Here is a 56488-nt window from a genome sequence, read left to right on the forward strand (position 1 = left end):
TCGACGCGCATCACCACGCGACCGTCGTCAAGCAGCAGCTCGTCGCCGACGCCGCAATCCTTGACCAGGTCCGGATAGTCGATGCCGACCACTTGCTGGTTGCCTTCGGTCAGCGGATGGCTGGTGGAGAAGGTGAAGGTGTCACCGATCTTCAGCTCGATGCGCTTGTTGGCGAATTTGGCGATACGGATCTTCGGGCCTTGCAAGTCACCCAGCAGGGCAACGAAGCGGCCATGCTTGGCAGCGAGGTCGCGCACCAGCTTGGCACGAGCCTTGTGCTCGTCGGGGGTGCCGTGGGAGAAATTCAGACGGGCAACGTCCAGGCCAGCCAGAATCAGCTGTTCGAGAACTTCCGGCGAATTACTGGCCGGGCCAAGGGTAGCGACGATTTTGGTGCGACGGACGGACATGCAAGACTCCTCAAGTTCAAGCGCCAGCGAAGGCTACTATGCTCTTTGGGTGTAGTCATTGTTCATATGCACTACTTTTTCGTTTGTTTTTCGAAATGAACATTCCTGAAAATTTTTGCGCCTTTAACTACTAAAGCCGAACACTGCTCTTGTGGCGAGGGAGCTTGCTCCCGCTGGGCTGTGCAACAGCCCCAAGATTTTACGGTCGCTACGCAACCGAGCGGGAGCAAGCTCCCTCGCCACACAGGTGTTCACCATCGGAGTGTTTTCAGCTGAAGATTTTCCCCGTCAGGTCGATACAGAGCTCAAGACAGGAGAACCTCCCATGCGATTCGTGCTTTTTGTTGCCCTGGCCCTGAGCGTCACGGGCTGCACCCGTTGGTCGATGAACCACCACATGAACCTGGCCTACAAGGCTTATGACCGTGGCAATTGCGAGCAGGTCATGCTCGAACTGTCCAAGGTCGACCGCGCCAGCCGCGCCCGCCGCTATATGCAGCCGGAAGTCTCGATGCTGCGCGGCCAATGCCTGGAGCGGCAGAAGCTGTTCATCGATGCAGCGCAGACCTACCAGTTCATCATCACCCAATACCCTAACAGCGAATACGCGTTCCGCGCTCGCGCCCGGCTCGAAACCCTGCAGAGCCTGGGCCACTACCCGACCCGCAGCGCCTCGGCGATTCGTCCTGCTTCTTGACCCTCCCTCCCGTGGCCAGGAGTAATCCTGGCCATCCGTCCTCTGCCCGTCGTGTTTATGAAAATTAATACATGGGACTGGTTGCCTTCTAACCTTGGGCTATATTTGTACAAGTCGTAGTTAGAGCTAGATCTCTACTTTATAGAAGCACCTGAGACCGGCAGAAATAGGCTCAAGGCGGTTGATAGCGTCTGGCACCGGGATTGGGGAGAGCGGGCTCGCTTGGGTTCGTTCCGAAGTGATCGGTTGGCCCTGTATGTGGCCGCTAAGAAAGCGATACAAGACATGTACAAGGAACGCCGAATCGAACGGCATCAGTTGCCGTATTTCCTCAAAGTGTTCAACGGTATCAACGACAGGCCCATCGGTTTCCTGGGCAATGTTTCCGAGAATGGGCTGATGTTGATCAGCCATTTACCGTTGATGGTCGGTGCGGATTTTGACTTGCTCCTGAAAATCCCCGCCGAGGAAGGGCCGCAGCAGAACATCCAGTTGAAAGCCAGGTGCCTGTGGTGCCATGAAGACGTGACGCCACAACATTTCGATGCCGGCTTCAGCCTGCTGGGGGCATCACCGGACTATGGGCAACTGGTGAGCGCGTTGCGGCAGTATTTCTGTTTTTATCCGTTGCCGGCGTCGGCTTGATGCCGCTTGGGTCCTAGCCGCAAGGCCTGGTTCCTGCGGGTGTACCTCACTTAATTGTGGGAGCGGGCTTGCTCGCGAAAGCGGTGGATCAGCTTGCAGCAATGCTGAATGTGCCGCCGCCTTCGCGAGCAAGCCCGCTCCCACAGGACCTTCATCCGCCTGCGTCTACAGGCATTCGGCCCTCAGCGCTGAACCCTCGCCTCGTTATCCAGCATCTTCTCCAGCAACAACACCCCCATCTCGCCCATCTGGTGAATCGCCAACGCCAGGTTGCGCGGGGCGCCTTCCAGGTCTTCCGATAGATCCAGGATCAACGTGCTCACCGAGCAGAAGGTTTCGTAGGTGTGGGCGAGCATGCCTTCGGGGTCGGCGTCGGGGGCGACGATGAAGTAGTCCGGTTGTTTGTAAGGTTTTTTGTCGGGTTGGCCGTGGTTGGGCTTGAGGTAGTAGTCGAGGGCTCTTTGGGCGGCTTCGTCGAGCTTTTCGGGGTCAGGGGTTTCGTGGGGTGGATTTGGGGTCGGCTTGATCATTTACTGCTCCTTTAGAAATGGAGCCGTCACTTTTTCGCGACTAAACGAAGGGGGTGGCGGCTGTACGCAGGTTAGTCGACCGGGAGGAGTAGCAAAACCGGCGCGCCCGAGAGCGCCCTGCGTACAGTCACCATCAAGTGCAGGGATAGGGAGGCCTGACTGGATGACGCTTGTGCACACGCTACTACTGCCCGGGCGACTAAACCCGATCGCTGGATATCAGCGACGCGAATCAAGTTACGGGGCAAGGCCAAGGTGCACAAGCCGGCGGATTCTGGCGGATCTGTAGTCCGTTGCGCAAGGCGCTGTAGTCAGCCGGAGTTTTGCTGGCTCGCTGTAGGACCCATGCGGTTCCGCATGACCGGGCTGGCGCTTTAGGGCGAAGCGCTCCCTAAAAAAGTGGCTGCTACGCAGCCCAGCGGGAGCAAGCTCCCTCGCCACGGGTTCATCGCTTTCTTAAGTGATCAGCTTCAGGCGGTTCCGGCTTTTTTCCAGGCCAGGTATTGGGTCACCAGGGCCGCGCCCAGTTCGCTGGGGCGCGAATCCAGGGTTGGCACGCCGTGGGCGGCGAGCTGCTTGTGCAGCTCGGCCCGCGCATTCAAATAGTCCACCGTCCCGCAATAGGCCAAGGCCTCCGGCAAGGTTTGCACCGGTGCCTGGCGCAACCGGTCGAGGGCGTCTTCGCGCAGGCTGGCCACCAGCACCCGATGCTGTTGCCCCAGCCGTTTCACGGCAGCGAGCAATTGCGCATCGTCTTCATCCCGCAGGTTAGTCACCAGCACTACCAGGGCCCTGCGTTTTTGCCGGGCCAGCAGTTCGGTGACGGCGGCCTGGTAGTCGGCGGGACGTTGGCTGCTGTCGAGGTCGTACACGGTGTTGAGCAGGACGTTGAGTTGGCCGGTGCCTTTGACCGGGGCTAGGTAGCGGCTTTGCTCGCTGGCGAAGGTGCTCAGGCCCACGGCATCGCCCTGGCGCAGGGCGGTGTAGCTGAGCAGCAGGCACGCGTTGAGGGCGTGGTCGAAATGCGCCAGCTCGCCGTCCTGGCTGCGCATGCGTCGGCCGCAGTCGAGCATGAAGATGATCTGCTGGTCGCGCTCGTCTTCGTATTCCCGGGCGATCGGCGTGCGATGGCGGGCGGTGGCTTTCCAGTCGATCTGGCGCAGGCTGTCGCCCTCGCGGAATTCGCGCAGTTGATGGAATTCCTGCCCCTGGCCGCGGCGTTGCCGCTGGCGAATGCCGAGCTGGCTGAGCCAATTGTCCACCGCCAGCAACTGGCCGTCGTAGAGCCTGGCGAAATCCGGGTAGACGCGGGTGTGGTCGACGGCGTCCAGCAGGCGTTTGTCGGTCCACAAGCCCAGCGGGCTCGGCAGGTTGGTTTCGCACTGGACGAAGGTAAAGTGACCGCGCTTGAGCGGGCGCAGGCGGTAGCCGACCTGGCTGCGCTGGCCGGGTTGCAGTTCGACCGACTGCGGCAGGTTTTCGAAGTCCAGGCCATCGGGAACATGATCGAAAAGCTGCACGTGCAGCGGCTGGGCAAAGTCGTGGCTGACTTCCAGGCGGACATCACCCCAGCGGCCCAGGGCCAGGCTCCCGGGCATTTGCCGTTGCACCCGCGGCGAGGGCAGGCGCCGGACGCGCACCGCGTCGAGCAGCGCCAGGGTCAGCAAGGCCAGCAGCAACCCCCAGTTGATCGACAGCAGCGTCGATGGCACCGCGATGCCCAGCGCTCGCAGGGCGCCGAGCATGATACTCACGGCCAGCAGCACGGCGAGCCAGGTCAGCAGCAGGCGTGAGGGTTTCATCGGCGCATGCCCTTGCAGGGGATGTTGGCCTTGGCAAAGAAATTTACTGCAGTGAGGTTTCCTGTGGCGAGGGAGCTTGCTCCCGCTGGACGCGCAGCGTCCCCTGGCGGTGTGTCAGATAGAACTTGGGGGCTGCTTCGCAGCCCAGCGGGAGCAAGCTCCCTCGCCACAAAAAGCATGCCTGCCACAAAGAATTTTCCTGGCACAAAAAGCATTCCTGGTACAGAAGACATTCCTGCCATAGAAGGTATTCCTGGCACAAAAAGCACGCTTGGCACAGACGCCCTCATCACAACCGCGGCGCCGGCACTTGATCGAGCAGTTGCCCCAGCACCTGGTCCACCGACAGCCCTTCGATGTCCAGTTCCGGCGCCAGCCGCACGCGATGGCGCAGTACGGCCAGGGCGCAGCCCTTGATGTCGTCCGGCACGACGAAGTCGCCGCCGCGCAACAACGCCCGGGCCCGGGCGCAACGCACCAGGGCAATCGACGCGCGAGGCCCGGCGCCGAGGGTCAGGCCCGGCCAACTGCGGGTGGTGCGGGCCAGGCGCACGGCGTAGTCGAGCACCTGGTCGTCCATCGGCAGGTCGCTGGCGATGCGTTGCAACGCTTGCACGTCCTTGGCCTGCAACACCATGCGCAGCGGTTGCACGTCGAGCATGTCGGCGCGGGTCGAACGGCTGACCTGGCGGACCATGTCCAGCTCCTGGTCGGCATCCGGGTAATCCATGCGAACCTTGAGCATGAAGCGGTCGAGCTCGGCTTCCGGCAGCGGGTAGGTGCCTTCCTGTTCGATGGGGTTCTGGGTGGCGAGGACCATGAACGGCTGGGCGATAGGCAGGGCGCGGCCCTCGAGGGTGACCTGACGCTCCTGCATGGCTTCGAGCAGCGCGGCCTGGGTCTTGGCTGGCGCACGGTTGATCTCGTCGGCCAGCAGCAGATGGGTGAACACCGGCCCCTTGCGCAGCTTGAACTGCTCGGTCTGCAAGTCGTACACCGCATGCCCGGTGACGTCGCTGGGCATCAGGTCGGGGGTGAACTGGATGCGCGCGAACTCGCCGTTGAAACAGCGAGCCAGGGCCCGCACCAGCAAGGTCTTGCCCAGCCCGGGAACGCCTTCGAGCAATACGTGGCCACCGGCGATCAATGCCGTGAGCACATCGTCGATCACACTGGCCTGACCCACCACCGCTTTGCGCAGCTCGGTGCGGATGGCCTGGGCCAACTGACTGGCGCGCTGGCGCTGTTGAACGGCATGGGCCTGGCCGTCGGTTGGTTCGTTCTGTTCAGTCGTCAATTCTGGCGTTCTCCTAACGGTTAAATCCTATGACTCGCGACAGGGTGCAGTGCCGGGCGCTGACAACTGAGTCGCTGCACACCTTAGCCCATTTGAAAATGCAGGTTCGGAAAGATCAATCCGGCGAAGCGTGCGGGCAGACCCGCTTCCACCGTGCGGGACCGGGGGGTACTGCTGACCACGATCCCCGCTTCGATCAAGCGGCCCAGCTCTTCGGTTGCCAGCCGATCCTTCAAGCCTGTGAACACCTTGAACTCCGCACGCGGCATCGCACCTTGAGTGAGAAGCGCCAGCACAGCGGCTGCACTGGTGGGCCGGATGCCGGCACGGCGAAGCTCGGGATCCGTCGAGAACACATGAACAACCTGTTCGCGCAGTTTGGCCGGGTTTAGCGAGGTGGTCATGTACTCAATCTGGTCGCGGCAGACATCGAGCATGAATTCGATGAAGTTGAAGTAGTGACGCTGTGAGAGTTGGCCGCGCCCGTCATAGTCACCTTCGCGAGGGCGATCAGCCAAGGCCAGGAAGCGATAGTACTCATCTTGCCTGCGAGCCAGGCCACGAGACAGTGACCAGAGAAAAGGTTTCAGCCCAAGGTGAACAAGCTGCAGGTGGGTGAGCATCCGAATCACTCGACCATTGCCGTCCAGGAAGGGGTGAACAAGCGCCACCCGGTGATGGCCTGCCAGGGCAGCGATCAATTGGCGCCGCGGATCCCTGATTCGTCCGTAGTGCAGCTGCAGATGCTCAAGCATGGGCAATACAACAGCCGCCGCTGGAGCGACATGGGCGCCAACCTGGACCTGCTCGTTCTCTTCGGCCCGCAGCCTGCCGGGTTCCATCATGCGCCCATCGTCCAGGGTCAGTTCCTGCTTGGACGCGTCCTTGAACAGTCGACGATGGATGGCCGCGATCAACTTGGGATCGAACAGGGCGGAGAAATTGTCCGCTGGCCGCATGCGAAATAGCCGCTCCATCACCTCCTGCTGCGTCATGTGTTGCACGGCAAGCTCTTTGAGTTCCTTTCTTTCCCGTTTTGGTGTCATGCGAGCAACCTGGAGGTCGGCAATCTCGGTGCGATGCCCTTCGATCAGGTTCGAGTAGTAGGTGTTGGTGATGCGCAACAGGCCCGCCAGTTGCCTGGATGTCTCATCGGCCAGACGTCCGGCCAGAAAGGCTGCCTTGCACGGCAATTGATCCGCAGCCTGAATGATCGAGTCGGGCAGACTTTCTGGCAGTACGGGATCAAGGTACGTTTTCGAGGTGATCATCGTTTGCTTCCAGCGAACATAACGGCTGTTTATTGGGCAATACCTGCGGAAATTTTTGCGGAAAATAAAACGGCTTGTAACGCCTTTTATTACTAGCTTTAGCGATACCGTACGATAGGCGATTTCCAGTGATTTTGCGGATTTTTTTGCGGAAAAATCTATAAGGCATTCCTAAGGGTTTGCAAATGGGCGACCTGGCGGCAGAACTCGGCGCCGGACATCCGCTGTTTCGGCCGTGGGCTCAAGGCCTGGCTGATGGCCCGCGTCGGTTGCCGGGTCAGGCGGGCGAGGACCTGCCATTGTTCGGCGACGGCCAGTTGTTCGAAACCTGGGTGAAGGTGGCGTGCCCGGCGCAGCACGTCTTGCTGCAAGGTGTGCAACAGGTGCTGCTGGCCGTTGTGGCGCAGGTGGAAACCGGCGCTGGCCTGCACGTGTTCTTCCAACTGGCGCCGCGCCTTGGAGGCGGGTGGTTGCAGCGGGCCATGGCGCACCGCCGAATGCCAGAACCACAGGGCAACCAGGGCCAGCAGTGCCACCAGCGCTTGGGGGAAATAGCGCAGCAACAGGGTCAGCAGGTCGTCGTGGTCGGTATTGAACAGCAGCGTGACGTCCGTGTCGGCGCTCAAGTACCAGAGCAGCCAGGCGTTGTCGTACTGGTCGATCGCATCGTTCTTCCACAGCTCGGCATCGGTGAGCACGGTGATCGAGCCCAGGCCGAGGGTCAATTGCATCATGTGGGTCGACGACGCGCTGTTGGCCCAGGCCTGGGCCAGGTTATGCGGGTCCTCGAGGTGAAAGTCGGTGTCGAAGCTGATATAGGCCGGCGCCTCTTCGTCTTCCAGGTAGAGCTTGGTCAGTTCCGGATAACGGTCCTTGATCAGTTCGGGCGCGGGTTCCTTGAGGTCCTTGCTCAGGAATTGGCGCAGGCGCACGCGGTCGAGCAGCAGGTCGCCGCTGCTGCCGGCGCTGTCGTCCCACAAGGCTTCGGCCACGAAGAGCAAGCGCCCGCCGGCCCGGGTCCAGTTCATCAACCGGTCGACTTCCCGGGGCGTCATGTGGGTGCGCTCGCCCAGCAACAGCAGGCTGTGCTGGCGAGGCTCCAGGGTGGGCAATACATCCAGGCTGTTGGCGTGTTCGACGTTGATGCCCCGCTGGCGCAGGAAATGCTCGGCGGCCAGGTAAGGGTTGGCCTGGGCTTCGGGAGAAGGGCCGTGCTCGACGACCTCTTCATAGGGCACGGCTTTGGCGTAGAGATAGAAGCCGAATGCGCACACCACGGCGGCCAGCACGGCGCCGATCAGCCACCCCGCGTGCCGGCTCATCGAGACGCTCCCGGACCGAACAGCCCGCGCCAGCCGTCACACAGTTCCTGTTGCAGGTGGGTCGGCGGTGGGCGATGCCCGTAGGCAATGTTTTGCCAATGCAGCGTCAGGGCTTTGCTGAAGCCCAGCAGCTCGTCCTGCTTGAGCTGTTCGACGCGTTGCAGCACCTGGCCTTCGGTGTCGGACGGTTTCAAGGGGATCTTGAAATCATGATGCAACCGGCTGAGCAGTGCCCGGTACAGCAGGCCCAGGGCTTCACGAGGTTGCGTGGCCCACAGTTGTTCGACGCTGGCGGCGATGTCGGTCGGCAGGCTTTCTTCACGGATATCCAGGCCGAACATGCGTGCCGGCGCCGCTCGTTCCACGGGCAGGCGTGGCGTTGGTCGGCGATTGACCAGGGCCTTGAGCCGCTCCCGATAGTGCCAGGCCAGCCAGACGATCGCGCCTATCAAGCAGGCCCACAGCGCGATCTGGATCAGCGCCGCGGCGATGTCGAAGCGTTGGCCGCCGAGCCATTTGAACAGGGCCTTGAGCCAGCTCGGTTTGGCCTCGGTCTCTTCGGTCTCCTCGGCGGGTTCAGCGGTGTCTTCGCCGAAACGATAACGGGTGACGGTCTCGGAGTTCTTGAAGGGCGGAGCGTCGAGGATCGCCTCGATGCCGTCCCGGGAGGCTTCGCTGGTGAGGGGCTGGTTGAGCAGCCGCGGGCTGTCGGGGCCGTTGGTGTCCTCAGCGGCAAACGCCGGGGGCGCCAATGGCAGCATCACCAGGGCCAGGAGCAACAACACCGGGGCTACGCCGCTCAGTCGTTGGCGCAGGCGCCGGAACACCAGTTCGATGTCCCACGCCTCGAGGATCGTGCGCCGGTTCAGGTAGAGGCTGAAGCCGCAGGCGACGTACACCGGTTCCCACAAGATCAGCAGCAGCGGATACAGGAAGTTGACCAGGTGCTCGAACCACAACCAGTCGTGTTCGGCTGCGGACACCAGCGTCTCCCAATCCCATTGCAGTTCGACTTGTTGCGGCACGAACAGGTAGAACAGCGCCATCAGGCCGAACCACAGGGCGGTTTCCAGGTGCATGCCGATGATGGTCAACCATTGCGAAGCGCCGCGATTACGTTGCAGCAAGACCCGTATGCGTTGCTCCCGTGCTTCACCGGCGAGCCCTTCGAGTTGCACCACCGGCAGCAGGAAACTGCGGCTCAGGCTCAGCCGGCGCCAGGTCAGGCTGGCCAGCAACTGGGGTTTGAGCAGCGCTGGCCATTGGCGCAAGGCCTGCCTCAAGGTCGGGGTTTCGCCAAACAACGCCTTGGACAGAATGTACAAGGGCAAACGGTCAAAGGCCGGCTTCAGCCACCAGAACAGCATCACCACCAGGGACGGTGAATCCCACAGCAGCAGGGTCAGCAACAGGTACACCGGCAACGTGATGATCGCCCAACTGGTCATCAGCAGGCGTCGATGCTGCTGGCTCATCAATATGCCAAGGTCCATGGCTTCCCAGGTGGTGCGTGGGCGGATGACGACGGTGGCATCACTCAGGCGCATGGCGGACCCGTCCGGCAAACGACAGATAGCTGATCACCAACAGCCACAACAACGCGCCCACCGTGTATTTGGTGGCGGGCGTCACGGCGCTGGAGGACCAGTAGGCCTCGATGAACGCGGCGATGAGCAGGAACAGCATCACGCCACCGATCATCAGCACGCTTTTGCCCGCCGCGAGTCGCAAGGCCTCGCCCCGGGTCAGGCGTCCCGGCGCGATCAAGGCCCAGCCCAATTGCAGGCCCGCGGCGCCGGCCAGGGCGATGGCGGTGAGTTCGAAGGCGCCGTGGCCGATCACGAACGACCAGAACGTTCCCCCCGAGCCGATCTGGGTCAGGTGCCCGGCCACCGCGCCGATGGTCAGGCCATTGAAAAGCAGGAAGAACGCGCTCCCGAGCCCAAACATCAAGCCACTGGCGAACGTCTGAAAAGCAATGCCGATGTTGTGCATGATGTAGTAGCCGAACATGACCCAGTCTTCGCTGGCGGCCCGTTCGACCGAGCGCCCCAGGTGCCCGGAGGCGGGGTCATACATGCTGCGGATCTGGCTGATTTCGTCGGCGCCCAGCACGCTGTAGACCAGTTCCGGAAACAGATAGACCAGCAGCCCGATGCCCACCAGGCTGCCCAGGAACATCAGGCTGGCGGCCAGCACAAAGCGCCATTGTTCACGCACCAGGCGAGGGAAACCGACCAGGATGAAGGCCGAGAGGCTGGCCGAGGGGCGGCTGCGATCCCGGTAGAGTTGCTGATGACCGCGTAGCGCCAGTTGTTGCAGGGTGTCGACCAGCAAGCTGCTGTAGCCCCGGGCCTGGGCCAGTGCCAAGTGATGGCAGAGCCGTCGATAGGCGGCGGGGAAATCACCGCTCTGGGGCGCGTTGCGGCTGCGCTCCAGTTGATCGAGTTGCCGGGACAGGTGCTCCCATTCGCTTTGGTGGCGGCTTTCGAACAGGCTTTGCTTCATGTCGGCCCCAACAAGCCACGGGCGATGCCATTGAGCTCGGCGGTGGCGTTCGGCCCTTGGACGTTCAGTGGCGCGGCCAGGATCGCCGCCAGTTCGTTGACCCGCGCCCGGGACAGTTCTGCCTGGCGTTCGGCGAAGCCCAGCACGGCGCGTTGTTCATGCAAGTTCAGGGTGAAAGGCGTGCGTATCGGCGGGGCCATGGGCAATGCGGGGCGTTTGACCGGTTGTTCGCGATACACCACCAGCGTGCCGGCCGCGAGATCGCCCAGGCGCTTGAACGCCGGATGCTGCAGGCAGCAAATGGCCCCGAAGGTGTAGCCGAAGGGCAGCATGTCGACGAAACGCAGCAGGTTGCGGATCAACGACGCCGACCAGCCGATGGGCCGGCCATCGTCCTGCACCACGCGCAGCCCCATGATCTGCTTGCCGGGAGAGCGCCCCTGGTTGAGCACCTCGAACAGCACCATGTACCACCAACTGACGACAAACAGCAGGATGGAACCCAGGCCGAGCCCCAGCTCACCGAAAAATGCCAGGACCAGGAAGAAAAACCCCAGGACCAGCCCGCGTATGCCCAGGTCGATGGCGAAGGCGATTGCACGCGGCATCAACCCCGCCGGGCGCAGCGGCAGGTCGATACCTTCCGGCGTTTCAACCTGATAACGCGTGTCCAGGGGCGCGGGCAGCGTCGCGTTCCTTTGCAGTGCTGGTGTCTCGAGCATGGGCAACCTGTGATGGGCCAGACCGAATGTTCAATCTCGGCCCCGATGCTAGCAGTCTTCGCGCGGGCAAACGATAGAACTGTGTGGGTCATTTCATGGTTTGCAACAGGATTGGGAGGGCGAACACGGTCTGTACCTCCATGCCGGGATTGCACTCGCAGGCACCGCAGACCAACTGTGGGAGCGGGCTTGCTCGCGAAAGCGGTGTGCCAGCTTGCATTGATGTTGAATGTATCGCCGTCTTCGCGAGCAAGCCCGCTCCCACACAGATCCACTATCCCTGGTATTAGTCTTCAAAAGTTACAGCACTGCTGGTCGCAGGCGGGTTCGAGCGCCTAGACTTCGCCAGTCTTCAGTTCAGGAACAGCCCGTGACTTCCATCTTCTGGTACGACTACGAAACCACCGGCATCAACCCGCGTTGCGACCGGCCCTTGCAGGTGGCGGGTATCCGTACCGACTTCGAGCTCAATGAAATCGACGAACCGGTGAACCTGTATTGCCGGCCCAGCGATGACATCCTGCCGCATCCGGCGGCCTGTGCCATTACCGGCATCACCCCGTCATGCCTGGCGGAAAAAGGCTTGAGCGAAGCCGATTTCATGACCCGTGTCCACGACCAACTGGCCGCGCCCGGTACCTGCGGCGCCGGCTACAACACCCTGCGCTTCGACGATGAAATGACCCGCTACAGCCTCTATCGAAACTTCTTCGACCCGTACGCGCGGGAATGGCAGGGTGGTAACAGTCGCTGGGATCTGATCGACCTGGTGCGCGCCGCCTATGCGCTGCGCCCACAAGGCATTGTCTGGCCGCAGGAAGACGGTCGCGTCAGCCTCAAGCTCGAACGCCTGACCGCCGCCAACGGCATCGATCATGGCCAGGCCCACGATGCGTTGTCGGACGTGCGTGCGACCATCGCCCTGGCTCGCCTGATCCGCCAGCAGCAGCCCCGGCTCTACGACTGGCTGTTCCAGCTGCGCAGCAAACAGAAGGTGATGGACCAGATCCGCCTGTTGCAGCCGATGGTGCATATTTCCGGTCGCTTTTCGGCGGCGCGCAACTACATCGGCGTGGTCCTGCCCCTGGCCTGGCATCCGAAAAACCGCAACGCCCTGATTGTCTGCGACCTGCATTTGGACCCCCAGGGCTTGTTGGACCACGACGCCGACAGCCTGCGCCAACGGTTGTATACCCGCCGTGAAGAGTTGCTCGAAGGTGAGCTGCCAGTGCCGCTCAAGCTTATCCATATCAACAAATGCCCGGTGGTCGCGCCGCTGTCGGTGCTGCGCGTCGAGGACCAGCAACGGCTGGCGCTGGACATGGAGGGTTACCAACAGCGGGCATTGCGGCTAACTGACGCACAGAAAGTTTGGCAAGATAAACTTCAGGCTATTTATGGCCGCGAAGATTTCACCGCCAGCGAGGATCCCGAGCAACAGTTATACGCAGGCTTCTTGGGCGACCGCGATCGGCGTTTATGTGAACAAGTGCGCATGGCGGACCCGGCGCAATTGGCTCAAGAGCGCTGGCCTTTCGATGATGAGCGTCTGCCGGAACTATTGTTCCGATATCGCGCACGCAACTTTCCAGACACCTTGGATCCCGAAGAGCAGGGGCGTTGGAGACTTTTCTGTCAACAACGTCTGTCCGCCCCGGAATGGGGAGCGCCTAATACCTTGCAAAGTTTTGACGAGGCGATGGGAGAGTGGCTGGGCCTGTCGACACCCATGCAGCGAGAAGTACTCATGGAATGGCAAGGCTACAGCCAGCAATTGCGTAAACGTTTAAGCCTTGAGTCGCAATGAATTGAAAAGATGACAGGCATAAAAAAACGCCAGCAATCGCTGGCGTTTTTTGTTCGCAAAGAAGCATGCGACGCGGTGAGGCTTAGCCCAGCAGGGTTGCCCAGCCTTCTACCACGTCACCGCCCCACTTGGCTTTCCACTCTTTCAGCGTCTTGTGGTTGCCACCTTTGGTTTCGATGACTTCGCCGTTGTGCGGGTTCTTGTATTGCTTAACTTTGCGAGCGCGCTTGGTGCCAGTAGTTTTGACGGCGCCACGTGGCGCTTTGCTCGACTTGGCTTCTGGATCCAGCAGGGCAATGATGTCACGCAGCGACTTGGAGTATTCGCCCATCAGCGTGCGCAGTTTGCCTTCGAATTCCAGCTCGGTTTGCAGTTTGTCGTCTTGCGACAGATTTTTCAGGCGAGCTTGCAGTTCTTTGATGGCTTCTTCTGTGGCGCGGTATTCATTGATCAAGGACATGTGGACTACCTTATGTAGGACGCGGGTGACAAGGAGACAGTGCGGCAATAGTAATCAGACAGTTTCATCAAGTAAACATTTAACCGGTGTTTTATTTAATTAATTAGTGCTGCGCCACAAAAATGCCTGTTGCAGTTAAATACCGTGACAGTGTCTTCACATCTATTCACACATATAGCCTGCCTTGCCAGGCCTCGCCGGCCATGGCCTGGGGCGGTCGCCCAGGCTCCGGCGTGTCATCGATACTGCAGTTTTGCCGCGCAATGGCTAGAATGGCCGCCTTTGCGAAGTTCTGGAGTTTCCCTAATGCGCACTTTTCGTCTGGTGATTGCTTGCCCGGACCGCGTCGGCATCGTTGCTAAAGTCAGTAACTTTCTGGCGTCCCATAACGGCTGGATCACCGAAGCGAGCCATCACTCGGACAATCAAAGCGGTTGGTTTTTCATGCGTCACGAGATCCGTGCCGACTCGCTGCCCTTCGGTATCGAAGCCTTCCGTGAAGCGTTCGCACCCATTGCCGAAGAGTTCTCGATGGACTGGCGCATCACCGACACCGCGCAGAAAAAGCGCGTGGTGTTGATGGCCAGTCGTGAGTCTCACTGCCTGGCTGACCTGTTGCACCGCTGGCACAGCGATGAGCTCGATTGCGACATCGCCTGTGTGATATCCAACCATGATGACTTGCGCAGCATGGTGGAATGGCACGGCATCCCGTACTACCACGTGCCGGTCAACCCGCAAGACAAGCAGCCGGCATTCGCCGAAGTCTCGCGGTTGGTCAAGCAGCACGACGCCGAAGTGGTGGTGCTGGCCCGCTACATGCAAATCCTGCCGCCGGCGTTGTGCAGCGAGTACGCCCATAAGGTCATCAACATCCACCACAGTTTCCTGCCGTCGTTCGTCGGTGCCAAGCCGTACCACCAGGCCTCGATGCGTGGTGTGAAGCTGATTGGCGCCACCTGCCACTACGTGACCGAAGAGCTGGACGCCGGCCCGATCATCGAGCAGGACGTGGTGCGCGTCAGCCACAGCGACAGCATCGAAGACATGGTGCGTTTCGGCCGTGACGTCGAGAAAATGGTGTTGGCCCGTGGCCTGCGTTATCACTTGGAAGACCGGGTGCTGGTGCACGGCAACAAGACCGTGGTCTTCTGACTACACTTCGAAGGGCCTGGACGAGTGATCGCCAGGCCTTTTTATTGACTAAAGAACAACGATGCCCCGTGGCGAGGGAGCTTGCTCCCGCTGGGCTGCGAAGCAGACCCAAAACCATTCAACACCGTGCACCGGGGGAAAGAGTAGGCAGGCTTTACGACTGCTGCGCATTCGAGCGGGAGCAAGCTCCCTCGCCACAGTGATTCATACCGCTCAAGGAGCAACGCTGCGCCATGACCGACCCATTGGACAAAGCCACCTCCAAGGCCCCAACCACCCTGGGCGAAGGCTGCCTCAGCCGCTACGATCCTGACGCATTGAGCCCGGAGGACGGCACCGAGTTTCCCGACGCCGCGCAATTGTGGGAGCAACTGCATCCCCAGGACGAGGCCGAACAAAAGCCGTGACCGGTCAGGCTTGCCTGAGCCTGATCAGCTTCTTGATCAACGGCCGCCCGACCATCAGGAAAAACACCGGCCCGCCGGCCACCAGGTAAAAGTAATAGGTCACCGCCCGCCAGATCAGGATCGCCGCCGCCGCGGTGGACTTGCCCACCATGGGCGCCAGCAGCGCCGCCGAGGTCAGTTCGGCCGCCCCGGCACCGCCCGGCAGCAGGCTGAACTGTCCCGCGCTCAAGGACAGCATCTGGATCAGGAAACTCCAGGCCCACTGCAAATCCGCGCCCAGCCCCTTCAAGGCCAGGTACAACACGCTGTAGCGCAGCGCCCAATGCAGGCAGGTCAGGCCGAAGACCTGGAACAGCGTCTGTCGCGGCAGTTTCAACGTGTCGGTGAACGCCGCGAGGAAGTTCAGGATCTTGCGGCCCCAGCGTTGGCGGGTGGCGGTCTTCACTCGCAAGTGTCGCAGCACGCGAGCGCCCAGCAGGATCAGCCGGCGGTGATAACGGGCCACCAGCACGCAGCCGAACAGCCCGCCAAACAATGAAATCGCGCTCAACGCCAGCATCCATTCCAAGCGCTGGCTGAGGTTCTGGAACAGCGCGTAGAACAGAATGCCCACCAAGGCACAGAGGAAGAACAGCAAGTCGCTCAGTTGATCCATGGCAAACACCGCACTGCCATGGGCCGGGCGCACACCGTTACGCGCCAGCAGGGCCATCAGCGTCAGCGGGCCGCCACTGCCGCCGGGCGTCGCGCACATGGCGAACTCGGTGGACATCACCACGCCCATGCTTTTCCACCAGCCGATGCGTCCACGGTATTCACCCAGCAACAGGCGCAAGCGTACGGAATTCAAACCCCAGCACAGCACGATCATGCCGAGCATGGTCAGCAGCAATGACAGGGGAAAGCGCTGCACCCGCGACCACATTTCCCCGCCACCGACCAGCAACGGCACCAACAGCGCCGTGAGCAAGGCGGCGCCCAGCCAGATCAGCCGTTTCATGCGTCGCTGCGGGCCCGCAGCCCCTGGGTCGCCAGCCAGTTGACCTTGGTCATCGGCACGCGACCGTCGTTGAGCAGGCGTTCGAGGGTGCGCAGCCAATAATCCCGGGAAAACCCATGGCGCATGTCCACCGGGTGCAGGCCCAGGCGAATCACCGGGGCCTGGCGCCAGCGCTGTTCACGTTGGTCGCTGATGACTTTCGACAGGCCACGGCGCCAGGCACTGCGGGCACTCCAGACCAGGCCCGGCGCGTCGATGGCAGTGAAGTCGGGCAAGCGATAAAGGTGTTGGGTATCGCTGGTGTAGCTCAGTGGCAACTGGCGCAAGGCCTGGCGCGTGCCTTCGCTCATCAGCCAGGCCGGGGCGACGAAACCTTCCAGCGGCCAATGGTAGCGCTCGAAGGTTTCGATCCCGGCGCGCAGGCGGGCTAGGGCGGCGGCCTCGGACAGGTTGTAGAACTCCCCCTCATGGGTATAGACCCGGCGCATGAACCAATCCTTGGGGTGGCGGCCGAGAGGGCCGTCGTCGCAATGGTAATAACCATGCAGTACCAACTCGTCGCCGCGCTCGACCCGGCTGTCGAGCAGGCGCCGAAAGCCGGGGTGCGCCTCCAGGGCATTGGCGCGGTGAAAGTCCGGCACCACCAGCCAGGTCATTGGCACCTGGCCGAGGGCGTCAACGGCTTCGACGAAGGGCTGGTAGTCGGGCCAGGTTTGCGGTGCCACGTCGTGCAACACCAAGAGCACGCTGGGCGAGGAACTCATCGGCACGGACCTCGCCTCAACCATTGGCCAGCAACGGCATCTGTTCGCCGAGCACGGCGTAGTAATGCCCCAGCAAGCTGTTGACCACGGTGTCCCAGGCGTAATGACGCTCCACATGCCGGCGCGCCAGTAGGCCTCGACGCTGGCAGCCTTCGGCAAACAGTTGCCGCACGGCATTGGCCATGGCCTGCGGGTTGTTGGGCGTGCACAGCAACCCGCAGTCCTCTTTGACGATTTCGGTGAAGGCCCCGGCCGCCACCGCCACCACGGGAATACCGCTGGCCATGGCTTCGAGGATCACCAGGCCGAAAGTCTCCTGGTCGCCGGCGTGCAACAGGGCATCGGCGCTGGCCATGAGCCGGGCGACTTGCGGCGCCGGGCAGAATTCATCGACCACCGTGACGTTGTCCGGCACCACGGCGGGCATCGACGAGCCCACCAGCAACAAGTGATAGCGCTCGCCCAGGCGTTTCATGCACTTGAGCAGCACCGGCAGGTTTTTTTCCTTGGAGCCGCGACCGGCGAAAATAAGCAGGCGCGTGTCTTCGGCAATGCCCAGCTCGGCCCGCAGTTCCGGGTCGCGGGCGGCGGGGGTGAAGGTTTGCAGGTCGACGCCCAAGGGTTGCACGAAGACGTTCTTGACCCCCAGCCCGGTCAGTTTGTCGGCCATGACCTGGCTTGGCGCCAGGACCCGGTCGAAATTGCCATATAACTTGCTGACGTAGGCTTCGATGTTGGGCGTGAACCAGTTGCCCATGCGGTTGCTCACCAACAGTGGCAGGTCGGAGTGATAGAAGCCGATGACGGGCACGTCGAGCTGACGACGGGCATCCAATGCGGCCCAGGCAGTGAGGTACGGATCGCCAACCTCGATCAGGTCCGGCTGCAGATCGCGCAGGACATTGCGCCAGGGCGCCAGGCGAAGGGGAAAACGATAGCCCTTGCCGAACGGCAGCGCAGGGGCCGGAACCTTGTAGATTCCGTCGTGCTCGCTCAAATGCGCGCCGGGAATCAACAGGCTGTGACGAATACCGGGCCGATCGCCCAGGCGCCGGTGCTTGGCATCCAGGTAAGTGCGCACGCCTCCGCTGGCAGGGGCGTAGAACATGGTTATGTCCGCGATATGCACGATGAACATCCCTCCGGTCTGTGTTCTCCTGTGTTGACCTTTAGTAAGAATAGATGTTCGGTTGGGGTTGTGGTGACGTAGCGGTCATGCAAATGAATATGTGGCGAGGGAGCTTGCTCCCGCTGGACCGGGCTGGCGCTCCAGTGCGAAGCGCTCCCAAGATTTTGGGGCCGCTGCGCAGCCCAGCGGGAGCAAGCTCCCTCGCCACATGAGTGCGGTCAAATGTGGTTTTTATTTCCAGCGCCAGGGCCTTAATGCCCCAGGCATGCTTTTATATAAGCGTGCAAAATGGCGTCATATCGCAAACACCACGGGTGACCACATGCCTGACTCATCGCAACTCGTTATCGGCGCCGACCTCAGCGGCCAGCCCATCGGCCAGGCCATGCGCCTGGCGAACCGCCATGGCCTGGTGGCGGGCGCCACCGGTACCGGCAAGACCGTCACCTTGCAGCGCCTCGCGGAAATGTTCAGCGATGCCGGCGTGGCGGTGTTCGCGGCGGACATCAAGGGCGACCTGTGCGGCCTCGGCGCGGCGGGCACCCCCCAGGGCAAGATCGCCGAGCGTATCGCGGGCATGCCCTGGCTCGATCACAAACCCCAGGCTTATCCGGTGACCTTGTGGGATATCCACGGCCAGTCCGGTCATCCGCTGCGCACCACCTTGAGTGAAATGGGCCCGTTGTTGATCGGCAGCCTGTTGGAACTGACGGACAGCCAGCAATCGGCGCTCTATGCCGCGTTCAAGGTTGCCGATCGCGAGGGCCTGTTGCTGCTGGACCTCAAGGACCTGAAGGCGCTGCTCAATCACCTCAAGGACAATCCCGAGTTGCTGGGGGACGACGCGGCGCTGATGACCACCGGTTCCAGCCAGGCGCTGCTGCGGCGCTTGTCCACCTTGGAGCAGCAGGGCGCGGACGCGTTGTTCGGCGAGCCGGCCTTGCAGCTCGAAGACATCCTGCAACCGGCCAGCGATGGCCGCGGCCGCATCCACTTGCTCGATGCCAGCCGCCTGGTCCACGAAGCGCCAAAGGTCTACGCGACGTTCCTGCTGTGGCTGCTGGCCGAGCTGTTCGAGCAATTGCCCGAGCGCGGCGATGCGGACAAGCCGCTGCTGGCGCTGTTCTTCGACGAGGCGCACTTGCTTTTTGCCGGTACGCCCAAGGCGTTGCAGGAGCGCCTGGAGCAAGTGGTGCGGCTGATCCGCTCCAAGGGCGTGGGGGTGTATTTTGTGACCCAGTCGCCCGGCGACTTGCCGGACGACGTGCTGGCGCAATTGGGGTTGCGCATCCAGCACGGGTTGCGAGCCTTCACGGCCAAGGAACAGAAATCCCTGCGGGCGGTGGCCGACGGTTTCCGGCCCAACCCGCAGTTCGATGCCTTGGCGGTGTTGACCGAACTGGGCATCGGTGAAGCCCTGGTGGGCACCTTGCAGGAAAAAGGCACGCCGGAAATGGTCCAGCGCGTGCTGGTGGCGCCGCCGCAATCGCGGATCGGGCCATTGAGCGAGGCCGAGCGCGCCGGGCTGATCGCCAGTTCAGCGTTGCAAGGGCGCTACGACAAGCCGATTGATCGCGAGTCGGCCTATGAGGTGCTGATGGGGCGCAAGGGGCTGGAACCCCAGGCCGAAGCGGTACCGAGCAAGCCGGCGGCTGAAGCGCCCAGCTTCACCGAACAAGCCGGCGAGTTCCTCGGCACGGCGGCTGGCCAGGCACTTAAATCGGCGATGCGCCAGGCGGCCAATCAATTGGGCCGGCAGTTGGTACGTGGGTTGATGGGGTCGTTGCTGGGGGGCAGCAAGCGCCGCCGGTAGTCGGGACCGAGTCGCCGCCCTTCGCGAGCAAGCCCGCTCCCACAGTGGAGCGATGTCGTACGCAAAATGTGCGTCCGCTGAAGAACCCTGTGGGAGCGGGCTTGCTCGCGAAGGCGGTCTGGCAGGCGAAAAATAGGCTGGCTGACCTGCTGCTATCGCGAGCAGGCTCGCTCCCACCGTGGATCGATGTCGTACGCAAAAATGTGCGTCCGCTGAAGATCCCTGTGGGAGCGGGCTTGCTCGCGAAGGCGATCTGGCAGGCGAAAAATAGGCTGACTGACCTGCTGCTATCGCGAGCAGGCTCGCTCCCACAGTGGAGCATGTCGTACGCAAAATGTGCGTCCGCTGAAGAACCCTGTGGGAGCGGGCTTGCTCGCGAAGGCGGTCTGGCAGGCAAAAAATAGGCTGGCTGACCTGCTGCTATCGCGAGCCTGCTCGCGATAGCTATCTAACAACCGCCGAAAATCTCAATCCTTGGGCCTGGCATGGGCCGCCAACCGTTCCAGCGCCGCCCGCAGGTTGGGATCGCTGATGCCGTCCGCCGTGGCCTGGATGGTCGCGGCGGCGTCGGTGGACAAGTCCAGCGTATGCCCCTTGGCGCCGACCTGGACAGTAGGCGGTTGGACCTTGAACAGGATCCGCGTCAGGTTGGCGAATTCTTCGAACGCCTGGAGTTGGCGCAGCAAGCGTTTTTGCTGGTAGCGCAGGCGCGTGGCCCAGTGGCCGTCGGTGACAATCAGCAACAAGCTGCCTTCGCGCCACGACGCTACGTGGCAATGTTCGCGCGCGGCCGGTTGCAACTGGCTGTCCAGCAGGCGCTGCAGGTGGCCCAGGCGCCGGGCGTGGCCGAAGATGGCTTTCAGCGGCTTGGCTTCGCGCAGCAGAACGGCGGGTGCCTTGGCTGGAAGAGGGCGAAAGGCCATGAATGAATACCGCAAATGACAGAGGCGCCATGGTAGCAGAAAGCGCCGGATGCGCCTCGACCCTCTCGCCCAGCGGCTTTTAGCTGCACAATCAATGAGTAACTTCTGCGCCTTGCGGGTTGAAGTTCGCGCAAAAGCCCTTATTTTAGTGTGGCCCCGTCACAGCGCTGTGCCAGCATCGTGGAATAACGCCACTTTCCTCTCCATCGTTTCCGGGTAGAATGCTCGTTCGCATGCGGCCATGAGGGCTGCACGGGCGACTCATGGGGCCGCCCTCCATCCCTTTAGTGTGGAAGATCCTGCCGATATGTTTGCGCCTTTGTTAAAGAAACTTTTTGGAAGCAAGAACGAGCGTGAAGTCAAGCGCATGCTCAAGACGGTACAGACTGTCAATGCCTTCGAAGAGCAAATGGTGGCCCTTTCGGACGATCAGTTACGCGCCAAGACTGCCGAATTCAAGGACCGCATCGCCAAAGGGGAAACCCTTGACCAGCTCCTGCCCGAAGCCTTTGCGGTCGCCCGTGAAGCCGGCAAGCGGGTCATGGGCATGCGCCACTTCGACGTTCAGTTGATCGGCGGCATGACCTTGCACGAAGGCAAGATCGCTGAAATGCGTACCGGTGAGGGCAAGACCCTCGTGGCGACCCTGGGCGTCTACCTCAATGCCTTGTCCGGCAAGGGCGTGCACGTGGTGACGGTCAACGACTACCTGGCCCGCCGCGACGCCAACTGGATGCGCCCGCTCTACGAATTCCTCGGCCTGACCGTCGGCGTCGTCACGCCGTTCCAGCCGCCGGAAGAGAAGCGCGCCGCCTATGCCGCCGACATCACCTACGGCACCAACAACGAATTCGGGTTCGACTACCTGCGCGACAACATGGCGTTCAGCATGGAAGAGAAATTCCAGCGTGAACTCAACTTTGCCGTGATCGACGAAGTCGACTCCATCCTCATCGACGAAGCCCGTACCCCACTGATCATTTCCGGTCAGGCCGAGGACAGCTCCAAGCTGTACATCGAGATCAACAAACTGATCCCGCAGCTCAAGCTGCACGTCGAGGAAGTCGAAGGCGAAGTGACCCAGGCCGGGCACTACACCGTTGACGAGAAGACCCGCCAGGTCGAACTCAACGAGGCCGGTCACCAGTTCATCGAGGAAATGCTCACCCGCGTCGGCTTGCTGGCTGAGGGCGAGAGCTTGTACTCGGCCCATAACCTGGGCCTGCTGACCCACGTCTATGCCGGCCTGCGTGCCCACAAGCTGTTCCATCGCAACGTCGAATACATCGTGCAGGACGGCCAGGTCGTGCTGGTGGACGAGCACACCGGCCGTACCATGCCGGGCCGTCGCCTGTCCGAGGGCCTGCACCAGGCCATCGAAGCCAAGGAAGGCCTGAACATCCAGGCCGAGAGCCAGACCTTGGCCTCGACCACCTTCCAGAACTACTTCCGCCTGTACAACAAGCTGTCCGGCATGACCGGTACCGCGGACACCGAAGCGTTCGAATTCCACCAGATCTATGGCCTGCAAGTGGTGGTGATTCCGCCGAACAAGCCGCTGGCTCGTAAAGACTACAACGACCTGGTGTTCCTGACCGCCGAAGAGAAGTACGCGGCGATCATCAACGACATCAAGGAAGGCATGGCCCAGGGCCGTCCGATCCTGGTGGGTACCGCCACCATCGAGACCTCCGAGCACATGTCCGCCTTGCTCAACAAGGAAGGCATCGAGCACAAGGTCCTCAACGCCAAGTTCCACGAGAAGGAAGCCGAGATCATCGCCCAGGCCGGTCGCCCGGGTGCGCTGACCATCGCCACCAACATGGCCGGTCGTGGTACCGACATCCTGTTGGGCGGCAACTGGGAAGTGGAAGTCGCCAGCCTGGAAAACCCGACGCCCGAGCAGATCGCGCAGATCAAGGCCGACTGGCAGAAGCGTCACCAGCAGGTGCTCGAATCCGGCGGTTTGCAAGTGATCGCGTCCGAGCGTCACGAATCCCGTCGTATCGACAACCAGCTGCGTGGCCGTGCCGGTCGCCAGGGCGACGCCGGTTCCAGCCGTTTCTACCTGTCCCTGGAAGACAGCCTGATGCGCATCTTCGCCTCTGACCGGGTGAAGAACTTCATGAAGGCCCTGGGCATGCAGCCAGGCGAGGCGATCGAGCACCGCATGGTGACCAACGCCATCGAAAAGGCCCAGCGCAAGGTCGAAGGCCGCAACTTCGATATCCGCAAGCAATTGCTCGAGTTCGACGACGTCAACAACGAACAGCGTAAAGTGATCTATCACATGCGTAACAGTTTGTTGGCCGCCGACAACATTGGCGAAACCATCGCCGATTTCCGCCAGGACGTGCTCAACGCCACCGTCAGCGCCCACATCCCGCCGCAATCGCTGCCGGAACAGTGGGACGTCGCTGGCCTGGAAGCCGCCTTGCAGAGCGATTTCGGCGTGGCTTTGCCGATCCAGCAATGGCTCGACGAAGACGATCACCTGTACGAAGAAACCCTGCGTGAAAAACTGCTGGCCGAACTGATCGCCGCCTATAACGAGAAGGAAGACCAGGCGGGCGCCGAGGCCCTGCGTTCCTTCGAGAAGCAGATCGTGCTGCGGGTGCTGGACGACTTGTGGAAAGACCACCTGTCGACCATGGACCATCTGCGCCACGGTATCCATTTGCGTGGTTACGCCCAGAAGAACCCGAAGCAGGAGTACAAGCGCGAGTCCTACACGCTGTTCTCCGAGTTGCTCGATTCGATCAAGCGCGACTCGATCCGTGTGCTGTCCCACGTTCAGGTTCGCCGCGAAGATCCGGCCGAAGAAGAAGCTCGCCTGCGCCAGGAAGCCGAAGCCCTGGCCGCGCGCATGCAGTTCGAACACGCCGAAGCCCCTGGCCTGGAAGTGGTCGCCGAAGAGGGCGTCGATGTGGATGTCGCCCTGGCGACCGCACCGGTGCGCAACGAGCAGAAGCTGGGCCGTAACGAACTGTGCTACTGCGGTTCGGGCAAGAAATACAAGCATTGCCACGGGCAGATCCAATAATCCCGTTTCAACGCTGAACGACCCGCGCCGCGACAAGAGTCTCTTGTCGCGGCGTTTTGCCATTTGATCAGTCGTCTTGATAAGGACGATGCTGAATACATTTATTAAGGAGCGCATTCATGGCTGTTGGTCTTGGTCCGTTGCCCACGTTGCACCCGGTTGCCGGTTTTGAACTCGGTATCGCTTCGGCCGGCATCAAGCGCCCCGGGCGCAAGGACGTCGTGGTCATGCGTTGCGCCGAAGGCTCGACGGTGGCGGGCGTGTTCACCCTCAACGCCTTCTGTGCCGCGCCGGTGATCCTGGCCAAGCAACGCGTGCAAGGGCCGGTGCGTTACCTGCTGACCAACACCGGCAACGCCAACGCCGGCACCGGCGCGCCAGGCCTGGCCGCCGCCGAGCGCACCTGCGCCAAGCTGGCTGAGCTGACCGGCGTCGACGCCAGCCAGGTGTTGCCGTATTCCACCGGTGTGATCGGCGAGCCGCTACCGGTGGAGAAGATCGAAGGCGCGCTGCAAGCCGCCCTCGATGACCTGTCGGAAAACAACTGGGCCGCGGCCGCCACCGGCATCATGACCACCGACACGCTGCCCAAGGGCGCGAGCCGCCAGTTCCAGCATGACGGCGTGACCATCACCGTCACCGGCATCAGCAAGGGCGCCGGCATGATCCGCCCGAACATGGCGACCATGCTCGGCTACATCGCCACCGACGCCAAGGTCTCGCGCCAAGTGCTGCAAGACCTGATGCTCGACGGCGCCAACAAGTCGTTCAACCGCATCACCATCGACGGCGACACGTCCACCAATGACTGCTGCATGCTGATCGCCACCGGCCAGGCCAACCTGCCAGAGATCACCGAGGCCAGCGGTTCGTTGTTCGCCGCCCTGAAGCAAGCAGTGTTCGACGTGTGCATGGAAGTGGCCCAGGCCATCGTCCGTGACGGCGAAGGTGCGACCAAGTTCGTGACCGTGCAGGTCAACGGCGGTGGTAATCACCAGGAATGCCTGGATGTCGGCTACACCGTGGCGCACTCGCCGCTGATCAAGACCGCGCTGTTCGCCTCCGACCCGAACTGGGGCCGGATCCTTGCCGCCGTCGGCCGGGCCGGCGTGCCTGAGCTGGACGTGAGCAAGATCGACGTGTTCCTCGGTGAGGTCTGCATCGCCAGCCAAGGCGCTCGTGCCGCGACCTACACCGAAGCCCAGGGCGCGGCGGTGATGCAGCAGGAAGAAATCACCATCCGTATCGAGTTGGGACGGGGTGATTGCAGCGAAACGATCTGGACGACTGATTTGTCCCACGAGTACGTCAAGATCAACGCTGAGTACCGGACTTAAACCGAGTCGTCCCATTCGCGAGCAGGCTCGCTCCCACAAGGGGTTTGCCGGGTGATATAAAACCTGTCCAAACCACAATTCCCCTGTGGGAGCGAGCCTGCTCGCGAAGACGCCAGTACAGCCTCTACAAAACCACAAGAAAGGAATCCCCATGAGCCTGCACCTGATCATCGGCGACAAAGATCTCTCTTCCTGGTCCATGCGCGGCGCGCTCGCCCTGGCGCTGACCGGTGCGAAGTACACCGAAGAGTTGGTCAGGCTCGGCCAGCCGGATACCCGTGAAAAGCTGCTCAAATATTCAGCCACGGCCAAGGTCCCATTGCTCAAGACCGAATTCGGCGTGATCTCCGATTCCATGGCGATTGCCGAATACCTGGCCGAACAATTTCCCGAGGCCAATCTCTGGCCCAAGGACGTGGCTGCCCGGGCCCAGGCGCGCTCGGCCTGTGCGCAGATGCACAGCGGCTTTTTCGCCCTGCGCAACCATATGCCCATGGATCTGCTGCACGATGCGCCGCTGTCACCGATGCCATCCGACGTGCAGGCGGACATCCAGCGGATGCTGGCGTTGTGGGCCGAATGCCGTGCGGCGGCGACCGAAACCGGTCCTTACCTGTTTGGCCGCGTAAGCCTGGCCGATGCATTTTTTGCCCCGGTTGCCGTACGCTTGCGCACTTATCAAGTGGCACTGCCGGAGGTCGATGAGGCCTACGTCCAAACCCTATATCAATGGTCAGCGTTCAAGGCGTGGCAACAAGCTGGCCTGGAGGAAACTACGCGGTGAAACGAGTCCATGTGGCGGCGGCGGTGATCCGCGACGCTGCCGGCAAAATCCTCATTGCCCGACGGGCCGACACCCAACACCAGGGTGGCCTGTGGGAATTTCCTGGTGGCAAGGTCGAGGCCGATGAGTCCGTCGAGACGGCCCTGGCCCGCGAGCTTCATGAGGAACTGGGCATTGTCGTCGACGTTGCCCGGCCGTTGATCAAGGTGCGTCACGATTACCCGGACAAACAGGTGTTGCTGGACGTCTGGGAAGTTTCGGCGTTCAGTGGCGAACCCCATGGCGCCGAAGGTCAACCGTTGGCCTGGGTGACGGCCCGCGACCTGACGAATCATGAATTTCCAGCGGCCAACCAGCCGATCGTCGCGGCGGCCCGTTTGCCGGGTGAATACCTGATCACCCCGGAAGGCCTTGAGACGCCAGCCTTGCTGCGCGGCATGCAGAAGGCGATTGCCGGCGGGATCAAGTTGGTCCAGTTGCGTGCGCCTAATGGCTACGACCCGCAATACCGCGATCTGGCGGTGGATGCGGTGGGGTTGTGTGCCGGCAAGGCCCAACTGATGCTCAAGGGACCGTTCGAGTGGCTGGGGGATTTTCCTTCCGCTGGCTGGCACATTACCGCTGCGCAACTGCGCAAGCATGCCGCGGCCGGTCGACCATTCGGCAAGGACCGTTGGCTGGCGGCTTCTTGCCATAACGCCGAGGAACTGTCCCTCGCGCAGCAGATGGATGTGGACTTTGTCACCCTTTCGCCGGTGCAGCCGACCCAGACCCATCCCGATGCGCAGCCGTTGGGCTGGGCGGAGGCGGCGCGGTTGATCGAGGGCTTCAACCGGCCGGTCTATCTGTTGGGCGGGGTAGGGCCTGGCGAGCAGCAAAAAGCCTGGGAGGCCGGGGCGCAGGGTGTGGCGGGGATTCGGGCGTTTTGGCCTGAGGCTTGATGGTGTGGTGTGACTGCCGGCCTCTTCGCGAGCAAGCCCGCTCCCACAGTAGATTTCTGCCAGGTACAGAATGTGTGCCTGCCGCAGATCCCCTGTGGGAGCGGGCTTGCTCGCGAAGGCGGACTGACAGGCGATACACCTCTGATCAGCCTTCAGGCTTGGCCGCCGCCACCCAAAGCACCTCCTCCACCCCCTGCCGCCGGGCAATGACCCGCGCGGTCACGAACAGCAGATCCGACAACCGATTGATATAGGCCAGCCCCGGCCCGGCCAGCGGCTCCACCGCGTTCAATTGCTGGCAACGACGCTCGGCGCCGCGGGCCAGGGCTCGGCAGACGTGAGCTTGCGCGATCAAGGAAGAGCCGCCGGGCAGGATGAAGTTTTCCAGCGGCCCCAGTTCTTCATTCCACAGGTCAATCGCCGCTTCCAGCCGCTCGATTTCCGCCACGTTCAAGGCTTGGTACGCCGGCATCGCGAGCTCACCACCCAAGTCGAACAACCGGTGCTGACACGGCGCCAACACTGCGATGACTTCCTCCAGCGCCGGATGCCGGACGGACTCCTCGGCCAGCCCGGCGAGCAACAAGCCCAACTGGCTGTTCAGTGTGTCCACTTCGCCGATGGCCTCGACTCGTGGATGATCCTTTGCCACGCGGCGACCATCGCCCAACCCGGTTTCACCTTTGTCGCCGGTGCGGGTGTAAATCTTCGACAGGCGAAAGCCCATGCTCAGCGCTCCAGTTGTTTGTTTTCCTGTGGCACCATCGACGTGCCCGCCAGGGGCAGGCGCAGCGTGAAGCAGGTGCCTTGGCCCGGCGCCGACTGCACTTCCATCTGGCCCTTGTGGTTGTTGGTGATGATGAAATACGAGACCGACAGCCCAAGGCCGGTGCCCTGGCCGATCTCCTTGGTGGTGAAGAAGGGTTCGAAGGTGCGCTTGCGCACGTTCTCGCTCATGCCGATGCCGTTGTCCTCGACCTGGATTTCCGCCCACGGCGGATTCAACCGTGTGCGCAGGATAATGCGCCCGGGCTCGCTGTCGTCCTGGCGCTGATGAATCGCCTGGGCGGCGTTTTTCAGCAGGTTGAGCAGCACCTGTTCCAGTTCGTTGGCCGTGCCGGGCACCGGCCCCAGGTTCGGGTCGAATTGACGGATAATCGCCTGGCCCTTGAAGTCGAAGCCGATCGCCAGGTCGAAGTCGTTACCGGCGATTTCCACCGCCTGGTCGATCAGTGCGGGCAGGTCGCAAGGCGCCATTTGCCGGGTGCTGCGCCGGCTGAAACTGAGCATGTGGGTGACGATTTTCGCCGCCCGGGCGCCGGCTTGCTGGATGCCGTCGAGCAACTGCGGAATCTCGCGGCTTTCCAGGTAGCGGTTGACCACCGGCAGTTCGATGCCCAACTGCTCGGCCTGTTCGAGGTTCTTTGGCAACTCCGGTGACAGCCGCCGACGGATGTTCTGCACGTTGTGCAGGATGGCGCCCAAGGGGTTGTTGATTTCATGGGCCATGCCCGCCGCGAGGCCACCGACCGAGAGCATTTTTTCCGATTGCACCATCATTTCTTCCAGCGACAGGCGCTGGGTGATGTCATCGATGCGGATCACCACGCCACGCCCGGCGCCGCCCATCAACGGGTAGAAGGTCAGGGCGTAATGCCGGGCTTCGTCGTCCTTGGTCCAGGTGACGCGTTCGATCTTGGCCACCGTGTGTTGCTCGACGGTCTGCTTGAGTTGGGGCAGGTACGGCTTGAGCGGTTCGAAGGCGAGGAAGATCGGCTGGTTCAAGGCTTCGTCCAGGCGCGTGCCGGAGAGGGCGCTGGCTTCCTGGTTCCATTGGGTCACGTAGAGTTGTTCGTCGAGGGCGATCAGCGCCGACGGCATGGAGTCGATGATGCTGTTGAGGTAGTTCTGGAAGCCCGTGAGTTTTTTCTCGATCTTGCTGCGCACCTGGACTTCCAGCTCCAGCTTGCGATTGGTATGGCGGGTTTCTTCCGCCAGGCCCTGGGCCTGGTCGTAGGCGGCCTGTGAGTCGTCCCGCGCGCGCTTGAGTTGCTGTTCCCGGGCTTCGATCCGCGACAGCATGGTATTGAACGCCTCGGCCAGGCTGCCGATTTCATCATGGTTGCCCCGGGCGGCGCGCAGGGCATAGTTTTCCTCGCGGGTAACCTGGCGTGACAGCTCTTCGAGCTGATGGATCGGCTGGGTGATCAGGCGTTTGATCTGTTGGGCAATGACCAGCCACAGCAACACGCTGAAGATCAGGATGCCAAGGCTGGCGGTCAGGGTGCCGGTGTAGAACGCCGTGGGCAATTCGCTGCTGGCCACCAGCAACAGGTGGCCGGGCTCGGTGCCGGGACGGGGCAGGGTAATGACCTTGTTACTGCGAAACTCACCCGCTTGCCAGGCTTGTATGTTGCGGTAATGGTCCGGCAGCTTGAGCTTTTCGCCCTGTTGCAGCTGTGCCAGGCGCTCGCCCTGGCCGTCGTACAGCGCCGCCGCCCGCAGCGGTGCATAACTGTTGAGCTCGTCGAGCAGGCGTTGGGCACTTTGGGGCGATTGAAGGGCCTCGGAGATCAGGCTCGGATTGGCGATCAGCCGGCCAATGGTCTGCAGGGCCTGGGGCGCCATGCTTTCCTGGGAAATATAGTAGGCGGCGCTGATAAAGGTCAGGTTGGCCACCAGCAGGACAGTGGTCAACAACACCAACAGGGCGGCCAGCAGTTTCTGGCCGACCGGGAGGTTTTCAAGGCGCTGGCGCAATGGCATCAGACTCGTCGCTAAGAAGGAACACGAGGCCAGCGTAGCCGCTGCTCAGTCGCTGGGCAATCCGAGGTTGTCCAAGTGGACAATCAGTCGCTGGCGCAGCTGTTCCAGATGCGGCACGCTCAGCTCATGGCGTTGGGCGACCTTGCAGGCGTAACCGAGCAAATAGCTGATTTCGGTGCGCCGCCGATTGGCGACGTCCTGGTACATCGAGGAGTAGTTGGCGGCCGTGGCCTGGATCACCCGTTCGACTTCCGGCTGCAAATCCTCGGCCGCCGCGGGCTGGCCGCAACGTTCGAGCAGGTCAGTGAGCTCCGCGCACAAGGTCGCGACTTCGCAGCGGTGTTCCTGCAAGCCACCGTTCTTGCAGTGATGCAGCACGGTCAGTGGATTGATCGCACAATTGAGCGCCAACTTGCGCCAGAGTCGGGTGAGGATGTCGGCGCTCCATTCGTGGGGAATGCCGGCGGCGGTCAAGTCGTCCAGCCAGAACGGCGCGACCGGGTGCGCCGGGTCGCCCAGCCAGGTGTAGCCGTGGCCGGCGAACACCACGCGCCAGTCACCGTCGCGGAACGCGCCTTCGGTGCTGGAGGCGCTGATGCAACGGGCCTGGGGCACACAGTTGGCCACCGCGTCCTGGCTGCCGAGGCCGTTTTGTAGCAGGATCAGTTCCGATTCGGCGCCCAGGCGATGGGCCACCGAATTCACGGCTGCTTCTGCGTCGTAGGCTTTGCAGGCCAGAAGCAGGCGCTTGATGGGCGCCGGGCTGTTCGCCGTTTCGCCCGGCACCGGGTAGCACTGCGCCTGGCCTTGTTCCACCAGGGTCAGGCCGCCGGCGTTGCGGTAGGCCTGCAAGCGCGCTTCGCTGCGCAGCACCAACCGCACCGGCAACCCGGCCCGGGCCAGGCGCGCGGCCCACAACGTGCCGAGACTGCCGGCCCCGAGGACATGCCAAGTGGTCGACATCAGTTTTTTGCTCGGATTGATGCAGGCATCGGAGGGCTCGCAGTGTCGGCAGGAAAAGAGCCGTTATAATGAGCCCGATTTTAACCACAAGCCAAGCGCGCGCCGTTGATACTGGCGCGCCTTTTTATTTGGAGAACACTACATGCCGTCATTCGACGTGGTATCCGAACTGGACAAGCACGAAGTCACCAACGCGGTTGAAAACGCCGTCAAGGAACTCGACCGTCGTTATGACCTCAAGGGCAAGGGCAGTTTCGAGTTCAAGGAAAAAGACCTGACCGTGAACCTGACCGCCGAGGCCGACTTCCAGCTCGAGGCGATGATCGAGATCCTCAAGCTGGCGCTGGTCAAGCGCAAGATCGATGTGCAGTGCCTTGAAGTCAAGGACGCCTATGCCTCGGGCAAGTTGATGAAGCAGGAAGCCGTGCTCAAGGAAGGCATCGACAAGGAGCTGGCCAAGAAGATCGTCGCTCACATCAAGGACGCCAAGCTCAAGGTACAAGCCGCCATCCAGGGCGAGCAGGTGCGGGTCACCGGCAAGAAACGTGACGACTTGCAAGAAGCCATTGCGGCACTGCGCGCCAAGGCATTCGACATGCCCCTGCAATTCAATAATTTCCGCGACTGATTTCGGATTTTCGCGGTTACCGTGGCGAGGGAGCTTGCTCCCGCTTGGGTGCGCAGCACCCATCAATAGGGCCGCTAAGCAGCCCCGCAGGAGCAAGCGCCCTCGCCACACAATGCCGCGTGCAATAGGAATAAGGAGAATTAGATGGACTTGAACGCTGAAGTGGACAACCTGGTCAAGGCTTCCCAGACCTGGATTCCCATGATCATGGAATACGGCAGCCGCGTACTGCTGGCCGTCATCACCCTGGCCATCGGCTGGTGGCTGATCAACAAAGTGACGCAGAAACTGGGTGCGCTGCTGGCCCTGCGTAACGCCGACCTGGCCTTGCAAGGGTTTATCAGCACCCTGGCCAACATCATCCTGAAGATATTGCTGATCGTTAGCGTCGCTTCGATGATCGGTGTGGAAACCACTTCGTTCGTCGCCGCCATCGGTGCCGCCGGCCTGGCGATTGGCCTGGCCTTGCAAGGCAGCCTGGCGAACTTCGCCGGTGGCGTGCTGATCTTGCTGTTCCGTCCGTTCCGCATCGGTGACTGGATTGAAGCCCAGGGCGTGGCTGGTACGGTCGACAGCATCCAGATCTTTCATACGGTGTTGCGCACCGGTGACAACAAGACCGTCATCGTGCCCAACGGTAATCTCTCCAACGGCATCATCACCAACACCAACCGCCAGCCGACCCGCAAAGTCGTGTTCGACGTCGGCGTGGACTACCAGGCCGACCTGCAAAAGGCCCGGGAAGTGTTGCTTGAGTTGGCCAAGGATGAACGCGTGCTGGCGGATCCAGCGCCTGAAGCAGTGATTTCCACCTTGGGCGACAGTGCGATCACGGTGTCGCTGCGTATCTGGGTCAAGACCGCGGACTACTGGAACGTCATGTTCATGCTCAATGAGCTGGCGCGGGATCGCTTGAAGGACGCGGGCATTGATATTCCGTTTCCACAACGAGTGATTCGGGTGGTTCAGGAAGGGCCGGCGCAATAACGACTTGGTCATAACTTGGCACTGAAGTCAGGTTATGTTTAGTTAGCTTGCTATTTAAGAAGTTGTGCTAGAGCTGACATTGCAAAGGACATAAAAAAACCGCTCACCTGATCAGGTGAGCGGTTTTTTGTTTGTTGCGGGTGAAGCTATCGAACTAGCACTGAATTACAAGATGCTCAGTGGGTATTCGACGATTACGCGGAAGTCGTTGTTGTCTCGGTTGCCACTGGCGGTGGTGTAAGAGGTGTTGGTGCGGTAGAAAGCGCTACGAACACGGAACGACAGGTCTTTGGCTGGACCGCTTTGCATAACGTACTTGGTTTCGAAGTCCCATTCGTGCTCTTTTGCTTCGCCATCAGCGGTGGAAATGTTGTCACCGGTAACGTAACGAGTCATGAAGCTCAGGCCAGGAACGCCGTAGGTTTTCATGTTCAGGTCGTAGCGAGCCTGCCAGGAACGCTCGTCCTGACCGTTGAAGTCGGAGTACTGGATGGAGTTGGCGAGGAAAATGGTACCGCCGCCGTCAACGCCGTACACGTAGCCGGTATCACCGGTGGAGCGCTGGTGAGCCAGGGTGAACTTGTGGGCACCGATGGCATAGGCTGCTGCGAGGGACCAGATGCGGTTGTCAACGTCGCCGCTGAGCTTCTGGCCTTGGTCCTGGCTGTCATAACCGTTGAAGTCGAAGTTCAGGGACTGATCTTCGTTGATCGGCAGGGTGTAGTTCAGGTTCAGGTATTTCTTTTTGTAGTGGTCTTCAACATCGGAAGCCGCTACGCCACCGACGAAATTGTCGGTGAACTGGTAGGTCGCGCCAACGATGTCAGCGGATTTCAGGCCAAGGCCGTCATCACCCATGCCAGTTTGCGAGCTGATGGCGTTGAAACGACCTGCGGTCAGCTCCAAGCCTTTGATTTCTTTACTAGTGATCAGGGTACCAGTGGCAACTTCCGGCAGCAGACGGCTGTCGTCAGTGGAGAAGACCGGGCTGGTAGTGAACTGGTTACCGTATTTCAGGACGGTGTCGGACAGGCGGAATTTAACCGCGCCACCCACTTTCGATTGTGTGTCTTCCAGGTTGCCGTCGCTGTCACTAGCGAACAGACCGTTACCGGCACGACCGCTGCCGCCATCGATGCGAACGGTGCCAAATGCGAAGCCGTCAACGCCTACACCAACGGTGCCTTGAGTGAAGCCCGACTCGTAAATGGCACGAGCGGCAACACCAGACTCTTCACGATAACTTTGACGAGTGTTTAGTTCGTTCTTGAAATCACGGTTCATGTACAGCGCACGGGTCAGAACGGTCAAGCTCTGATCTTCAATAAAACCCTTGGATTCCTCTTGGGAGGACGCCATTGCGAACTGCGAGGTACCGGCCGATACAGCCAGTGCGATCATGCTCCACTTCATCACGCGCATCGTGATTTGCTCCTTTGGTTTTTAGAAGAGTACTGCCGTCCCACCTGTTTTTTTATCTGGGCGGCTCTTTCTTTTTGTGTCGGCGCAAACTTATATCACGTCGACATTCTTTGGCGATACTTGCCCATTCAACCTTTCAGCTTCTTTACGACCCTGTCGCCAATGGCTCGATCCATGTCGCATTTCAGCTGTTCCGACGCAACCGTATTCACAACTTTTATGTTGTTTTCTTTTTCGGCATCGGTGTAAAGAGTCCGTCGTTACCGCGTTTGAAGCTCCTGTGGGCAGCCTTGCCACTTTAATTTGTGTGTCGGCAGGTTCTCGCTTCCGGCGAGCCCCTTGGACAGTGCGAGTATGAATGCAACAAGCATGCTCAAACCCGGATTTCGTTTACATTTTTTTCACATTTCACCGGTTGACGCGGTGAAACCTCATGAAACCGGGCTCCAAAGGCCTTGTTTTAAATAGGGTTGACTCGTGTGGGCTCCCGTGTTTGGCATCGGAAAATTCGACAAGACAACCAAAAACGTTACCGGTTCACCCTACCCAGTGAGTAAATCACGGATGCTTTGTGCACTGAGCGTAGACGCACTGTGCTGTTTTGGTGCAAAAAAATTTCATGTTGTACGAAAATCTTACAGCGTCGAGGCTTTGCCTGGGCCCTGGCATGGTCCTTCCAGGGGATTGCCGTGCCGCTTGCGCTGTGTTGGTGCGTCAGCTGCACAGGTTGATGCCGTATGTTGAAAAAAACTCGAAGAAACGGCGTCGGGCGCGCTACGCAGTGATCGATCCTGCATTCGCGGGTATGCTGCACCTCTGTGTCCGACGCAGGCCTGCGGGCCGCTGAGCCGGGCAGAATCGATAACGAGGAGTACGCGCGGTGTTTGCCTTAGATCCACGACTGCAACAAGACACTTTGCCTATCGGCGATTTCCCGTTGTGCCGTTTGCTCTTGTCCAACGACGCCAACTACCCGTGGTTCATCCTCGTGCCGCGGCGAGAAAATATCAGCGAATTGTTTCAGTTGGATGACATCGATCAATTGCAGCTGTGGAAAGAAACCACGGCGCTGGCCGAAACCCTCAAGGATTCGTTCGATGCCGACAAGATGAACGTTGCAACCTTGGGTAACGTGGTCAGTCAATTGCACATGCATGTCATTGTGCGCAAGCGCGATGATGCCGCCTGGCCTGCGCCGGTCTGGGGCAAGCATCCGGCCCAGCCGTATAATGCGGGGCAGGTCGCGGCCATTCGCGAACGGTTGCGAGTGGCTCTGGCCGATGATTTCAAGTTTCTGGAGGGCTGAACCATGAACCTTGAAGAACGTGTAACCGATCTGGAAAGCCGTCTGGCATTTCAGGATGACACCATCCAGGCATTGAATGATGTGCTGGTGGCGCAACAGCGAGTTGTCGAGCGTCTGCAGCTGCAGATGGCGGCGTTGCTCAAGCGCCAGGAAGAAATGGCCGGGCAATTCGAGTCGTTCGAGGAGGAAGCACCGCCGCCTCACTACTGACGGGGTCCGATTGCCAGGCAATAAAAAACCGCGAGCAGCCAGGCTGCATCGCGGTTTTTTTACGCTTGGATCAGCGGCGCGGTAGCGCAGCGATCACATCTTCGGCCTGCAGGCCTTTGTCGCGGTTCATCACGGAGAACTCCACGCGCTGGCCTTCCACCAGGACGCGATGGCCTTCGCCACGAATGGCCCGGAAATGCACGAAAATGTCATCGCCGGAGTCGCGGGAGATGAAGCCGAAGCCCTTGGACGTGTTGAACCACTTCACCGTGCCGGTATCGCGGTTGGACATGTCGTAGTTCTGCGCAGCGGCGGCTGGCGACGACTTCTTGTAGAAGCTGACGGCCAGGTGCAGTGCCACGGCGAACAAGGCCGCGCCCAGGCTGAACAGAATGGCTGGTTGACCGCCGATTTCCGGCATTGGTGCCAACAGGGCCAGGGTTTGCAAGGCAACGGCCAGCACCAGCAGGGCGCTGACCAGGTTTTGCAGTTGGTGACGTGGACCTTTGTTCCAGTAAGGGATGACAGGTGCAAGGGTCAGGTTGAGCAGGCCGAAAAAGGCCAGGTACAGTGCATCGGGGTGTTGCAGGTAAGGTGTGGCTTCGGAACCCAGGCTAGGGATGAAGGACAGCAGCAGGGCAGCTGCGCCCATTAGCAAGTGGACGATTTTCAACATTTTGATTGGCTCACGGTTAAGACAGGTCACAAGGAAGAGCGGGTCGGGGACGGTTCGCTTCGAAACAATGAGAGGCGTTGGACACGTACCCGAATCAGCCTATGCGCTACGCCCGAGAAAATAAGCGTAGCGACACACTGCCTATTTAACAGCAAAGCTTGGGCCTTCTCAAACCCGTTACGGGCCCGCACCGCGCTGTTCGTCGGCCAGAAAAGGCCCGCATATGCTTGAAGGTGCCAGGCAAGCGGCGTTGAATTGCCCAGGGTGTCGGAACCGTGAGCGGTCCTGGCTTGTCGGTTCTGGAGGGCTGGCGATCTGTCGCAGGCCGCAGGCGGCCAAAACCACTAGAGTGGGTAGGGCGTTTGTCGAATTCATCACTTTCAGGAGATCACCCAATGGCAATTGATATCGGTATCAGTGAAGAAGATCGCAAGTCCATCGTCGACGGGCTTTCGCGCCTGCTGTCGGACACCTACGTGCTGTACCTCAAGACCCACAATTTCCACTGGAACGTCACAGGGCCGATGTTTCGGACCCTGCACCTGATGTTCGAGGAGCAATACAACGAGTTGGCCTTGGCGGTGGACCTGATTGCCGAGCGAATTCGCGCCCTTGGCTTCCCGGCCCCGGGCGCCTACTCGGTGTATGCGCGCCTGTCTTCTATTAAGGAAGAGGAAGGCGTGCCTGCCGCCGAAGACATGATCCGACAACTGGTCGAGGGTCAGGAGGCGGTGACGCGTACGGCCCGTGGCATCTTTCCTTTATTGGACAAGGTCAGCGACGAGCCCACCGCTGACCTGCTGACCCAGCGCATGCAGGTCCACGAAAAAACCGCGTGGATGCTGCGCGCGCTGCTCGAGGGCCAATAAGCCCAGGCCGGGGATGACGTGGGGTGGGGCTTATTGCCTGCACGTGCCGTGTAGGACGACGTAATTCGTCGCCGGCCTGCTGTTGGCTTGTCCTACGCCCATGGTCATAAAGTCATCTGGAACTGGCGGTGCCGTTGAGCTTCCATAGAGCCACGGATGGGTTGTTCCAACCCAGAGGCTCGTATGGCAAAGGAGTGTCAACGGTATGATTCAAGGAAAAGAACCCGGAGAAGGGGGGCGGGGGCGTTTCCAGCCCATCAGCGTCGACCCGTTCGTCCGGGGGTTCGATATGCAACTGGCCCGGCCACTGGCCCGATCCGTTCGCTTGAACGGGTTCGCCACCTGTCTGCGGCTGGAGCAGGTTTATTGGGATATCCTCGGCGACATGGCCGAGCTCAACCGCTGCTCCATCAGCACGTTGCTGTCCCATGTGGACAGGGAAGTGCACCTGCGTCACGGCGGGGTACGCAATTTCAGCGGGTTGGTGCGCGTGGTCTGTGTGGTGCACAGCTTGAAAGAGGCGGGAATGGATCATCGTGTGGTCTAGCCCCGTCAATGGTTGCGAGCGCGGTGTCCCCCAGGGGAATGAGTTCATTCGTGGCGAGGGAGCTTGCTCCCGCTGGGCTGCGCAGCAGCCCTCTTTGTGAGCGCTTCGCACTCAAGCGGGAGCAATCTCTGGCCACGATGAGTCGCGCAAGCCTTTAATGAACAAAAGGATCGGCAATGACTGTGCGGTCTTACGGCTGCACAGGCCGCATTTAATGGATATAATCCCGCTCTTTGCCGCAAAGCCTGCCTTTGCGCGTGTAACCTGATCGCCGAGACAACCCCATGCCGATGTACGACTACCAATGTGCTTCCTGTGGTCATCAGATGGAAGCCATTCAAAAGATCAGCGCTGCACCGCTGGTCGACTGCCCTGCCTGCCAGGCGCCGGAACTGAAAAAGATGCTCTCTATGCCCGGTTTTCGCCTCGGAGGCACGGGCTGGTATGAAACCGACTTCAAGACCGGCGCCAAGAAGAACCTGGCCGGTGGCGACAAAGCTGATTGAGTTGAATACGCGCGAGTTCTTGCACGGGCAGGGCCTCCAACCGAATGTCGAATTACGAGAAGTGAAACCACTACCATGATGCGCAGCCATTATTGCGGCCAACTGAACGAAAGCCTGGAAGGTCAGGAAGTTACTCTTTGCGGATGGGTCCATCGTCGCCGTGACCATGGCGGGGTGATTTTCCTCGATATCCGTGATCGTGAAGGCCTGGCCCAGGTGGTGTTCGATCCGGACCGCGCTGAAACCTTCGCCACCGCCGACCGCGTGCGCAGCGAATACGTCGTCAAGATCACCGGCAAGGTGCGCCTGCGCCCGGCCGGCGCCGGCAACGCCAACATGGCGTCGGGCATGATCGAAGTGCTGGGCTACGAGCTGGAAGTGCTCAACGAAGCGGAAACCCCGCCGTTCCCGCTCAACGAATACTCCGACGTGGGCGAGGAAACCCGCCTACGCTACCGCTTCATCGACCTGCGTCGCCCGGAAATGGCCGAGAAGCTGCGCCTGCGTTCGCGCATGACCACCAGCATCCGTCGTTACCTGGACGAGAACGGCTTCCTCGACGTCGAGACGCCGATCCTGACTCGCGCCACGCCGGAAGGCGCCCGCGACTACCTGGTGCCGAGCCGTACCCACCCCGGCAGCTTCTTCGCCTTGCCGCAATCGCCACAGCTGTTCAAGCAACTGCTGATGGTGGCTGGGTTCGATCGCTACTACCAGATCGCCAAGTGCTTCCGCGACGAAGACCTGCGTGCCGACCGTCAGCCTGAGTTCACTCAGATCGACATCGAGACCAGCTTCCTCGACGAAAAAGACATCATGGGCCTGACCGAGGGCATGATCCGCAACCTGTTCAAGGAAGTGCTGGGCCTGGAGTTCGGCGAGTTCCCGCACATGACCTTCGAAGAGGCCATGCGTCGCTACGGTTCCGACAAGCCGGACCTGCGTAACCCGCTGGAACTGGTGGACGTGGCCGACCAGCTCAAGGAAGTCGAATTCAAGGTGTTCAGCGGCCCGGCCAACGACCCGAAATGCCGTATCGCGGCCCTGCGTGTTCCAGGCGGCGCCAGCATGCCGCGCAAGCAGATCGACGACTACACCAAGTTCGTCGGCATCTACGGTGCCAAGGGCCTGGCGTACATCAAGGTCAACGAGCGTGCCGCCGGTGTCGATGGCTTGCAATCCCCGATCGTGAAAAACATCCCTGAAGCCAATCTCAATGTGATCCTCGATCGTGTGGGCGCGGTCGATGGCGACATCGTGTTCTTCGGCGCCGACAAGGCCAAGATCGTCAGTGAAGCCCTGGGCGCGCTGCGCATCAAGCTGGGCCACGACCTGAAGCTGCTGACCTGCGAATGGGCGCCAATGTGGGTCGTTGACTTCCCGATGTTCGAAGAAAACGACGACGGCAGTTTCTCCGCGCTGCACCACCCGTTCACTGCGCCGAAGTGCTCGCCGCAAGAGCTGGAGGCCAACCCGGCCACCGCATTGTCGCGCGCCTACGACATGGTCCTGAACGGCACCGAGCTGGGTGGCGGTTCGATCCGTATCCATCGCAAGGAAATGCAGCAGGCGGTGTTCCGTCTGTTGGGTATCGATGAAGCTGAACAGGAAGAGAAGTTCGGCTTCCTGCTGGACGCCCTGAAGTTTGGTGCACCGCCCCACGGTGGCCTGGCCTTCGGCCTGGATCGCCTGGTGATGCTGATGACCGGCGCCCAGTCGATCCGTGAAGTGATCGCGTTCCCGAAAACCCAGAGCGCGGCCGATGTCATGACCCAGGCGCCGGGCGTGGTGGACGCCAAGGCGTTGCGCGAGTTGCACATCCGCCTGCGGGAACAGCCAAAGGCTGAGTAAGGCTGGCACCTGAGAGGGCGCATCTTCGGATGCGCCTTTTCATTGGCGTCGATATTTCTGATTGTCGGCCACTGCGCGCGCGCAGGGCGGGCAATGTTCCAAAAAGAAACGGAGCGAGTTATGGCAGGTCATTCCAAGTGGGCGAACATCAAGCACCGCAAAGAACGTCAGGATGCCAAGAGAGGCAAGATCTTCACCAAGTGGATCCGTGAGCTGACGGTCGCGGCCCGCCAGGGTGGCGGCGACCCGGGTTCCAACCCGCGCCTGCGCCTGGCCCTGGACAAGGCCTTGGGTGCCAACATGAGCCGCGACATCATCGACCGGGCCATTGCCCGTGGCGCCGGTGCAACCGAGGCGGATAACGTTGAAGAGCTGACCTACGAAGGTTACGGCCCGGGCGGCGTGGCGGTGATGGTCGAATGCATGACCGACAACCGCAACCGTACCGCCGCCGCCGTGCGTCATGCATTCAGCAAATGCGGTGGCAACCTAGGCACCGATGGCTCGGTGGCCTATCTGTTCGAACGCAAGGGGCAGATCAGCTTCGCCCCGGGCCTCGATGAGGATGCCCTGACGGAGGCGGCCCTGGAGGCCGACGCCGATGACGTGGTCAGCCATGAAGACGGTTCGTTCGACGTGTTCACTTCGTTTGCCAGCTTCTATGCCGTGCGCAACGCCTTGGAGGCGGCTGGTTTCAAGCCTGCCGATGCGGAAATCGTCATGCAGCCGACCACCAGCGCCGAACTGGACCTGGAAGGGGCCGAAAAGGTACTCAAGCTGATCGACATGCTGGAAGACCTGGATGACGTGCAGAACGTTTATTCCAACGCTGATATTCCGGAGTCGGTGGCTGAACAGCTCGGTTGATATTCTCTTATCCGATAGCATGAGTACCAGGGTGGGAGCGGGCTTGCTCGCGAAGGCGGTGTGTCAGACAACAAAAATGTTGAATGACACACCGCCTTCGCGAGCAAGCCCGCTCCCACAGGTCCAGGTATCCCTCTTCAAACCGCAGGCGTTATGACTTTAATCCTTGGTATCGATCCTGGTTCGCGCATCACCGGCTACGGTGTGGTTCGCGATACCGGGCGCGGCTGCGTGTACGTCGCCTCTGGTTGCATCCGCACCGGGGCGGGTGAGCTGCACGAGCGCTTGCAGATCGTTTATCGCGGCGTGCGCGAAGTCATCCAGACCTACGGCCCGGTGACCATGGGCATCGAGCGGGTCTTCATGGCGCGCAACGCCGATTCGGCCCTGAAGCTGGGGCAGGCCCGGGGGGCGGCCATTGTGGCGGGCGCCGAGGAAAACCTGGAGATCGCCGAGTACACCGCGACCCAGGTCAAGCAGGCGGTCGTCGGCACTGGAGCGGCGAACAAGGAACAGGTGCAAATGATGGTGATGCACCTGTTGAAGCTGGTCAGTAAGCCACAGATCGATGCATCCGACGCCCTGGCCATCGCCATTTGCCATGCCCACACCCGTTCCAGTCTGTTGCCCCATGGCCTGGGAACCGCACGCAGTCGTGGCGGGCGCCTGCGTCTCTGATAGCATCAGCGCTTCATTCATGAACCCGAGCCCGTTGCGCCTGTATCGTCGGCCTGAATGCTCGTGTTGTTACTCGCCAGCCTGGGGGCTGGCCAACGCCCAAGGATCTGAAACGTGATTGGACGCTTGCGCGGCACCCTGGCTGAAAAACAGCCGCCGCACCTGATTCTGGATGTAAACGGCCTGGGCTATGAGCTGGAAGTGCCCATGACCACGCTGTATCGCTTGCCGTCGGTCGGCGAGCCGCTGACCCTGCACACCCATTTGGTCGTGCGCGAGGATGCGCAGTTACTCTATGGTTTCGTCGGCAAGCGTGAGCGGGATTTTTTCCGCGAGCTGATCCGTCTCAATGGCGTCGGTCCGAAACTGGCCCTGGCCTTGATGTCGAGTCTGGAAGTCGATGAACTGGTGCGTTGCGTGCAGTCCCAGGACACCTCGGCCCTGACCAAGGTGCCGGGGGTGGGCAAGAAAACCGCGGAGCGCCTGCTGGTCGAGCTCAAGGACCGCTTCAAGGCCTGGGAGGCGGTGCCGGCCATGTTCGCCCTGGTGCCGAACCAGCCGGATGCGCCAGTGCCAGCGGTCAGCGCTGAAAACGATGCGGTCACCGCGCTGATCTCCCTGGGCTACAAGCCTCAGGAAGCCAGCAAGGCGATTTCCGCCATCAAGGAAAAAGGCCTGAGCACTGAAGACATGATTCGCCGTGCCCTGAAGGGAATGATTTAAGTGATTGAAGCTGACCGTCTGATCGCCGCCACGGGCGCGCCCCGTGACCGCGAGGAAATCCAGGATCGCGCGATTCGTCCTGTCAGCCTGGCCGACTACATCGGCCAGCCGACCGTGCGCGAGCAGATGGAGCTGTTCATCCAGGCCGCCCGTGGGCGCAGCGAATCGCTGGACCACACCCTGATCTTCGGCCCGCCGGGCCTGGGCAAGACCACCCTGGCCAATATCATTGCCCAGGAAATGGGCGTCTCGATCAAGAGCACATCGGGGCCGGTGCTCGAGCGGCCGGGCGACCTGGCGGCGCTGTTGACCAACCTTGAGCCTCATGACGTGTTGTTCATCGACGAAATCCATCGGTTGTCGCCGATCGTCGAAGAAGTGCTGTACCCGGCCATGGAAGACTTCCAGCTCGACATCATGATCGGCGAAGGGCCGGCGGCGCGCTCCATCAAGCTCGACCTGCCGCCGTTCACCCTGGTGGGCGCCACCACCCGCGCCGGCATGCTGACCAACCCGCTGCGGGACCGTTTCGGTATCGTCCAGCGCCTGGAGTTCTATAACAACGCCGACCTGGCGACGATCGTCAGCCGCTCGGCGGGCATCCTCGGGTTACCACTGGACCCCGACGGGGCCTATGAAATTGCCCGGCGTGCCCGGGGTACGCCGCGGATCGCCAACCGCCTGCTGCGTCGGGTGCGGGATTTTGCCGAAGTCCGGGCCAAGGGCCACATCACCAAGCCGATTGCCGACCTGGCGTTGAACCTGCTGGACATCGACGAGCGGGGTTTCGACCACCAGGACCGGCGCCTGCTGCTGACCATGATCGAGAAGTTTGACGGTGGCCCGGTGGGCGTGGACAGCCTGGCGGCGGCCATCAGCGAAGAACGCCACACCATTGAGGATGTGTTGGAGCCTTACCTGATCCAGCAGGGCTACATCATGCGCACCCCACGCGGGCGCGTGGTGACCCGCCATGCCTACCTGCATTTTGGCTTAAACATCCCGACACGAATGGGCGAGATGCCGGTGGTAGACGAATTCCTCGATGCCGTGGACGATTGAACGAGCTCCGAATGCCGACTTTTTTCCAGTTCGTGCTGTCCCAGACGACGCCTGGAGCGTCAATGCGTTCGAGAATGAAAAAACAGTTGCCTGGCCGATTGGCAACCTGAGGAGTAAGCACTAGAGTATGCGCGCGCAAAACGGGCTGGAGTCGTTCGCACATCGCTGTCGCGTTTATTACGAGGACACCGATGCTGGCGGCATCGTCTACTACGTCAATTACCTCAAGTTTATGGAACGGGCTCGAACCGAACGGCTGCGGGAACTGGGTTTTGCCCAATCCGCGCTGGCAGGGGAGGACCTGTTATTCGTCGTGCATTCCAGCGAAGCGCGCTACCACGCGCCGGCGCGACTGGACGACGAGCTGATGGTAAGTGCCGATGTCATCGAATTGAACCGTGTCAGCCTGCGCTTCAAGCAGCAGGTCAGGCGGGCTACGGATAACGTGCTGCTCTGCGAAGGGCAGTTTTTGGTGGCCTGTGTGCGCACCCATAGTTTGAAACCCCGGGCCATTCCCGAAGCTCTACGCGCGGCCTTTGCCGGCGTGAGCGGCGCGGGTACACACTCAGAGCAGGAGATAAAGCGTGGAAGCTAACGTCGTCGACCATTCCTCCATGTGGAGCCTGGTCAGCAATGCCAGCGTCGTGGTGCAACTGGTAATGCTGACCCTGGTAGCCGCATCGGTGACCTCATGGATCATGATCTTTCAGCGCAGCAACATGCTGCGCGCCGGTCGCCGTGCCCTGGAGAGCTTCGAAGAGCGCTTCTGGTCCGGCATCGACCTGTCCAAGCTGTACCGCCAGGCCGGCAGCAACCCGGACCCGGATTCGGGCGTCGAGCAGATCTTCCGCGCCGGTTTCAAGGAATTCTCCCGCCTGCGCCAGCAGCCCGGTGTGGATCCTGAAGCGGTCATGGAAGGCGTGGCCCGTGCCATGCGCGTCGCCATCTCCCGCGAAGAAGAGAAACTCGAACAGGGCCTGCCGTTCCTGGCGACCGTCGGTTCGGTCAGCCCGTACATCGGCCTGTTCGGTACCGTGTGGGGGATCATGAACTCCTTCCGTGGCCTGGCATCCGCCCAGCAAGCGACCCTGGCCACCGTGGCCCCAGGTATTGCCGAGGCACTGATCGCCACCGCCATCGGCCTGTTCGCGGCGATCCCGGCCGTTATCGCCTACAACCGCTTCGCTGCCCGCAGCGAAACGCTGACCAGCCGTTACTACACCTTCGCCGATGAATTCCAGGCGATCCTGCACCGCAAAGTGCACACCAGCGAAGAATAAGCAGGTATTTCCCAATGGCTTTAATCGCTCGAGCCCGAAAAAAGCGCAAGCCGGTTGCCGAGATGAACGTGGTGCCCTACATCGACGTGATGTTGGTGCTGCTGGTCATCTTCATGGTGACCGCGCCCATGCTCAATCAGGGCGTGAAGGTCGATCTGCCCAAGGTTTCCAGCGAAGCCTTGCCGCAGGACAACAACACCCAGGTATTGACCATTTCGATCAAGGCTGACAAGACCTATTACTGGAACCTTGGCAGCGAAGTGGATACCGAGAAGCAGCAGGACCGGGCCATGACCTTGCCGCAGATGACCGACGCGGTGACAAAGATCATTAACGCCGGTAACGGCAACGGCAAGCGTACCCAGGTCTTCATTCGCGGCGACAAGACTGTCGACTACGGTGCCGTGATGGGCGCCATGGGCGGGCTGCAGAAAGCCGGGGTCGGTAATGTTGGCTTGATCACCGAGGCCCCCTGATGCAGCAACAGCGAGAGCCGTCCGCCTCGGAAAGCTACTTCTGGCCCAGTGTCCTGGCCATCGGCCTGCATGTGCTGGTGTTCGGCATGCTGTTCGTCAGTTTTGCCATGACTCCGGAGCTACCGCCGGCCAAGCCGATCGTGCAGGCGACGTTGTACCAGCTCAAGTCGAAAAGCCAGGCCACTACGCAGACCAACCAGAAGCTTGCCGGTGAGGCGAAGAAATCCGCCGCGCGCCAGACCGAAGTCGAGCAAATGGAGCAGAAGAAGGTCGAGCAGGAAGCGATAAAGGCCGCGGAACAAAAGAAAGAGGAAGCGGCTCAAAAGGCCGAGGAAGCCAAGAAGGCCGATGAGGCGAAGAAAGCGGACGAGGCGAAAAAGGCTGACGAAGCCAAGAAAGCCGACGAAGCGAAGAAAACCGCCGAGGCCAAAAAGGCAGAAGAGAAACAATTGGCTGATATAGCCAAGAAGAAAGCCGAAGAAGAAGCCAAGAAAGCCGCTGAAGAAGAGGCCAAGAAAGCGGCCGCTGAAGAAGCGAAGAAAAAGATCGTCGAGGACGCCAAGAAAAAAGCGGCCGAAGACGCCAAGAAGAAAGCTGAAGCTGAAGAGGCGAAAAAGAAAGTCGCCGAAGACGCGAAGAAGAAAGCCGCCGCCGACGCCGCCAAGAAAAAGGCCCAGGACGCAGCGCGTAAATCCGCCGAAGACAAAAAGGCCCAGGCCTTGGCAGATTTGCTTTCCGACACGCCGGAGCGCCAGCAGGCCTTGGCCGATGAGCAGGGCGATGAAGTCGCCGGCAGCTACGATGATCTGATTCGCGCCCGAGCGGCGGAAGGCTGGGCTCGTCCACCTTCGGCGCGCAAAGGCATGACGGTAGTATTGCAAATCGGCATGTTGCCCGACGGTACGGTTACCTCGGTCAGCGTCGCCAAGTCCAGTGGTGACGGTCCGTTCGACGCTTCGGCGGTCGCAGCGGTCAAGAACATTGGGCGTTTGACGGAAATGCAAGGAATGAAGCCGAGCGACTTTGCTCCCTATCGTTCATTCAAGATGACATTCACACCTGAGGATCTAGCCTTGTGAGAAACCTTCTTCGATCAATGCTGGTCGTTATCTGCTGCCTGGCAGGGATAGCGGTAGCAGAGGAAAAGAACATCCTGGTCACCAGCGGCAGCGACCGGGCCACCCCGATCGCCGTCGTACCGTTCGGCTGGCAGGGCGGTAACGTGCTGCCGGACGACATGGCGGAAATCATCGGCAACGACCTGCGCAACTCGGGTTACTACGCGCCGATTCCGAAGCAGAACATGATCAGCCTGCCAACCCAGGCCAGCGAAGTCATCTACCGTGACTGGAAGGCCCTGGGCGCCCAGTACATCATGGTCGGCAGCATCGTTCCGGCCGGCGGTCGCCTGCAGGTGCAGTACGCCCTGTTCAACGTCGCCACCGAGCAGCAAGTGCTGACCGGCAGCGTGTCGGGCAGCGTCGACCAGTTGCGCGACATGTCGCACTACATCGCCGACCAGTCGTTCGAAAAACTCACCGGCATCAAGGGCGCGTTCTCCACGCGCATGCTCTATGTGACGGCCGAGCGCTTCTCCGAGAACAACACCCGCTACACCCTGCAGCGTTCCGACTACGACGGCGCGCGTGCGGTGACCCTGTTGCAATCGCGCGAGCCGATCCTGTCGCCGCGCTTCGCCCCCGATGGCAAGCGCATCGCCTATGTCTCGTTCGAACAGAAGCGTCCGCGCATTTTCGTGCAGCACATCGACACCGGTCGTCGTGAGCAGATCACCAACTTCGAAGGCCTGAACGGCGCGCCAGCCTGGTCGCCGGACGGTTCGCGCCTGGCGTTCGTGCTGTCCAAGGACGGTAACCCGGACGTCTACGTGATGAACCTGGCTTCGCGTTCGATCTCCCGCGTCACCAACGGCCCGGGCATCAACACCGAACCGTTCTGGGGCAAGGATGGCTCGACCATCTACTTCACCTCCGACCGCGGCGGCAAGCCACAAATCTACAAGACCAGCGCCGGTGGCGGCGGTGCCGAACGCGTAACCTTCGTCGGTAACTACAACGCCAACCCTAAACTGTCGGCGGACGAAAAGACCCTGGTGATGATCCATCGCCAGGATGGTTTCACCAATTTCAAGGTGGCGGCCCAGGATTTGCAGCGCGGTAGCGTAAAAATCCTCACTGATAGCACTCTGGACGAGTCACCTACTGTTGCGCCCAACGGCACCATGGTAATCTACGCCACCCGCCAGCAGGGCCGGGGAGTCTTGATGCTCGTGTCCATTAATGGACGCGTGAGGCTCCCGCTTCCTACCGCTCAAGGCGAAGTCAGAGAACCGTCCTGGTCCCCTTACCTGAACTGACGCGGCGCAATACGTTTTACTTAACACACTGGGGTTCATTAGGAGTTTCACGATGGAAATGCTGAAGTTTGGTAAATTTGCTGCGCTGGCTCTGGCCATGGCTGTAGCTGTAGGTTGCTCGTCCAAAGGCGGCGACAATGCCGGTGAAGGCGCTGTTGATCCAAACGCTGGTTACGGCGCTAACACCGGTGCAGTTGACGGCTCCCTGAGCGAAGAAGCTGCTCTGCGCGCAATCACCACCTTCTACTTCGAATACGACAGCTCGGACCTGAAGCCAGAAGCCATGCGCGCTCTGGACGTTCACGCCAAAGACCTGAAGTCGAACGGCGCTCGCGTTGTTCTGGAAGGCAACACCGACGAACGTGGTACTCGTGAGTACAACATGGCACTGGGCGAGCGTCGTGCGAAAGCCGTTCAACGCTACCTGGTACTGCAAGGTGTTTCCCCAGCTCAGCTGGAACTGGTTTCCTACGGCGAAGAGCGTCCAGTTGCTACCGGCAACGACGAGCAGTCCTGGGCTCAAAACCGTCGCGTCGAACTGCGTAAGTAATTCGTCATGCGAACGTGCCGTCGTGCTGTAACTGTTCTAGCTCTCAGCCTCGCGCCGCTTGCGGCGTGGGCTGCGGTTCCTGTGGTCGATAACGATGCCGGCTATAACAATAGCGGGAGCAGCTATCCGCCTGCAGGTTACGGTACGAACGGCGCCTATGCCGGGGGAGGGGTTTCGACCCCTGTCTCGGCACAGGGCCAGCTGTTCAACCAACTGCAGCAAATGCAGGATCAGATCTCGCGCCAACAAGGTGTGATCGAAGAACTGCAAAATGATATCTCGCGCATGAAGCAGGAAAACCTGGAGCGATACCAGGATCTTGATCGGCGCATAGGAACCGGCGTTGCACCTGCCGCGACTCCTGAGAATTCTCCTGCCGGTGGCGACTTGAACGCCCCCGGTGCAGCCGCAGGCGCGGGGGCAGCCGCTCCGGCAGCACCTGCCGCCGGTGGCGAACCGGCTGATCCGGCGAAGGAAAAGCTCTATTACGATGCTGCCTTCGACCTGATCAAGGCCAAGGATTTCGACAAGGCCAGCCAGGCCTTTGCCGCTTTCCTGCGCAAATACCCAAACAGCCAGTACGCGGGCAATGCCCAATACTGGCTGGGCGAAGTGAACCTGGCCAAGGGCGACCTGCAAGGTGCCGGCCAGGCGTTCGCCAAGGTGTCGCAACTGTATCCCAAGCACGCCAAGGTGCCGGATTCGCTGTACAAGCTGGCTGACGTAGAGCGCCGCCTTGGTCACACCGACAAGGTGAAAGGCATTCTGCAGCAGGTGGTGGCCCAGTACCCGGGGACATCCGCCGCCCAGTTGGCCCAGCGTGATCTGCAACGCATGTAAGCCGGCTTGAGCTGTTTTGAAGAAACCCGCGCCTGTCGCGGGTTTTTTCGTTAGAATTCACGCCCTTTTTCTGAAACACGCTTTTTGGGATCTGCGCGTTGGCGGGGTTCCTTGAAGTGCCTGACGGAGGCGGACAGCCTGTTTAGCTGTTACGCCCGTGGCGACTATGCAAGACACATTGAGAATCACCGAAGTTTTTTACTCGTTGCAGGGTGAAACGCGAACGGCTGGGCTGCCCACGGTATTCGTGCGCCTCACCGGTTGTCCGTTGCGTTGCCAATACTGTGACAGCGCCTACGCCTTCAGCGGCGGCACCGTGCGATCCCTCGACGATATCCTGGAGCAAGTGGCCAGTTATCGTCCGCGTTATGTCTGTGTCACGGGCGGCGAGCCCTTGGCGCAACCCAACGCCATCCCCTTGCTCAAGCGATTGTGCGATGCCGGTTACGAGGTTTCGCTGGAAACCAGCGGCGCCCTGGATATCTCGGCCGTCGACCCGCGCGTCAGTCGCGTCGTGGACCTGAAAACCCCAGGCTCCAAGGAAGCGCATCGCAACCGTTACGAAAATATCGAACTGCTGACGCCCAACGACCAGGTCAAGTTCGTGATCTGTTCGCGAGAGGATTACGACTGGGCCGTGTCCAAGTTGATCCAGTACGGGCTCGATCAGCGGGCTGGCGAAGTGTTGCTATCGCCGAGTCATCACGATTTGAGCGCCCGGGATCTGGCGGATTGGGTGGTGGCGGATAACTTGCCGGTGCGCCTGCAATTGCAGCTGCATAAATATCTTTGGAACGACGAGCCGGGGCGCTGAGATGACTGAATATACGAACATGGCTGAAAAACGTGCGGTTATCCTGTTGTCCGGTGGCCTGGATTCGGCCACGGTCGTGGCCATGGCCCGTGCCGAGGGTTATCGCTGCTACACCATGAGTTTCGACTATGGCCAGCGCCACCGCGCCGAGCTGCACGCCGCCGAGCGGGTGGCCCGGGACTTGGGCGCAGTGGAACACAAAGTCATCGGCCTGAACCTCAACGGTATCGGCGGTTCGGCCCTGACCGACAGCTCCATCGACGTGCCCGAGGCACCAAGTGAAGGCATTCCGGTGACCTATGTGCCGGCGCGTAACACGGTGTTCCTGTCATTGGCGCTGGGCTGGGCGGAAGTGCTGGGCGCCCGCGACATTTTCATTGGCGTCAATGCCGTGGATTACTCCGGCTACCCGGACTGCCGCCCGGAGTTCGTCGAAGCGTTCGAACGCATGGCCAACCTGGCCACCAAGGCCGGCGTGGAAGGGCAGGGTTTCCGCATCCAGGCGCCGTTGCAGAATCTGAGCAAGGCCGACATCGTCAAGGCGGGCGTGAAGCTTGGCGTGGACTACGGACTCACCGTTTCCTGCTATCAGGCCGACGATCAGGGCCGCGCTTGTGGCAAATGCGACAGCTGCCGCCTGCGTGCAGAAGGCTTTGCGGCGGCGGGTGTGAGCGATCCAACCCGTTATTTTTGATTTATTTCAAATTAAGTGTTGAATAGTCCTTAGAAATCAGTATTATACGCGCCACCACACAGCGGGTCGTTAGCTCAGTTGGTAGAGCAGTTGGCTTTTAACCAATTGGTCGTAGGTTCGAATCCCACACGACCCACCATTTTTTGCTGTTTTAAAAGTCTGGAAGGCCCACGAAAGTGAGGATTTCCGGATTTTTTTTTGCCCATGAAAAAGCCCACCCTCTGAAGTCAATGCTGTTCACTTAAGGCAATCGGCAAACCCGTGGCGAGGGAGCTTGCTCCCGCTGGGCCGCGAAGCGGCCCCAGAACCTGCCAAGTGCGGCGTATCAGACACCGCACCCGCCGGTTTACGACTGCTTCGCAGCCGAGCGGGAGCAAGCTCCCTCGCCACAGGGTCATCATTGTTCTTAAGTGAACGGCATTGCACCCACCGAAGTGGGGCTCAGAGCAGGCCCTCCTCGGCGCATACTTGCATGATCTGCTCGCGAAGCCAGATGTTGGCGCTGTCCTGGCTCGCTTTCTCGCTCCATACCATCTCCAGGGTAAAGTTCGGTAAGCCCGTGGGTGGCGGGTGTTCGCCGAATCGTGCTTGATCGCAAATCAATGCCTGGATACGCCGAGGCAATGTCAGGAGGAAGTCGGTTCCAGCGATCAGGTTCAACGCTGCTACGTAGCTGTTGGCTCTTGCGACTATCTTGCGGCTATAACCCTGTCGGGCGAGCCAGCCATCGATCATGTTGGTGTCAGACGTCCACGGTGTTGGAAACACGTGCTGGCGGGCGGCGAACGCTTCCAGGCTGAAGTCTTCTTGCGGCCCTGGGAAATTTTTATCGAGCACGCACACCAACTCGTCTTCGAGCAGCACCTGCGAGCGCAGGCCTATGACGTCGCCATGGAAGTGTGGCCCGAAACAGACGACAAGATCGAAGCGATCGTCCCGCAGTGCATCAACCGGTATATCCCGATGAAATTTCGTCGTGTTGATGACCACCGCAAAGCGCTTGCCGATGAAGCGTTTGACCAATTTGGGCAGGATCAGCAGTTCAAAGTATTCCGGCGCACAGAGGTTGAAGGTGATTTCTTCCTGATTCGGATCGAATGTCTGGAAACCGGAATGGCATTGATTGATCGCCTGGAGAACCCCCAGTATCTGGCCGTACATGGCGGTGGCTTTATGAGTGGGGCGCATGCCGGAGCGGGTACTGATGAACAGCTCGTCTTGGAAACTGGTGCGCAGTTTCCTCAGGCAGTAGCTCACGGTTGACTGGCTGACGCATAGGGCCTCGGCGACCTGGGTGACGCTGCCTTGTTCGTACACCGCTACAAAAACCATCAGGTCTTGCATGTCCAGCTTTCTGAGCAGGTTACTGACCAGCATCAGCTATTCTCGGCGTCATCCCTGCGTCTCTCTTTGTCCTGGCGAAAGTCCTCCATTTATACAGGAGCCCGGGGCTTTTATCTTTCAGTCAGGTGCAGGGCTTACGACAGGCGCTGTCTAGTGGCCTGTGTGGCTAATTCGTGCACTCAACTTCGGCGCCAGAACTTGCCAGCCTGCGTTGCCATTCCTCGCCGTAGCGGGCTACGACTCGTCATGGCGCCTTGCCTGGCAAGCCCTGACACTCGAATTTGAGTACTCGAATTAACCGTACAGGCCACTAGTCTATATGCCGCGCGTATTGCTTGGGATCGAAGCGCAGGACCATCAGGAGCATCAACGCCATGACGGCAGTGAGTGACCACCAGGCCCATTCGAAGCTGCCCGACTGATCGCGAATCACCCCGGCAATCAATGGCGAGAGCCCGGCGATCAGGTAGCCAATGCCTTGCACGAACGCGGTCAGGCCACCGGCCCGTCGCGGGTTATCCAAGTGGTCGAGGGAGACGATCAAGCTCATTGGGAACAGGCCGCCGATGCCCAGGCCCAACAGGCAGGGCCACAACAGGCTGAAACGTTCCGGGCTGAGGATCAGGCCGCAGAAGCCGCCGATGATCAGGGCCAGGAGCCCGGTGAGGACCCAGCGTTTATCCCGGCTGCGGTTGGCAATCGCCGGAGTGACGAGGCCGGACAGCACTTCCATGGCCGTGAGGAACCCCAACAGCAGGCCTGCATGTTGTTCGCTCCAGCCCTTCTCCACATAGTACGGGGCCAGCCAGGCCAGTACACAGGTGTAGGAGGCGGTGCCCAGGCCGAAGAAAATCGCCAGCAGCCAAGCTCGGGAATTGCTGAAGAATGACGCTTGCTGCCGGACAGGCGCTCCGGGCAACGGGGGCACGGCTGCACGCTGGGCGTACCAGCAACCCAGTGCGATCAATGCCAACAGTGCCCAGATCGCCAGGCCGATGCGCCAGCTGCCAGTTTGCGACAGGACAAACGGCGAAAACGATGCGGCAAGCGCCGCCCCGCCCATGATCGACGTGACATACAAACCCATGAACAGCGAGACGTTGTCGGTGTAGCGCGACTTGATCAGGGCCGGCATCACCGCCTGGATCAACGCGATGCCGAGCCCGGCCAACACCGCGCTGACGATCAGTTCGGCGGCGCTGTCCAGATACAAGCGCGATGCGGTGGCGATACCGATGATCAACAGCGACAGCACGATGGTGCGGTGCTCGCCGATGCGCAGGGCGATGCGCATGCCCAGGAACATCGCCAGGCCCATCGCCATGACCGGCAACATGGTCAACAGCGAAGCGGTGCTGAAGCTCAGCGGGACCTCCCCGCGAATGGCGGATAACAGCGGCCCGACGGCGGCCATCGAAGGCCGCAGGTTCAGCGCCACCCACACGATGCTGACCATTAGCCAGACGGCATGGGTGCTTGAGGTTCGAACGTTTTCCATGACAGGGCCTTGGCTGGATAAAGCTTCATTTAGGCCAGGGCATCTTGCGATGGGCAAACTGAAAACTGGCTGCTGGTATTGAAAAATTAAATACCGCGCCCGGCTGCCCTTTGTGGCGAGGGAGCTTGCTCCCGCTGGGCTGCGAAGCAGACCCGAAAGGTATGGGTACCCTTTGCCTGACACACCGGGTGCTCAGGTTTTGGGGGGCGCTTCGCACCCCAGCGGGAGCAAGCTCCCTCGCCACGAATTCAGTGCCGGTTATTCCATCCCGGGGCTTAACGTCCCCAACCAGGCCACCAACCCCAGGATGACCACCGCCACGGAGAACTCCAGGACCATGCTGCGCCGCAGAGCCTTCACCGCGACCCCATGCTCGCCGCTCTGTCGGGCACTTTCCAGGAGTGGGCTCAGGTGAAATCGGTTCAACGCGGCGAACACCAGCATGGCCGTGAACAAAATAAGTTTGAGCGCCAGCAACTGACCGTAAAGGCTGTCGAGCACTCCGACGATACTTGGGCCAACGATGAACAAATAGTTGACCACCCCCGTCACACTGATAACCACCACGATCACCGCCCCGGCGGTTTCAAACCCGATCAATGTCCGGGCCAGCACCGCCAGTTGCGGTTCCGCCTGGCGCAGTAGCAGGGCAAACGCAGCCAGGGCACCGATCCAGCCACCCGCCGCCCACAGGTGCATAAAGTCGGTGATGAAATGCCAGTTGCGGCGTGTCCCTTCATCCATCGCGCCGTGGCCTGCCCAGGCCAGCGTCGCCAGGGCTACGGCTCCGCCCAGCGCGACCAGGCCGAGGCTGGTGGTCGGCCAACGCTGATTGAGCGTCACGGCGACACCGGCCAGCAGCAACGCCGCCATGCGTAGCATCCAGGCCAAACCGAGGTCGGTCTCCACGACCATCATTTCAATGTGCGGCCACAGCTCGGCCCACGTCGAAACACCGCTCATGGCCCAGGCCATGCACGCCATGGCGGCCAGGGAGAGCAATCCGCCCAGCACCGCCGTGGCCAGCAGCAGTGGCGCGAAAGGCAACTGCGCACCCGACACCCGCTCCTGGCCTCGCAGGCTATACAGGCCAAACGCGGCCAGGCCGAACAGCAACATCAAATCCAGGTACAGGGCAAAGCGCAGCGCGATGTTGATCGAGTCGCTCATCAACTCACTTCACCTTGAATGTGACGTTGCCGGTGATCGGGTGCGTGTCGGACGAAACCGCGCGCCACTGGACCTGATAGGTGCCCGCGGTGAGAGGGGCATTCGGCGTGATGACCATGGTTTTCGGATCATCGCTGCCGGACACCTTGGCCGGCATCGGCATGGGCGAATGCGCTGCCATGCCCGGCATCGCAGTCATCATCAGCTTGGCGCCGGAAAACTTGGTCAGCAGGTTTTCGGAAAAGTGCAGCTCGATCTTTGCCGGTGCCGCCCCTTCGGCACCTTCGGCCGGGGTGGAGGACAGCAGTTTTGGATGAGCCTGGGCCAGGCCACTGAGCAACAGGCCAACGGACAATACAACAGCGGTTTTGATGACTGACATGCAAGGACTCCTACAACTTGGTTTTTAGTTTTTAGTGAAACAGATCAGAACCACAGGCGCAGGCCCAGCACCAGGCGGGCTTCGCTGCTGTCTTCGCCCTCTTCTCGGACGTAGTCGGCGGTGTTGCCGTAGACCCGATTCCAGGTGACGCCAATGTAGGGCGCGAATTCCCGGCGTATTTCGTAGCGCAGCCGCACGCCGAGTTCGGTGTCCGACAAGCCCGAGCCGACGCCACGGGCGGGATCGTTCTTGCCATAGAAGTTGGCTTCTGCGGTGGGCTGCAGGATCAACCGATTGGTCAACAAGATGTCGTAGTCGCCTTCCAGGCGCGCCGCGCTCTGGCCACCTTCGCCGATGAACGCGGTGGCCTCCGCCTCGAAGTTGTACAGGGCCATGCCTTGCACGCCGAAGGCGGCCCAGGTTTGCGAATCGCCCGGCTTGAAGTCCTGGCGCACGCCGGCCACCACGTCCCACCAAGGACTGATGGCGTGGCCCCACAACGCCTGCAATTCGGCTTCTTCGGTCTTGCCATTGAGGCGTTCACCTTCGGAGCGCAACCACAAACGGTCGATGTCGCCACCGATCCAGCCGGAGGCGTCCCAGCTCAGGGCGCTGCCGTCATCGGCGTCCTGCCATTCCAGTTGGTCGATGAGGAAAAACGAATGGATGGCGCTGTCGTGCACCGCGTGTCCGCCATGATCCTCGTAGACGGCGGCGCGGTCGGCGGCGGTCAGTGCCGGGATCGGCGTGCGGCTGTTGGTCGGCGCTGGTTGCATGGGTTCCATGCCCTGCATCGAGTCCATGCCTTGCATCTGGCTGTGGTCCATACCCTGCATCTGGCTGTGGTCCATGCCGGGCATGTCATTGTTCGCCGCCCAGGCCGAGAGGCTGCTGCCAAAAGCAAGAATGGCCAGGGGCAGGGCGGGGTATTTCACGATAGGGGTCATGGTCGCTTCCTCATTCCTGCACCCGAACTTCACGGAACATGCCCATCTCCATGTGATACAGCAGATGGCAGTGATACGCCCAGCGCCCGAGGGCATCGGCGGTGACCCGGTAACTGCGCCGGGCGCCCGGTGGCACGTCGATGGTGTGCTTGCGGACCATGAACTGGCCGTTCTCATCCTCCAGGTCGCTCCACATGCCGTGCAGGTGGATAGGGTGGGTCATCATGGTGTCGTTGATCAGCACGATACGCAGTCGCTCGCCGTACTTGAGCAGCAGCGGTGCGGCGTCGGAGAATTTCACGCCGTTGAACGACCAGGCGAATTTCTCCATGTGCCCGGTCAGGTGCAACTCGATCGTTCGGCCCGGCTCGCGGCCGTCGGGGTCGGGAAAGGTGCTGCGCAGGTCGGCGTAGGTCAGCACTTTGCGTCCGTTATCGCGCAGCCCCATGCCTGGGTCATCGAGCTTGGGCTTGGCGTCCATGGCCTGCATGTCCACGAGGGGATTGTCTTTCTCGGTGTCGGGGTGCGCGAGCATGCTGTCCATGCCCTGCATGGCACCGTGATCCATGCCGGCCATGTCACCCATGCCCTGCATCTGGCTGTGATCCATGCCTTGCATGCCGCTGTGGTCCATGCCCGCCATGCCCATGTCGTCCATGGTCACCAAGGGGCGTGGGTCCAGGGGCGGCACCGGCGCCGACAACCCGGCCCTGGCCGCGAGGGTGCCGCGGGCATACCCCGTGCGGTCCATGGACTGGGCGAACAGGGTGTAGGCCTCTTGGGTTGGTTCGACGATGACGTCATAGGTTTCCGCCACGGCGATCCGCAACTCATCGACGCTCACCGGCTTGACGTATTGGCCGTCGGACGCCACCACCGTCATCTTCAGGCCGGGAATGCGCACGTCGAAATAGCTCATGGACGAGCCGTTGATAAAGCGCAGGCGCAGACGTTCGCCAGGCTTGAACAGGCCGGTCCAGTTCATGTCCGGCGCCTGGCCGTTCATGAGGTAGGTGTAGGTGGCGCCACTGACATCAGCCAGGTCAGTAGGGTTCATCTTCATCTCGGCCCACATCTTGCGATCGGCCACGGTGCTGGCCCAGCCGTTCTTGCCCACATCGTCGATGAAGTCGCCAACGGTGCGTTTGTTGTAGTTGTAGTAGTCCGACTGTTTCTTGAGCTTGCGCAGGAGGGCGCCAGGGTCTTCGTCGGTCCAGTCGGTGAGCATCACCACGTAGTCCCGTTCGTACTGGAAGGGTTCGGGTTCCCTGGCATCAATCACCAGCGG

The 56488-nt window shown here is 61.0% G+C and carries 56 protein-coding genes and 1 tRNA gene (2 of these 57 running past the window's edge); 32 read left to right on the plus strand and 25 right to left on the minus strand.

The features are described from left to right. Nucleotides 1–410, minus strand: partial view of a pyruvate kinase gene (gene pyk / locus M1D99_RS06705; protein ID WP_053124684.1) — the 5' portion only. The gene continues 1042 nt to the left of window position 1, outside the view; only the first 410 of its 1452 coding nucleotides appear in the window; the start codon lies at nucleotides 408–410; its stop codon lies off the left edge, out of view. A gap of 325 nt (nucleotides 411–735) precedes the next feature. Here pyk and M1D99_RS06710 point away from each other — a divergent pair, with 325 nt between their 5' ends. Both M1D99_RS06710 and M1D99_RS06715 read left to right on the plus strand, forming a co-directional pair. Beyond that, the gene (locus M1D99_RS06710) at nucleotides 736–1107 is read left to right on the plus strand and encodes a tetratricopeptide repeat protein (RefSeq protein WP_207964963.1); all 372 of its coding nucleotides are present in this window, start codon (nucleotides 736–738) and stop codon (nucleotides 1105–1107) included. Nucleotides 1108–1392: 285 nt separating this feature from the next. Beyond that, nucleotides 1393–1752, plus strand: coding sequence for a PilZ domain-containing protein (locus M1D99_RS06715; protein WP_434574493.1), 360 nt, complete (start codon nucleotides 1393–1395; stop codon nucleotides 1750–1752). Nucleotides 1753–1934: 182 nt separating this feature from the next. On the opposite strand, the gene M1D99_RS06720 is transcribed toward M1D99_RS06715, so the two are convergent. From M1D99_RS06720 to M1D99_RS06755, 8 genes are all read right to left on the minus strand, one after another. Next, nucleotides 1935–2282 (minus strand): DUF6124 family protein, encoded by a 348-nt coding sequence (locus tag M1D99_RS06720; protein WP_186706387.1) that lies wholly within the window; start codon nucleotides 2280–2282, stop codon nucleotides 1935–1937. 470 nt (nucleotides 2283–2752) lie between these two features. Beyond that, on the minus strand, nucleotides 2753–4084 hold the full coding sequence (locus M1D99_RS06725; RefSeq protein WP_458131560.1) for a DUF58 domain-containing protein: 1332 nt from the start codon (nucleotides 4082–4084) through the stop codon (nucleotides 2753–2755). 289 nt (nucleotides 4085–4373) lie between these two features. After that, the gene (locus M1D99_RS06730; protein WP_186729429.1) at nucleotides 4374–5381 is read right to left on the minus strand and encodes an AAA family ATPase; all 1008 of its coding nucleotides are present in this window, start codon (nucleotides 5379–5381) and stop codon (nucleotides 4374–4376) included. Between the two features lie 83 nt (nucleotides 5382–5464). Next, on the minus strand, nucleotides 5465–6652 hold the full coding sequence (locus M1D99_RS06735; protein ID WP_458131561.1) for a Fic family protein: 1188 nt from the start codon (nucleotides 6650–6652) through the stop codon (nucleotides 5465–5467). A gap of 158 nt (nucleotides 6653–6810) precedes the next feature. Then, nucleotides 6811–7974, minus strand: coding sequence for a DUF4350 domain-containing protein (locus tag M1D99_RS06740; protein ID WP_458131562.1), 1164 nt, complete (start codon nucleotides 7972–7974; stop codon nucleotides 6811–6813). Continuing rightward, complete coding sequence (locus M1D99_RS06745; RefSeq protein ID WP_458131563.1) at nucleotides 7971–9521, minus strand: DUF4129 domain-containing protein; 1551 nt, start codon at nucleotides 9519–9521, stop codon at nucleotides 7971–7973. The genes M1D99_RS06740 and M1D99_RS06745 overlap by 4 nt, the downstream gene beginning before the upstream one ends. Continuing rightward, nucleotides 9508–10482: a stage II sporulation protein M gene (locus tag M1D99_RS06750; RefSeq protein ID WP_434574499.1), complete on the minus strand. Its 975-nt coding sequence runs from the start codon at nucleotides 10480–10482 to the stop codon at nucleotides 9508–9510. The genes M1D99_RS06745 and M1D99_RS06750 overlap by 14 nt, the downstream gene beginning before the upstream one ends. After that, entirely contained in the window at nucleotides 10479–11204 is a 726-nt protein-coding gene (locus M1D99_RS06755) for an RDD family protein (RefSeq protein ID WP_411385490.1), read from the minus strand. Before M1D99_RS06755 ends, M1D99_RS06750 begins: the two co-directional genes overlap by 4 nt. Nucleotides 11205–11574: 370 nt before the next feature. On the opposite strand from M1D99_RS06755, the gene sbcB reads away from it, so the two are divergent. After that, nucleotides 11575–13011, plus strand: coding sequence for an exodeoxyribonuclease I (gene sbcB, locus M1D99_RS06760; RefSeq protein ID WP_186729423.1), 1437 nt, complete (start codon nucleotides 11575–11577; stop codon nucleotides 13009–13011). 82 nt (nucleotides 13012–13093) lie between these two features. Here sbcB and mvaT read toward each other — a convergent pair whose 3' ends face one another. Then, on the minus strand, nucleotides 13094–13471 hold the full coding sequence (gene mvaT, locus M1D99_RS06765) for a histone-like nucleoid-structuring protein MvaT (RefSeq protein WP_003205091.1): 378 nt from the start codon (nucleotides 13469–13471) through the stop codon (nucleotides 13094–13096). 306 nt (nucleotides 13472–13777) lie between these two features. On the opposite strand from mvaT, the gene purU reads away from it, so the two are divergent. Further along, nucleotides 13778–14626, plus strand: a complete 849-nt coding sequence (gene purU / locus M1D99_RS06770) for a formyltetrahydrofolate deformylase (RefSeq protein WP_003178545.1) — start codon at nucleotides 13778–13780, stop codon at nucleotides 14624–14626. 233 nt (nucleotides 14627–14859) lie between these two features. Beyond that, a complete protein-coding gene (locus M1D99_RS06775; RefSeq protein WP_186706377.1) occupies nucleotides 14860–15033 on the plus strand; it encodes a hypothetical protein in 174 nt (57 codons plus the stop codon). 4 nt (nucleotides 15034–15037) lie between these two features. Here the strand turns inward: M1D99_RS06775 and M1D99_RS06780 are convergent, their stop codons facing one another. Genes M1D99_RS06780 through M1D99_RS06790 form a run of 3 tightly spaced genes read right to left on the minus strand, consistent with a single transcriptional unit; the run spans nucleotide 15038 to nucleotide 17935 of the window. Next, the gene (locus tag M1D99_RS06780) at nucleotides 15038–16033 is read right to left on the minus strand and encodes a lysylphosphatidylglycerol synthase transmembrane domain-containing protein (protein ID WP_458131564.1); all 996 of its coding nucleotides are present in this window, start codon (nucleotides 16031–16033) and stop codon (nucleotides 15038–15040) included. Next, nucleotides 16030–16797: a DUF2334 domain-containing protein gene (locus M1D99_RS06785; RefSeq protein ID WP_458131565.1), complete on the minus strand. Its 768-nt coding sequence runs from the start codon at nucleotides 16795–16797 to the stop codon at nucleotides 16030–16032. Before M1D99_RS06785 ends, M1D99_RS06780 begins: the two co-directional genes overlap by 4 nt. Before the next feature lie 16 nt (nucleotides 16798–16813). Then, on the minus strand, nucleotides 16814–17935 hold the full coding sequence (locus tag M1D99_RS06790) for a glycosyltransferase family 4 protein (protein ID WP_458131566.1): 1122 nt from the start codon (nucleotides 17933–17935) through the stop codon (nucleotides 16814–16816). A gap of 313 nt (nucleotides 17936–18248) precedes the next feature. Here M1D99_RS06790 and M1D99_RS06795 point away from each other — a divergent pair, with 313 nt between their 5' ends. After that, nucleotides 18249–19739, plus strand: a complete 1491-nt coding sequence (locus tag M1D99_RS06795) for a helicase HerA-like domain-containing protein (protein WP_458131567.1) — start codon at nucleotides 18249–18251, stop codon at nucleotides 19737–19739. Between the two features lie 467 nt (nucleotides 19740–20206). Here M1D99_RS06795 and M1D99_RS06800 read toward each other — a convergent pair whose 3' ends face one another. Then, nucleotides 20207–20662, minus strand: a complete 456-nt coding sequence (locus M1D99_RS06800) for a DUF721 domain-containing protein (RefSeq protein ID WP_053124648.1) — start codon at nucleotides 20660–20662, stop codon at nucleotides 20207–20209. Between the two features lie 307 nt (nucleotides 20663–20969). Between M1D99_RS06800 and secA the strand changes: the two genes are divergently transcribed. The 4 genes from secA (at nucleotide 20970) to M1D99_RS06820 (ending at nucleotide 26767) form a co-directional block, all read left to right on the plus strand. Beyond that, a complete protein-coding gene (gene secA, locus M1D99_RS06805; RefSeq protein ID WP_186706369.1) occupies nucleotides 20970–23705 on the plus strand; it encodes a preprotein translocase subunit SecA in 2736 nt (911 codons plus the stop codon). Nucleotides 23706–23824: 119 nt separating this feature from the next. Then, nucleotides 23825–25042, plus strand: coding sequence for a bifunctional glutamate N-acetyltransferase/amino-acid acetyltransferase ArgJ (gene argJ / locus M1D99_RS06810; RefSeq protein ID WP_186706368.1), 1218 nt, complete (start codon nucleotides 23825–23827; stop codon nucleotides 25040–25042). Nucleotides 25043–25193: 151 nt separating this feature from the next. After that, nucleotides 25194–25826 (plus strand): glutathione S-transferase family protein, encoded by a 633-nt coding sequence (locus M1D99_RS06815; protein WP_434574505.1) that lies wholly within the window; start codon nucleotides 25194–25196, stop codon nucleotides 25824–25826. Then, nucleotides 25823–26767, plus strand: a complete 945-nt coding sequence (locus M1D99_RS06820) for a Nudix family hydrolase (protein WP_186706366.1) — start codon at nucleotides 25823–25825, stop codon at nucleotides 26765–26767. The genes M1D99_RS06815 and M1D99_RS06820 overlap by 4 nt, the downstream gene beginning before the upstream one ends. A gap of 145 nt (nucleotides 26768–26912) precedes the next feature. Here M1D99_RS06820 and M1D99_RS06825 read toward each other — a convergent pair whose 3' ends face one another. The 3 genes from M1D99_RS06825 to M1D99_RS06835 are packed head-to-tail and all read right to left on the minus strand — an operon-like array spanning nucleotide 26913 to nucleotide 30496. Further along, the gene (locus tag M1D99_RS06825) at nucleotides 26913–27494 is read right to left on the minus strand and encodes a cob(I)yrinic acid a,c-diamide adenosyltransferase (protein ID WP_458131568.1); all 582 of its coding nucleotides are present in this window, start codon (nucleotides 27492–27494) and stop codon (nucleotides 26913–26915) included. Nucleotides 27495–27496: 2 nt separating this feature from the next. Continuing rightward, complete coding sequence (locus M1D99_RS06830) at nucleotides 27497–29533, minus strand: sensor histidine kinase (protein WP_434574507.1); 2037 nt, start codon at nucleotides 29531–29533, stop codon at nucleotides 27497–27499. Between the two features lie 45 nt (nucleotides 29534–29578). After that, nucleotides 29579–30496, minus strand: a complete 918-nt coding sequence (locus tag M1D99_RS06835; protein WP_434574508.1) for a putative 2-dehydropantoate 2-reductase — start codon at nucleotides 30494–30496, stop codon at nucleotides 29579–29581. Nucleotides 30497–30638: 142 nt separating this feature from the next. On the opposite strand from M1D99_RS06835, the gene M1D99_RS06840 reads away from it, so the two are divergent. Continuing rightward, nucleotides 30639–31124: a YajQ family cyclic di-GMP-binding protein gene (locus M1D99_RS06840; protein ID WP_186706362.1), complete on the plus strand. Its 486-nt coding sequence runs from the start codon at nucleotides 30639–30641 to the stop codon at nucleotides 31122–31124. 144 nt (nucleotides 31125–31268) lie between these two features. Beyond that, entirely contained in the window at nucleotides 31269–32111 is an 843-nt protein-coding gene (locus M1D99_RS06845; protein ID WP_186706361.1) for a mechanosensitive ion channel family protein, read from the plus strand. A gap of 165 nt (nucleotides 32112–32276) precedes the next feature. On the opposite strand, the gene M1D99_RS06850 is transcribed toward M1D99_RS06845, so the two are convergent. Beyond that, a complete protein-coding gene (locus tag M1D99_RS06850) occupies nucleotides 32277–33533 on the minus strand; it encodes an OprD family porin (RefSeq protein ID WP_458131569.1) in 1257 nt (418 codons plus the stop codon). 880 nt (nucleotides 33534–34413) lie between these two features. Here M1D99_RS06850 and M1D99_RS06855 point away from each other — a divergent pair. Both M1D99_RS06855 and M1D99_RS06860 read left to right on the plus strand, forming a co-directional pair. Continuing rightward, the gene (locus M1D99_RS06855) at nucleotides 34414–34839 is read left to right on the plus strand and encodes an HIT domain-containing protein (RefSeq protein WP_186706359.1); all 426 of its coding nucleotides are present in this window, start codon (nucleotides 34414–34416) and stop codon (nucleotides 34837–34839) included. Between the two features lie 3 nt (nucleotides 34840–34842). After that, nucleotides 34843–35049, plus strand: coding sequence for a SlyX family protein (locus tag M1D99_RS06860; protein ID WP_060740896.1), 207 nt, complete (start codon nucleotides 34843–34845; stop codon nucleotides 35047–35049). Between the two features lie 70 nt (nucleotides 35050–35119). Here the strand turns inward: M1D99_RS06860 and M1D99_RS06865 are convergent, their stop codons facing one another. Beyond that, a complete protein-coding gene (locus tag M1D99_RS06865; protein ID WP_186706358.1) occupies nucleotides 35120–35725 on the minus strand; it encodes a cold-shock protein in 606 nt (201 codons plus the stop codon). A gap of 395 nt (nucleotides 35726–36120) precedes the next feature. Between M1D99_RS06865 and M1D99_RS06870 the strand changes: the two genes are divergently transcribed. From M1D99_RS06870 to M1D99_RS06955, 18 genes are all read left to right on the plus strand, one after another. Then, nucleotides 36121–36594 (plus strand): Dps family protein, encoded by a 474-nt coding sequence (locus M1D99_RS06870; protein WP_053124624.1) that lies wholly within the window; start codon nucleotides 36121–36123, stop codon nucleotides 36592–36594. A 205-nt stretch (nucleotides 36595–36799) separates the two neighbouring features. Continuing rightward, nucleotides 36800–37141 (plus strand): ribbon-helix-helix domain-containing protein, encoded by a 342-nt coding sequence (locus M1D99_RS06875; protein ID WP_434574510.1) that lies wholly within the window; start codon nucleotides 36800–36802, stop codon nucleotides 37139–37141. A gap of 284 nt (nucleotides 37142–37425) precedes the next feature. After that, nucleotides 37426–37647: an FmdB family zinc ribbon protein gene (locus M1D99_RS06880; protein ID WP_003178589.1), complete on the plus strand. Its 222-nt coding sequence runs from the start codon at nucleotides 37426–37428 to the stop codon at nucleotides 37645–37647. 75 nt (nucleotides 37648–37722) lie between these two features. Further along, nucleotides 37723–39498, plus strand: coding sequence for an aspartate--tRNA ligase (gene aspS, locus M1D99_RS06885; protein ID WP_458131570.1), 1776 nt, complete (start codon nucleotides 37723–37725; stop codon nucleotides 39496–39498). Nucleotides 39499–39618: 120 nt separating this feature from the next. Beyond that, nucleotides 39619–40365, plus strand: coding sequence for a YebC/PmpR family DNA-binding transcriptional regulator (locus M1D99_RS06890; RefSeq protein WP_018614256.1), 747 nt, complete (start codon nucleotides 39619–39621; stop codon nucleotides 40363–40365). A gap of 153 nt (nucleotides 40366–40518) precedes the next feature. Continuing rightward, nucleotides 40519–41043 carry a crossover junction endodeoxyribonuclease RuvC gene (gene ruvC, locus M1D99_RS06895; RefSeq protein ID WP_014339919.1) on the plus strand — a complete coding sequence of 175 codons (525 nt, stop codon included), beginning with the start codon at nucleotides 40519–40521 and terminating at the stop codon, nucleotides 41041–41043. Between the two features lie 114 nt (nucleotides 41044–41157). Continuing rightward, nucleotides 41158–41766, plus strand: coding sequence for a Holliday junction branch migration protein RuvA (gene ruvA, locus M1D99_RS06900; protein ID WP_053124616.1), 609 nt, complete (start codon nucleotides 41158–41160; stop codon nucleotides 41764–41766). Beyond that, nucleotides 41767–42828 carry a Holliday junction branch migration DNA helicase RuvB gene (gene ruvB / locus M1D99_RS06905; protein WP_003178599.1) on the plus strand — a complete coding sequence of 354 codons (1062 nt, stop codon included), beginning with the start codon at nucleotides 41767–41769 and terminating at the stop codon, nucleotides 42826–42828. Nucleotides 42829–42955: 127 nt separating this feature from the next. Beyond that, nucleotides 42956–43423, plus strand: coding sequence for a tol-pal system-associated acyl-CoA thioesterase (ybgC, locus tag M1D99_RS06910; protein WP_186706354.1), 468 nt, complete (start codon nucleotides 42956–42958; stop codon nucleotides 43421–43423). After that, complete coding sequence (tolQ, locus tag M1D99_RS06915) at nucleotides 43413–44108, plus strand: protein TolQ (RefSeq protein WP_030140798.1); 696 nt, start codon at nucleotides 43413–43415, stop codon at nucleotides 44106–44108. The genes ybgC and tolQ overlap by 11 nt, the downstream gene beginning before the upstream one ends. A gap of 23 nt (nucleotides 44109–44131) precedes the next feature. Continuing rightward, nucleotides 44132–44584 carry a protein TolR gene (gene tolR / locus M1D99_RS06920; protein ID WP_172681749.1) on the plus strand — a complete coding sequence of 151 codons (453 nt, stop codon included), beginning with the start codon at nucleotides 44132–44134 and terminating at the stop codon, nucleotides 44582–44584. After that, complete coding sequence (gene tolA, locus M1D99_RS06925) at nucleotides 44584–45663, plus strand: cell envelope integrity protein TolA (RefSeq protein WP_003205033.1); 1080 nt, start codon at nucleotides 44584–44586, stop codon at nucleotides 45661–45663. The genes tolR and tolA overlap by 1 nt, the downstream gene beginning before the upstream one ends. Further along, nucleotides 45660–46961, plus strand: a complete 1302-nt coding sequence (gene tolB / locus M1D99_RS06930) for a Tol-Pal system beta propeller repeat protein TolB (protein ID WP_434574514.1) — start codon at nucleotides 45660–45662, stop codon at nucleotides 46959–46961. Before tolA ends, tolB begins: the two co-directional genes overlap by 4 nt. Nucleotides 46962–47013: 52 nt before the next feature. Next, a complete protein-coding gene (gene pal, locus M1D99_RS06935; RefSeq protein WP_003205029.1) occupies nucleotides 47014–47511 on the plus strand; it encodes a peptidoglycan-associated lipoprotein Pal in 498 nt (165 codons plus the stop codon). 6 nt (nucleotides 47512–47517) lie between these two features. After that, the gene (ybgF, locus tag M1D99_RS06940; protein ID WP_434574515.1) at nucleotides 47518–48351 is read left to right on the plus strand and encodes a tol-pal system protein YbgF; all 834 of its coding nucleotides are present in this window, start codon (nucleotides 47518–47520) and stop codon (nucleotides 48349–48351) included. Nucleotides 48352–48517: 166 nt separating this feature from the next. Continuing rightward, nucleotides 48518–49165, plus strand: a complete 648-nt coding sequence (gene queE, locus M1D99_RS06945; protein WP_434574516.1) for a 7-carboxy-7-deazaguanine synthase QueE — start codon at nucleotides 48518–48520, stop codon at nucleotides 49163–49165. A gap of 19 nt (nucleotides 49166–49184) precedes the next feature. Beyond that, a complete protein-coding gene (queC, locus tag M1D99_RS06950) occupies nucleotides 49185–49859 on the plus strand; it encodes a 7-cyano-7-deazaguanine synthase QueC (protein WP_163006903.1) in 675 nt (224 codons plus the stop codon). 63 nt (nucleotides 49860–49922) lie between these two features. Next, nucleotides 49923–49998: transfer RNA gene (locus M1D99_RS06955), tRNA-Lys, on the plus strand. 302 nt (nucleotides 49999–50300) lie between these two features. On the opposite strand, the gene M1D99_RS06960 is transcribed toward M1D99_RS06955, so the two are convergent. From M1D99_RS06960 to M1D99_RS06985, 6 genes are all read right to left on the minus strand, one after another. Beyond that, nucleotides 50301–51236: a LysR family transcriptional regulator gene (locus M1D99_RS06960; RefSeq protein WP_434574517.1), complete on the minus strand. Its 936-nt coding sequence runs from the start codon at nucleotides 51234–51236 to the stop codon at nucleotides 50301–50303. 277 nt (nucleotides 51237–51513) lie between these two features. Next, nucleotides 51514–52701, minus strand: a complete 1188-nt coding sequence (locus M1D99_RS06965; protein ID WP_434574518.1) for a cyanate transporter — start codon at nucleotides 52699–52701, stop codon at nucleotides 51514–51516. Nucleotides 52702–52959: 258 nt separating this feature from the next. Next, entirely contained in the window at nucleotides 52960–53871 is a 912-nt protein-coding gene (gene copD, locus M1D99_RS06970; protein ID WP_458131571.1) for a copper homeostasis membrane protein CopD, read from the minus strand. 4 nt (nucleotides 53872–53875) lie between these two features. Further along, nucleotides 53876–54253, minus strand: coding sequence for a copper homeostasis periplasmic binding protein CopC (copC, locus tag M1D99_RS06975; RefSeq protein WP_186706347.1), 378 nt, complete (start codon nucleotides 54251–54253; stop codon nucleotides 53876–53878). A gap of 44 nt (nucleotides 54254–54297) precedes the next feature. After that, on the minus strand, nucleotides 54298–55200 hold the full coding sequence (locus M1D99_RS06980) for a copper resistance protein B (RefSeq protein WP_434574520.1): 903 nt from the start codon (nucleotides 55198–55200) through the stop codon (nucleotides 54298–54300). Between the two features lie 10 nt (nucleotides 55201–55210). Beyond that, nucleotides 55211–56488, minus strand: the 3' portion of a protein-coding gene (locus M1D99_RS06985) for a copper resistance system multicopper oxidase (RefSeq protein ID WP_434574521.1). The gene runs 465 nt beyond the window's last position; the window shows 1278 of its 1743 coding nt (coding positions 466–1743); its start codon lies beyond the right edge, outside the window; its stop codon occupies nucleotides 55211–55213.

This window comes from Pseudomonas sp. R3-41 (genome assembly GCF_054161485.1).

Bases quoted from the DNA above. Each gene is read 5' to 3' on its own strand.
- M1D99_RS06710 (WP_207964963.1), top strand. From the start codon at position 736: ATGCGATTCGTGCTTTTTGTTGCCCTGGCCCTGAGCGTCACGGGCTGC.
- M1D99_RS06715 (WP_434574493.1), top strand. From the start codon at position 1,393: ATGTACAAGGAACGCCGAATCGAACGGCATCAGTTGCCGTATTTCCTC.
- M1D99_RS06720 (WP_186706387.1), bottom strand. From the start codon at position 2,282: ATGATCAAGCCGACCCCAAATCCACCCCACGAAACCCCTGACCCCGAA.
- M1D99_RS06725 (WP_458131560.1), bottom strand. From the start codon at position 4,084: ATGAAACCCTCACGCCTGCTGCTGACCTGGCTCGCCGTGCTGCTGGCC.
- M1D99_RS06735 (WP_458131561.1), bottom strand. From the start codon at position 6,652: ATGATCACCTCGAAAACGTACCTTGATCCCGTACTGCCAGAAAGTCTG.
- M1D99_RS06740 (WP_458131562.1), bottom strand. From the start codon at position 7,974: ATGAGCCGGCACGCGGGGTGGCTGATCGGCGCCGTGCTGGCCGCCGTG.
- M1D99_RS06745 (WP_458131563.1), bottom strand. From the start codon at position 9,521: ATGCGCCTGAGTGATGCCACCGTCGTCATCCGCCCACGCACCACCTGG.
- M1D99_RS06750 (WP_434574499.1), bottom strand. From the start codon at position 10,482: ATGAAGCAAAGCCTGTTCGAAAGCCGCCACCAAAGCGAATGGGAGCAC.
- M1D99_RS06755 (WP_411385490.1), bottom strand. From the start codon at position 11,204: ATGCTCGAGACACCAGCACTGCAAAGGAACGCGACGCTGCCCGCGCCC.
- mvaT (WP_003205091.1), bottom strand. From the start codon at position 13,471: ATGTCCTTGATCAATGAATACCGCGCCACAGAAGAAGCCATCAAAGAA.
- purU (WP_003178545.1), top strand. From the start codon at position 13,778: ATGCGCACTTTTCGTCTGGTGATTGCTTGCCCGGACCGCGTCGGCATC.
- M1D99_RS06775 (WP_186706377.1), top strand. From the start codon at position 14,860: ATGACCGACCCATTGGACAAAGCCACCTCCAAGGCCCCAACCACCCTG.
- M1D99_RS06780 (WP_458131564.1), bottom strand. From the start codon at position 16,033: ATGAAACGGCTGATCTGGCTGGGCGCCGCCTTGCTCACGGCGCTGTTG.
- M1D99_RS06785 (WP_458131565.1), bottom strand. From the start codon at position 16,797: ATGAGTTCCTCGCCCAGCGTGCTCTTGGTGTTGCACGACGTGGCACCG.
- M1D99_RS06790 (WP_458131566.1), bottom strand. From the start codon at position 17,935: ATGTTCATCGTGCATATCGCGGACATAACCATGTTCTACGCCCCTGCC.
- M1D99_RS06795 (WP_458131567.1), top strand. From the start codon at position 18,249: ATGCCTGACTCATCGCAACTCGTTATCGGCGCCGACCTCAGCGGCCAG.
- M1D99_RS06800 (WP_053124648.1), bottom strand. From the start codon at position 20,662: ATGGCCTTTCGCCCTCTTCCAGCCAAGGCACCCGCCGTTCTGCTGCGC.
- secA (WP_186706369.1), top strand. From the start codon at position 20,970: ATGTTTGCGCCTTTGTTAAAGAAACTTTTTGGAAGCAAGAACGAGCGT.
- argJ (WP_186706368.1), top strand. From the start codon at position 23,825: ATGGCTGTTGGTCTTGGTCCGTTGCCCACGTTGCACCCGGTTGCCGGT.
- M1D99_RS06815 (WP_434574505.1), top strand. From the start codon at position 25,194: ATGAGCCTGCACCTGATCATCGGCGACAAAGATCTCTCTTCCTGGTCC.
- M1D99_RS06825 (WP_458131568.1), bottom strand. From the start codon at position 27,494: ATGGGCTTTCGCCTGTCGAAGATTTACACCCGCACCGGCGACAAAGGT.
- M1D99_RS06830 (WP_434574507.1), bottom strand. From the start codon at position 29,533: ATGCCATTGCGCCAGCGCCTTGAAAACCTCCCGGTCGGCCAGAAACTG.
- M1D99_RS06835 (WP_434574508.1), bottom strand. From the start codon at position 30,496: ATGTCGACCACTTGGCATGTCCTCGGGGCCGGCAGTCTCGGCACGTTG.
- M1D99_RS06840 (WP_186706362.1), top strand. From the start codon at position 30,639: ATGCCGTCATTCGACGTGGTATCCGAACTGGACAAGCACGAAGTCACC.
- M1D99_RS06845 (WP_186706361.1), top strand. From the start codon at position 31,269: ATGGACTTGAACGCTGAAGTGGACAACCTGGTCAAGGCTTCCCAGACC.
- M1D99_RS06850 (WP_458131569.1), bottom strand. From the start codon at position 33,533: ATGCGCGTGATGAAGTGGAGCATGATCGCACTGGCTGTATCGGCCGGT.
- M1D99_RS06860 (WP_060740896.1), top strand. From the start codon at position 34,843: ATGAACCTTGAAGAACGTGTAACCGATCTGGAAAGCCGTCTGGCATTT.
- M1D99_RS06865 (WP_186706358.1), bottom strand. From the start codon at position 35,725: ATGTTGAAAATCGTCCACTTGCTAATGGGCGCAGCTGCCCTGCTGCTG.
- M1D99_RS06870 (WP_053124624.1), top strand. From the start codon at position 36,121: ATGGCAATTGATATCGGTATCAGTGAAGAAGATCGCAAGTCCATCGTC.
- M1D99_RS06875 (WP_434574510.1), top strand. From the start codon at position 36,800: ATGATTCAAGGAAAAGAACCCGGAGAAGGGGGGCGGGGGCGTTTCCAG.
- M1D99_RS06880 (WP_003178589.1), top strand. From the start codon at position 37,426: ATGCCGATGTACGACTACCAATGTGCTTCCTGTGGTCATCAGATGGAA.
- aspS (WP_458131570.1), top strand. From the start codon at position 37,723: ATGATGCGCAGCCATTATTGCGGCCAACTGAACGAAAGCCTGGAAGGT.
- M1D99_RS06890 (WP_018614256.1), top strand. From the start codon at position 39,619: ATGGCAGGTCATTCCAAGTGGGCGAACATCAAGCACCGCAAAGAACGT.
- ruvC (WP_014339919.1), top strand. From the start codon at position 40,519: ATGACTTTAATCCTTGGTATCGATCCTGGTTCGCGCATCACCGGCTAC.
- ybgC (WP_186706354.1), top strand. From the start codon at position 42,956: ATGCGCGCGCAAAACGGGCTGGAGTCGTTCGCACATCGCTGTCGCGTT.
- tolA (WP_003205033.1), top strand. From the start codon at position 44,584: ATGCAGCAACAGCGAGAGCCGTCCGCCTCGGAAAGCTACTTCTGGCCC.
- pal (WP_003205029.1), top strand. From the start codon at position 47,014: ATGGAAATGCTGAAGTTTGGTAAATTTGCTGCGCTGGCTCTGGCCATG.
- ybgF (WP_434574515.1), top strand. From the start codon at position 47,518: ATGCGAACGTGCCGTCGTGCTGTAACTGTTCTAGCTCTCAGCCTCGCG.
- queE (WP_434574516.1), top strand. From the start codon at position 48,518: ATGCAAGACACATTGAGAATCACCGAAGTTTTTTACTCGTTGCAGGGT.
- queC (WP_163006903.1), top strand. From the start codon at position 49,185: ATGGCTGAAAAACGTGCGGTTATCCTGTTGTCCGGTGGCCTGGATTCG.
- M1D99_RS06960 (WP_434574517.1), bottom strand. From the start codon at position 51,236: ATGCTGGTCAGTAACCTGCTCAGAAAGCTGGACATGCAAGACCTGATG.
- M1D99_RS06965 (WP_434574518.1), bottom strand. From the start codon at position 52,701: ATGGAAAACGTTCGAACCTCAAGCACCCATGCCGTCTGGCTAATGGTC.
- copD (WP_458131571.1), bottom strand. From the start codon at position 53,871: ATGAGCGACTCGATCAACATCGCGCTGCGCTTTGCCCTGTACCTGGAT.
- copC (WP_186706347.1), bottom strand. From the start codon at position 54,253: ATGTCAGTCATCAAAACCGCTGTTGTATTGTCCGTTGGCCTGTTGCTC.
- M1D99_RS06980 (WP_434574520.1), bottom strand. From the start codon at position 55,200: ATGACCCCTATCGTGAAATACCCCGCCCTGCCCCTGGCCATTCTTGCT.